This is a genomic window from Acidobacteriota bacterium, from assembly GCA_028875575.1.
Taxonomy (GTDB): Bacteria; Acidobacteriota; Terriglobia; order Versatilivoradales; family Versatilivoraceae; genus Versatilivorator.
Genome location: JAPPDF010000084.1, coordinates 1 through 57,671, shown reverse-complemented (window position 1 = coordinate 57,671; position 57,671 = coordinate 1). Strand labels below are relative to the sequence as shown.

Sequence of the window (57,671 nt, the reverse complement as noted above, 5' to 3'; positions counted from 1 at the left end):
GCCGGCCAGGGTGGTCTTCCCCAGGCCGGGCGGACCGTAGAGCAGCACGTGGTCCAGGGCTTCGCCCCGGGAACGGGCGGCCGCTACCGAGATCTCCAGGTTCTGCTTCACTTGGTTCTGGCCGATATACTCCTGCAGAACCCTGGGGCGCAAGCTGAGCTCGAAGCTCTGCTCCTCCTCGAAGGGAGCCCCGGAAATAATTCGATCCTGGTCCATAGAGAAATTGGGGAGGATGAGAACGGAAGACTCGCCGCAACGGTAGCACAAAGATCGGAAGCGATTCAACCGGGGCCGGCGGCGTGGCGAGTGGATAGTCCGCCTAGCCCGCATTTCTCACCAGGGGGCATGATCATGGCGCAGGAATTTCCCCTTCAGCGCGTGCTCGCGACCGAAGAGCGTAGCGGTTTCTACGGTCGAGGGAGCCTGTGCGCGCTGAAGGGAAAAGGACAAGCCAGGGCATGCCCAGCGCCGTCTGTGATGCGCAAGCCCTTGACATTGAGCCAATCAAGGTGCTGAAGATAATCTACTTCTTGTAATGCCTCCAGCGGCCTGGTGAGAAATGCGGGCTAGCCTCGTTTCGGCCGGGAGAGGACCTGCAAGGCCGCCTTGATCAGCAGCTCCATGCTCCCGTCTGCCGGAGCCTCCCGGGCAGACTCCTGAAAAGCCCTCACGGCCGAGGCTTTGGGGTAACCCAGGTTCACCAGGGCCGAGACCACGTCTTCCTGCAGGGAAGAAGGGCCCGGCGCCTGCGGGCGTGGCTCATCCGGCACCGTCCGGGCCAGCTTGTCCCTGAGCTCCACCACCAGGCGCTCGGCTGTCTTCTTCCCCACCCCCGGAATCAGGCAAAGCCGGGTCGAATTGCTCTGGCGGATGGCCGGGATCAACTCCTCCACGCTCATCCCCGAAAGGATGGTCAGAGCCAGCCTGGGACCGACACCGGAAACGGAGGTCAGGTGCTCAAAGGCCGACTTCTCCTCCAGGCTCCTGAAGCCGAATAGCTGGAGGGTATCCTCGCGAACGTGGGTGTGGATGCGAAGCTGAACCGAGGACCCGACCTCGCCCACCTCGTAAAAGGTGGAGAGGGGGACGTGAACCTCATAGCCGACACCGTTGACGTCGATTACGACCTGTTGGGGTTCCTTGGAGAGGAGCGTGCCCGAGAGGTGAGCAATCATGGGCAAGGGTCCGGGGACCCGGGGCTATTCCGACAGATGCACCTGATCGATGACACCGACCACGGCCATGTCGATCGGAGAGTAGGGCTTCCCCACCGATGTCATGGCCGACCAGCCCTCCTGGGCGACCAGAACGTCGTCACCCACCCCGGCATCCACCGAATCCACCGCCAGGAAAGGTGACCCACGCTCGCTGCCGTCCAGATTGAGCATCTGGACGTAAAGAATCTTCTGTCCCTCGTGGGAGGCGTGCTTGCGAGTGGCGACGACTTCGCCGATGATTCTGCCGATCAGCATGGTGGCTGAAGCCCCGCTTGAGGAATCAATCGATGGTTACCGAGTCGACGATGCCGACGATGGCGCATTCCGTCGGCACGGTATGATGAGGATGCCAGGCCAGGGAGGCTTCCCGGCCACGGCACCAGTAGATGGTCTCTCCAGCCCCGGCGCCCACCGCGTCCACTCCGACCAGGGCTCTTCCGCGGTCGCGCCCCTGCTTGTCCAGGGGTTGAATCAGGAGCAGCGTCTTGCCCTCGAGCGCGTCGTCCTTGCGTGTGGCCACCACTGGTCCGACCACCCGACCCAGTCGCATTGCGGGGCCTCCCTAAGCAGTCACTTCTACGGAGTCGACAATGCCGACGATGGCCGTGTCGACCGGACAATCCCTGCACCCCCCGGCCATGCGGGCGGAACTCCCGGAGACCAACAGCACTCTTTCCTTGAAGCCGGCGCTTACGGTATCCACGGCCACCAGGTAACCGGACAGATCCTTGCCGGAGGGATCGATGGTCCGGACGACAAGCAGCTTCTTGCCCTCCAGACGCGGGTCCTTGCGAGTGGCGACAACTGTTCCGACAACCCGACCTAAAAGCATGGGGCACCCTCAGGGACTGGACCGCTGGTCCCGGCCCTCCTCAACCGAATCGGGCTACGCCCCCGCTTTGCCGATGGGGAGAACTTCTTCCAGGTTGGAATGGGGCCTGGGGATCACGTGAACGCTGACCAGTTCTCCGACCCGCCGAGCAGCGGCGGCCCCGGCGTCGGTGGCGGCCTTGACGGCGGCCACGTCCCCGCGCACGATGGAAGTCACGTACCCGGACCCGATCTTCTCCCATCCCACCAGGGTCACCTTGGCTGCCTTGACCATGGCGTCCGACGCCTCGATCATGGCCACCAGCCCGCGTGTCTCGATCATTCCTAGAGCTTCACCCATCTTCCCGTCCTTTCCATGATGATCTGTCGACAAGCCAGTTGCTGCGAACGACCCAGTCCGAGTCCGTCGAGCTCACCGGGAACCTTCCCCCGGCTGCTCCGTGGAATCAAACCCAAACCCGCATTTCTCACCGGGGGCTGCAGGCTTCACAGCTTCGCAGCCTGGCCAGTGCGGGTTACCTCTCTTTTTGCAGAGACACCAACGCCGATTGGATGATATCGACCAGTTGACTTCGGGTCAACGTTATCCTTGGCTCGGACTCTTCCTCTCCCAGGGTGGGACACCCCTCCCCTACCGGCGAGGGGCCCTTGATCCCGTACTTTTCCCTGGCAACCAGAAGCTTGTCCACATCTTCGCCGCTGAGCAGCGTTTCCCGACCCAGAACCTTGGTGGCGAGACTGATGCGGGCGAAGTGCTCCACCGTTTCCATCTTGGCGTGAGCCAGGAACAGGTCGCTCCCGTAGGTGACCACGCCATGATTGGCCAGCAGCAAGGCATCGTGCCTGGGGACGTAGTCCCGAATGGCATCCGTCAGCTCGGAAGTCCCGGTGGTCCCGTAACGGGTGAGCGGAATGCATCCCAGGACCAGCACCACCTCGGCCAGGATGGCCTTGGTCAGGGGGACGCCGGCGGCAGCGTAACCCGTGGCGCAGGGGGGATGGGCGTGCACCACCGCCTGAACGTCGGAACGGAGCTGATAGATCAGCAGGTGCATGGCGATTTCCGAGGAGACCTTGCGCTTGCCCTCCACGGCCCGCCCTTCGGGATCGACGATGACCAGATCCTCCTCGGCCATGAAGCCCTTGCTCATGGCGGTGGGGGTGGCCAGCACGTTGCCGTTTCCCATTCGTACGCTGATGTTGCCGTCAAAGGCCGCCACGTAGCCCAGCCGGTAGATGCGCCTACCGATCTCGACAATATCCTTGCGGTGTTGCTCCAGAGACTCTGTCATCTCAGCTAGCGTCTTCTGCCGGGTGCGCCCGGTCAGGGTGGAGTAGGGCCGTCGAGACCCGAGTCGGAAAGGAAATAGGACAGGCTTTCGAAGGAGATGGCCAGATCCATGGTCTTGAGCTGCACTCCCGGTCGAGTGTTGGGACGCACCGGCGCAAAATTGAGAATGGCGCTGATTCCGGCCTCGGTCAATCGGTCGACCACCTCCTGGGCGTTTTCCGCCGGTACCGCTACCACGCCGATGACGATCCGCTCGCGGGCGACCACCTCATCGAGCTCGTCGATGTGGTGGACGACGACACCACTGCGGGACGTGATTCCCAGGCGCGATGCCTCCTTGTCGAAGAGTGCCGCTACCTGAAAACATTCGTGCTCGAACCCCCGATAGTTGGCCAACGCCATCCCCAGATTGCCGGCGCCCACAATGCCGATCCTGTGCTGCCTGTCCAGCCCAAGGATCTCGTTGAGATGGGCTCGCAGCTCAGTCACGTTGTAGCCGACGCCCCGCACCCCGAATTCGCCAAAATAGGTCAAGTCCTTGCGGATCTGCGCCGAGTTCAGTTGAAACTGTTCGGCCAGGGCCTGGGAAGAAGTGGTGGTCACCCCGGATGCGGCCAGCAGGTTCAGGCATCTGAGATAGATGGAGAGGCGATTGATGGTGAATTCGGAGATTTTTTCTGTCTTCATGCGCCGGGTTGGCTATAGTACTCTCAAGCCGGGGCGGGCACCCTGTTGGGTCGGCCGAAAGTGCCGTTCAGTATACCATAGGGACGGTCGGTGGCCCTTCTCGGCCGACTGCGACCGGACCGAAAGCGGAGCCGGGAGTTTCCCAAGGCCGGGACTCGGAGGTCGGCCGGCCGACGCCCGCCGAACGGATGCAGCGGCATGAAAGACCATTTCGTCAGCGACCTTGAACCCAACCAGAACGTCACCACCACCTTTCTGGTGAAGGACAAGGAGGTCCGTACCGCCAAGAACGGCAACTCATACCTCTCTTTGACCTTGGGCGACAAGAGCGGGAGTCTGGACGCCAAGATGTGGGACAACGTGGCTGAGGTGGAGCCCACCTTCGGCAGGGACGACTTCGTCAAGGTGAGGGGCCAGGTCCGGCTCTTTAACAACAAGCAGCAGCTCACCATTCATCGGCTCCGGCGCTGCCAGGAATCGGAGGTCGACCTGGGGGACTATCTTCCCAAGACGACAAGGGACGTGGAGCAGATGTTCGGGGACCTGCTGGCTCAGGTGAGCCGGATCGGGAATCCCCACCTTAAAATGCTTCTCGAAAATCTCTTGAGCGACTCTGAGTTCGCGCTCAAGTTCAAACAGGCACCCGCCGCCAAGTCCCTCCATCACGCCTGGTTGGGCGGCTTGCTCGAACACACCCTGTCGCTCTGCCGTCTCTGCCAGGGGATGGCCGAACACTATCCGGACCTCGACCTGGACCTTCTCCTGACCGGAGCCGTCCTTCACGATATCGGCAAGACGGAAGAGTTGAGCTACAGCCGCAGTTTCGCCTACACCACCGAGGGCCAACTGCTCGGCCACATGATCCTGGAACTGGAACTCATCAATCGCAAGATGGTTGAAATCGAGGGCTTTCCTCCCAAGCTGAAGACGCTGGTCCAACATCTGATCATCTCCCATCACGGCGAATACGAGTTCGGAAGCCCCAAGCTTCCCATGTTCCCCGAGTCGCTGGTGCTCCACTACCTCGATAACCTGGACAGCAAGCTGACCTCCATGCTGAATCTGATTGCCGGCGATACCAACACCGACCCGGAGTGGACCGCCTATAATCGAATGTTCGAACGCCCGCTCTTCAAGGGCTCGAAAACAAAATGAACCGCCCGAACAAGATGACTCAAGCCACCGCCGGAACCGGGCGCCTTTCGGCCGATGAAAGCTCACCGGCATCGGGAAGGCTCACCGCAGCCGAGCTGAAATGCATGAAGGCTCTCTGGTTCGAGGGAGCCAAGACCGTGCGCGATGTCCATCGAGTCCTCCAGCCTGACCATCCCCTGGCCTACACCACCGTCCTGACGGTCATGGACCGATTGACCCGGAAGGGCTTCCTGACTCGAACCCGGCGGGGCAAAGCCCACTACTTTCTCCCCCGATGCTCCTTCGAGGAGTCGCGCAGCCGCGCGGTTGCGGAGTTGATCCGGACCTGGTTCGACGGGGCGGACGACCAGCTGGCGACTTTTCTCGCCGGTGCGCCCCCGCAACCCGTGCCCGTCCTTTCCCAACCGAAGGAAGAGGTTGAGCCAAGACCTCAATTGAACGAACACCTGCTTTGATACCGCCGTTGGCGGGCTTGCTTCGCCCTACAGGAGTGCGGAGCGGTACCAACCTGCCGAGTGTCCTGTCTGAGAAATAGGATGACCCTCTCCGATGGAGGTTCCAGAGGAAAACGGTCGGTCTAGAAACCCTATGCGTTTCAGCGAATCAGGCGCCATTCTGCTCCCCCTCGCCGGAACCTCCATCGGCCCTCCGGGTTCGGGCGCAACGGCGCCATCTTCGTCGTCGCTCCTCCCCGCAATGAATGAGCATTGGCTCATCGTCGCTCCTGGAATTCGGCACCGTTGCGCTCCGAAATAGGGCAACCCGATTTCTCAGACAGGACACTGGGATGCAACGTTCCGATTTCGAATACCCGCTGCCCAGCGACCGGATTGCTCTCTACCCCTCCGAAAAGCGCGACCAGTCCCGCCTGCTGCGGCTGGTTCGAGCTACCGGTCGGATCTCCCACCACCGATTCTCCGAACTGCCTGAGCTGCTGACCCCCCGGGATCTGCTGGTCTTGAACAACACCAAGGTTTTCCCGGCCCGTCTGATTGGAAACCGGGCTGGACTGACCAGCGACAGGCCACCCCCGGGAGGCGTACTGAAAGCCCCCATCGAAGTGCTCCTGGTGAAGCCCTTGGGACCGCACACCTGGGAAGCGCTGGTGAAGCCGGGTCGCAGGATACGGGTTGGCGAGCACCTGCTCTTCGGCGGCGGCCAACTGAAGGCGGTGGTTGCGGGGCGGGGCGAACGGGGATTGCGGGTGCTTCGCTTTGAATACGAGGGTGACTTCGATGACATCCTGGACCGGCTGGGCCACGTTCCCCTGCCCCCCTATATTCGCCGGCCCGACGAGATCCACGACCGCGACCGCTACCAGACGGTGTACGCCCGCAAGCGAGGAGCCGTGGCCGCCCCCACGGCCGGGCTGCACTTTACCCCCCGGGTCTTCGCAGATCTGAGCCGCAAGGGAGTCTCCCGCTGCGAGGTGACGCTGCACGTGGGTCTGGGAACCTTCCGACCGGTGGTCAGCGAGTGCATCGAGGACCACCGCATGGAAACCGAGCCCTTTGAAATGACTTCCGAGGTCGCCCGAGCCATCTCGACAGCCGGCACCGCCGGGCAGCGCATCGTAGCCGTGGGCACCACCGTGACCCGTGTTCTGGAATCGGCCTTCCGCGGGCCGGTACCCCGGCTTCGCGGGGAAACCGACCTGTTCATCTATCCCGGCTTTCGATTTCACCGGGTGGGAGCCTTGCTGACCAACTTCCACCTGCCGGGCTCCACCCTGCTCATGCTGGTGTGCGCCTTGGCCGGACGCGACCTGGTTTTCGAGGCCTACCGGGAAGCTCTGAAGATGGATTACCGCTTTTACAGCTACGGAGACTGCATGCTGATCGAGTAAAGGAAAGGGGACAGGAAGACGCGCTTCAGAGGATGACGTAGTTGGGACCGCCGCCGCCCTCGGGAGGCACCCACGTGATTACCTGGTAGGGATCCATGATGTCGCAGGTCTTGCAGTGGACGCAGTTGGAGGGATTGATCTGGAGCCGGCGTCCTTTGCCGTCCTCGCGGGGAACGACCTCGTAGACGTTGGCCGGACAGAAACGCTGGCAGGGGCTTCCGAACTCCTGCGGACACCGCTCCTGACAGATCCCGGGGTCGCTGATTCGCAGGTGGGAGGGTTGGTCTTCCTCGTGCCTTGTGCCGGAATAATAGACGTTGGTGAGCTTGTCGAAGGTGGTCTTGCCGTCTGCCTGCAGTGGACCCGGAGGAACCGCGCCGGCGCCGTGGTAGGCGGCGACGGGCCGCATTCGCCGGTGGCCGGGCCGACTCGGGAGCGGATCCTTCCAGCCCCGTCCTCCCGTCGCCATCTGCAGCCCCGCCTGGAGCAGTCCCCAAACCAGGCCGCGCTCAAACCCCTGGTGGAAGTTGCGCACCCGGTAGAGTTCCCGCCCCGCCCAACTCTTGCCCAACAACTGGGGGTACCGGCTCAGTGTCCGTTCCGAATAGTCATCCCGACGCAGGGCCTCGAGAATCGTCTCGGCAGCCAGCATGCCCGACTTCATGGCCAGGTGGATACCCTTGAGCCGCATGGAGTTCACCAGGCCCGCCGAGTCGCCGATGATCAGCCCACCGTCGAAACAGCTCCGCGGCATGGCGTAATGGCCACCCTCCGGCAGGGCCTTGGCTCCGTAGGCGGCCAGCCGGGCTCCCGCCAGCCGGGAGGCGATCAGAGGATGGGCCTTGAAGCGCTGGAACTGCCGATGCGGATCCAGGAACGGGTCCCTGTAGTCCAGTCCCACCACCAGACCCAGCGAGATGGTGCGGCCCATGTGGTAGAGGAAGCCTCCCCCGAATTCCTCCTGCCTGAGGGGGTAGCCCAGGGTGTGGATCACCTGCCCCTTGTCCGGGGATTCTTCGGGGAGCTCCCAGACCTCCTTCACGCCGACGCCGTAGACCTGAGGAGCCTTGCCCCGATCCAGCCCGAGGCGCTTCACCGCTTGCCCGGCCAGCGAACCGTGGACCCCTTCACCCAGCACCACCACCTTGGCCAGGATGTCGACACCGGGCTCCCAGGAGGACTTGGGCCGGTTTTCCCGGTCGATGCCCTTGTCGCCGGTGCGCACGCCGATCAAGCGCTCGCCCTCGAACAGCAGCTCCGTCCCGGCGAAACCGGCGAAGAGATCGACCCCTCGGGCTTCCACCAGCTCCCCCAGCCACCTGACAAACCGGCTGAGCGAAATCAGGCTGTTGCCGTGGTTGTTGAGCGGAGGAGGCACCCAGGGTAGCCGGAACCGGTTCCCCGCGGTGAGGTAGTAGAGGGAATCCCCGCTGACCGCCGGACCCAGGGGAGCATTCAGCTCCCGGTAGTCGGGGATCAGCTCGGCCAGCGCGATGGGGTCCAAGATGGCCCCAGACAGGCTGTGAGCTCCAACTTCGCGGCCCTTCTCGATGAGGGCGATGCTGACCGACTCCAGCCGTTCGCCGGGAGAGGACATTCGGTTGTGGGCCCGGATCAGATCGGTGAGGTGGAGGGCTCCAGTCAGACAGGCGGGACCGGCCCCTACGAAGAGAACGTCGACCTCCAACCGCTCGCGGGACTCACTCACGGCACATCCCTTCGCCCGTCGTGGGATGGACGCCCTCGAGCCAGGGCCATGGGGGCCGCTCCACCACCACGTCACCCATAACCCTGGCCTGGCAGGCCAGACGGTAGCTGCCCAACAGACCCGATTCGGCCAGCATCTCCCGTTCCGCCAGCCGGAGAGGGGAAAGTCCGGCCGAGCCTTCTTTGACCAGCACCCGGCAGGTGGTGCAGGAGGCCCGGCCGCCGCAGGACTGGGGCAGCTCGACACCCGCCGTCAGACTGGCCTCAAGCAGACTGGTGCCACTGGCCACCTGACTGATTCGCGCTTCCGGCAGGATCTTGAGGGTGGGCATGTAGATGAGCGGGGATTTCCTTTTGGACGACCGCTGGCGTGACTATAGCACATGGCCCGAGCACTGTTCCCGGGCATCCCTGGAAAGGATGACGCCACGTCTGGAGCAGCCGGGCGCGAGGGCGGCTGTCACCTGACTGGCCACCCTTGATAATCAAGCCCCCCGAGACTACACTGTTTCCCTTTTGTGGAGAGCATTTCCGGCCTGCCACCCTGTTTTTTTCGAAATTTGAGCCGGGACCGTTTCAATGAGTCAACTCGGAATCTCGACTGATCCGCCCGCCGGGGATGGAATGGTTTGTCAATGATTCGTGGGGAATGGCGTAAACAGGTCGTGGTTGCTTCAAAGCCCTTCCGGGACTCATGGACGGAAGTCCTGGGGCCCGCATCTTTGGGACGAGTCTTCGGACTCACATTCCTGGCCGTGTATTTCTACGTTTTCATGGAATGGCTATTCTTTGTCACCAAGCCTTCTTTCATGTCTTCGCTGCCCTTGTCCGAGTCCCTGCTCATTCTCGCGGTTTCTTCCGGCCCAGTGCTGGTGGCGACGGTCGCACCCCTGGTGTTGTACTGGATGGTCGGGGCCTTGCTTGGATACGGCTCCGCGTTGGCCGGCTTCCAGGTTCCCGGCCCCGTCCGCGCTCTATGGGTCCCCGTGAGCCTCCTGCTTCCGTGCTGGGTGCTGGCTCTGGCTGCCTTTCTGATGGTCGACAACTTCACCTTGACGGTGCTGGGCTGGGGTATCAGGCATGTCGAGGCCAAGGGGTTGCTCGGGTATCAGGCTCTGCTCGTGTTGATTGCAGTGGCGGTCTACACCCTGACTTGGCAGGCAATACGGACCATTTCACGTCACGGGCTCGGTCGCTCGCTCGGCGTCGCATGCGCCGCAATGGCTTCGATCACGCTGGTTGGGACCCTCTACCTGGGGACTCACAAAGTATCAGCGTCCACGCCGGTCGGCCCACACGTGAAGAACGGAGTGCTGCCCAACATACTCCTGATCGTCGGAGACGGTGTTGAGGCCGAGCATATGTCGCTGTATGGTTACGACAGGGACACGACCCCTTACCTCAGGCAACTGGCCGACAGATCGCTGCTTTGCGAGAACAACTTCCCCAATGCGGGACCCTCGGCCGCTTCCGTAGCTTCCATTTTGACGGGGAAGCTCCCCACCGAGACGCGCCTCATTTATCCACCCGATATCCTGAGGGGAAAGGACGCCTACCAGCACCTGCCGGCAATCCTGAAAACCCTTGGATACCGCAGCGCAAACATCGGCCTTCGCTACTATGCCGATGCCTATGATCTCAACATGCGTCATTCCTTCGACTGGGCCAATGATCGAGAACTGAAGGGATTCCTGCTGCCGGAGTGGTTCACTGATGCCATTGGACAGGGGGCCGCCTATTTCCTGACCCAGATTCGTGACCGGATCGAGAGCCGGCTCCTGCACGTCTTCGATGTTGAGCGGATGAGTGACGCGTTCGATCAGCTTGTTCACGTCCCCTACCAGTCACGAGGCGATACGGAGCGAATCGTCCAACTCTGGCGGTGGTTGGCCGAGGGAGAGGGGCCCTTCTTCGTCTACCTCCACATGCTGGGAACCCATGGGCCGAAATTCAGACCTGTCCGGCGCGTTTACTCCGAGGGCAAGACACAGGATGAACCTTGGATGACGGATTTCTATGACGATGCCATTTTGCAGTTTGATACCCACGTGAAGAAAATTCTCGACGGCTTGGCTGACCGGAACCTGTTACAGGACACCATCGTGGTGATCACGTCAGATCACGGCATCAAGCATGCGAACAGGAAACGGATTCCCTTGATGTTTCTGTTTCCAACCGATGACCGAAGACGTCGAGTGTCTTCCAATTCTCAAAACCTCGATATTGCTCCTACCCTGCTCGACTACCTGGGGATGGATCGTCCCGGATGGATGACGGGGCAATCCTTGATCGGGAAGGACCCGAATCACGAGCGCACCAATTTCGCAGCAGACCGGATACATGGCACCGGGGTGATAGCCCGCAGGCAGATAACCCCTTCCCACATTGTTCCTCCATTCTTTTCGCTCGGCAGTGTGTCGCTGGTTCAATGTGACACGGCTTTCGAGTTCCGGTTGCGCAGGAACGTGTTAAACGTGTGGAAGGTCAAGGGTCACACAAGACCATGTGCGGATGGTCCGTCACCGGCAGAGGCCATGCAGCAGATTGTCGGTCACCTGGACCGCTACGACTACGATACTTCTTTGTTGGACCTCTCTCGGGTGAGAGTATTCTTCCGCAAGGAGTAACTTCAGTCAGTCTTTTCAAGTTGTGTTCCGGAGCCACCCACTGATTGAAAACCCTTCGACAATAGATTATCCGTAGGACTTTCGCCCGTCCCAGGAACGTGCTCATGATTTCTGATCGAGGACACGCAGCAATTCCCTTGATACTCGTCGTTGGCTGGATCAACTTCAAGATATTCCTCTTCTGTCCTCTCACGATCTACATCACCAATGCAGCAGAGATGAGAGTGGCGTTTGTCACTCTCATCGCGCTTTATTTCATGCCGTTCCTGGCGTCCATGGCCATCCTCGTTGGTCTTGGCCTGGCTCTGCCACGAGGGCCAGGCCAATGCTACATCGCGGTTCTCGCTGCGATTGGCGCTCTTTTGTGGTTGCAAAGCGATGTCCTTCTATGGGGTTACGGCCCGCTGGATGGAACATTCATAGACTGGCCGCGGGAAGCGTGGAAGGGCTATGTGGACACCCCAATATGGGTGGCGGTCCTTGTGGCTGCCGTCTACTGGCGGCGGCGGCTCTTTCCGGTGGTTCAGCTACTCTGCCTGTTTCTGTTCGCGGTCCAGTTGGGATCGCTGTGGTTAATGGAATCCGATCCACGAGCCGAATCGGGTGAAAAGCTCGGGCGCTCGATTACCCACTTGGATCCGCCCGAAAAGCTCTTCCGGTTCTCAGTCACCAAGAATTTGATTCATATCGTCTTGGACGGGTTTCAGTCGGACATCTTCGAAGAGATGGTCAGGGACTCCAAACGTTATCGGGATGCCCTGCAGGGATTCACCTTTTTCAAGGAAGCCACCACCTCGTCGACGGTAACCTACTTGAGCGTTCCTTCATTCATGACCGGGGCGACATACCGAAATCACATTCCCGTGTGGAAATTCAAGCAAGAGGCACTGGATGGTAAAAATGTAGTCAAGGTTCTGGCAGATGCCGGCTATCAGGTCGATATCGCTTCGGCTACGGATTTTTCGCTGAACTTTTATCCAAAAGGGACCTATTTTCATATCCGCCGACCCTTCCGGGGAAAGGAGGAAACGGAAAGATGGCAAGCCGCTTTTATGTTGGACTTGTCTCTGTTTCGAGCCGCCCCCCATTTCATCAAGAGAGTGATTTATAACCAACAGGCCTGGTCGATATCATCGATGATGCTGGAACTGTCGGGCCTGGAGTTTAAACACTTTTCCTCGAATGAGTTTCTCCGACATTTCACCGAAGAGTCATCGCTGGGGAGAGACGGACCTGTCTACAAGTATATTCACCTCATTACACCCCATCCTCCGCTGGTGGTTGCCGATGGAAACCTGCCAAGCAGGATTCCCTTGAAAAAAACCCGGGAGAACTACAAACGGCAGTCCGCCTATACTCTCGACAGGATCGTCACCTTCCTTGACAAACTTCGGGCCCTAGCAATCTACGATGACTCCACGATCATCATTCAGTCGGACCATGGAGGTGGACTTTCGTTTAAGATGCAAGCAGCCGATTCGGGTCGGTGGATTGACAGTATGAAATCCGATCTTCAGGTATGGGGAAGCCTTTTGCCGTTGTTTCTGGCAAAGCCTGCGCAAAGTCGGGAGCCGTTAAAAGTGTCCGAGGCGCAGGTTGAGCTCAATGACTTCTCCGCAACGGTCGCTGCGCTGCTGGGTTTGCCCGAGCACTTTGGCGGCAAGAGCGTTTTTGCAGTAAATACTGGAGAGGAGAGGCAGCGAAGATTCTACCTCCCGGGGTCTAAGCGGAATCGCGCTGCAAAGACCGGATTTTTCGAATACTTGCAGGAATACGTCATTTCGGGCAGCGTTTTTCAGGAATCCTCCTGGCGAAAAGGAAGGCTCTACCCCAAGCCGACCGCGTACTCTAGCCGAGAGTACCATTGGGGTACTGTGCTCAGGTTTGGGAGAACGGGCAACGTTTTTCGATTTCTGCTGGATGGATGGAGCAGACCCAATAAAGGCGGAACCTGGACAGGAGCCAAGGCCGCAAGACTGGGGTTGGAGGTGGATCCTCCCAACAGCGACACTGTACTCCTGAGCGCGACACTGCGCCCCTTCGTTGTGCCGGACAAGGTCCCACGCCAGCGCGTGCTGATCCAAATCAATGACAATCCCGTGGGTGAATGGACGCTGACCGAGAAACGGTTGCGCACCCATTCCCTCGCTGTTCCCGCAACTCATTTCCAGGACGAGGAAATCGTGATCGAATTCAAGTTTCCGTATGCGACCTCCCCCAAGGAAATAGGAATGAATCGTGATGTCCGCACGCTGGGTGGCCGCTTTCGGGATATCACGTTGCACGACGGCCATGAACCCTGAACTGACTGGTGCGGCCCCTCAAGCACCGGTATCCCTCTGTCTTGGCCGGCCTCGGAAATTCCCCTCTTCCAGGAAAGTGAGGGAGTCAATGATCGCCTCGACCCGCGAGGGCTTTCTGTGATTGGAGAGTCATTGACTTGGTGGAGAAGACCCGACCCAGGATGGAAGATCCGATTGAAGTCCCGCCCTCTCGACATTGTATTTGCGTCTGCTCTGTACCTGTCTCTCAGAGCCTTCTCCCGGCAAGTGGGAGTCAAGTCCGGTAAGGGGCGCAATCCTACTGACCAATGTACAGGCTGAAACAAGTATTGCCACCCTCTCTATTGGTTTCCGCCAATCTACTTGTTTTCGGGACTTTTTCCGTCTACCGGGGAAATCTCGACGAGTTTGAAGTAGGCTTTGGGAGCCTTCTCCCCATTTACGGTCTATTCGGCCTTCTGCTTACGACCGCATTCCTTCTGATCGGCTTCCTGATACCGAGCCGAGCCCTAAAGGGACTCGCGTGCACAATCTTTTGCCTCGGCCTACTACTCTGGGTTCAAGGAAGTTTTCTGATGGGAACCTACGGAGTCTTCGATGGGAGAGGAATCGATTGGTCGCAGTTTGGCTTGCGCGGTTGGATGGATGCATCGCTATGGGTCCTGGTCCTGGCAGCCGGCCTGCGTTTTTCACACCACCTGATCAGGATCACCTCACAGGCCAGCTGGACGCTGATTGGTCTGCAATCGGTTCTGATGTTGGCCCTAAGCCTCACTTCCGAAGGAGGAATGTGGTGGAAGGAGCACACTCCCCGGCACCGGGTTCCAGCCGAGTTGCTGGACTATTCCTCTTCAAGGAATATCGTTCACATTATTCTGGACAGCTTTCAAACCGACATTTTCCGGGAACTGGTGGTCGAGCAACAACTGGAAGACGACCTGGAGGGCTTTGTTCTGTTCGAAGACAACATGGGGGTTGCTCCCTACACTTCGTTTTCGATACCGGCCATCTTCTCCGGTCAGATTTTTGACGGGAAACAACTCCCGGGAAGCTACTACCGGGAATCGGTGCGCAAAGGTTTTCAGAACCGTCTACACGATGACGGATATAAAGTGAACCTGGTTCCCTTGGAGTCCATGCGGGATGGCAAGTACACGAATTACTACCGCATTCCACGCGTTTACATGGGTTCGCCGGAGGATGTGGTTCAACTCAGCGCCGCCCACCTCATGGATGTGGCGCTGTTTCGGCAACTTCCCCATTGGGCTCGCTATGGAGTCTACAACGACAACAATTGGTTGATCACACCGCTGGTGGCCGGACACAGGAGTGTCTCTTCTTTCCAGAAAAAGGCGTTCTTCAACGATTATGCGGGAAATGTTTTTGTTGGCGATTCCCAACCGGCCTATCACTTCCTCCACCTGATTCCGCCCCATCCTCCTTATGTCACGCGGGATGACGGAAGTTATGCCGGCCGGGTCCTTCCCAACACCAGGGAAAATTATCGGAACGAAGCGCGCGCAATCCTGAAACTCTTTCTGAAGTTGTTGAATCGACTCAAGGAATTGAATCTTTACGATTCATCCCTCATTGTTCTGCAGGGCGATCACGGCAGCCAGATTCCTCCGGTTATCGATGGGGAAACGATCGAAACCTGTGTCCCCCGGCTTGCCGCCCTGCTAACGATGAAGCTCCCGGGAAGCTCGGGGGCCCTGACGGTTTCGAGGGCTCAAACCTCTCTCCTGGACATCGCGGCAACCATCATGAAAGCGAGTGGAGTCGATGGAGGGTTTCCCGGACGACCCATTTTTGAAATCTCCCCCAGGGAGGCACGAAGTCGTCCGTTCGTAACCTACCGCACGTCCACTGGAGAGCCGGAACTCACCAAGTACCTGATTACAGGCAGCGTTTTCGATCCGGCGGCATGCCACGGTGGCGAGCCTGTTGCCGTATTGAGAACGAGACCCCAGTACGAATTCGGTACCGACATCACCTTCGGTCTGTTGGGAAATGCGGACGATTTTCTGGGCTTCGGGTGGAGCTCGCCGATGAGTAACGGCTGCTGGAACAATGGCCACAACTCGAGCTTGAAGATCAAGCTGGCTGTACCTGAAAACGATCTTCTCTTGAAGGCCACTCTCAGACCCTACATCAAACCGGAGGTCCCGGAACAACAAATTCACGTCCTTGCCAATGGCACAGAGATCGATCTCTGGTCTGCCGGTAAACAGCAGGTGCACCAGTTTCGAGCCGTAATTCCAAAGGCACTGATTCATTCTCCAGACGTAGAAATCGCATTCCATCTCCCCAATGCGGTTTCGCCCAGGTCGATTGGCGCCGGAGGAGACAGGAGACAATTGGCCATATTGATGCGTTCCCTCAGCCTGCATCCTTGGCCGGACTATCGGTACGGGACGGAGATCCGATTCGGAAGGAATGGCAACGCTGAAGCCTTTATGGGCAGGGGGTGGAGCAAATCGGCCGAGGACAACTTCCGCTGGACCAGCGGACACCTCGCCAGCCTCCATATTCCAGTGCCCGTTCCTCAAAAGGATCTCACCCTGCAGGCAGTGCTTCGACCCTTCCTGCGAGAAGAACGGGTGCCCAAGCAGACCATCCGTGTTTTGGCCAACAGAAACAAGGTCGGTGAATGGACAGCCACTGAGAGAAAGACTCACACGTTGCAGGCGACCATCCCAAAGGAACTGGTCGACTCCAGGGGAGTCACGATCGAATTCGACTTGCCCGACGCCATCTCCCCCAAATCCATCGACGGTGGAAGGGATGTCAGAAAATTGGCCGCGGCCATGGTGAGAGTCAGCCTGAATGTGAAGGACAGGTAACGAGTCCGAATCGCCTCGTGGACGTGCATGGTTTGCTCGTCCACACCCCGGACCATCAGCTCTTTCACAGTGGTTTTCTCTCCATGCGATACAGCGTCCTCTCGGTTTGTCGGATCTTGCTGACCTCTCTGATTTCGAAATAGCGTCTGAAGGCCTGCTCGAAGGCCTCCCGGGTGTAGCTTGGAAAGATGTCCTCCCTCGAAGCCAGCAGCCGTTGCACCTGCGAGTCGGTCTTGGGGACGAACTCAATGATCAGCGAGCGGCACAGTTCACCGAAAAAGCCGGCCAGACGGGACAGAGGCAGGTTGTTGGCAATGGCCAGGTGGTGGATCAGAGCCAGGGCCAGGACGGCGTCCGGGGAGCCTCGTTCCAACAGGGACATTCGTTCACGGCCGTGCCAACCCAGGTTGGGACTGGGATTGGTCAAGTCGACCCAAAGAGGCAGGATGTTGGTATCCCCTTCCTGCCGGCAGACCCGGTAATTTCGCTCAACGCAGGCGGGATCCTGATCGAAGGCGATAGTGGTCATCCCGCGGCTTGCGGCCAGACGACTGAACAGTCCCGTGTTGGCGCCCAGGTCCCAAACCATGTCGGGTTTGGGGGTGATTCGGTCCAGATACTCGCCCACCAGTTGCTCCTTGTGGCGAAAGGCCTCACTGGTGTAATTGGTGTCTTCATAGTAGGAGGCCCATTCCTGTTGGGGCGGCTTCCAATTGAGCGCCGCCACGCAGGATTCCAGGTTCTCGATCAAGCCCTGCAGCGCCCTGCGGCTGACGGACCGGCGGACTGGGCGTTCCGGCTTGTCGGCAAAGTGCGTCTGGGCCTTGGCATGAAGATGGAGGTGGGTCAGCAGGGAAAACCGGAATCGGGTGCGAACGGGCAACAGTCGACTGGCCAGGTCCAAGGGAACACCGTCCAGGTGAATCCGGAGCAACTGGCTGAGTCGAATATCGGAGTAGCTCGCCAGGGCCAAGGGCGCCAGGAAATGCTGGCAGAATTGGCGATAGGCTGTCCAGGGCCGGCCTTCCGAGTACCTTTCAAAGGACAAGGTGTCGATAAACAGGGGTTTCCCATTGCGGAACTGGATATTGTAGGCGGTGCCGTCCTTGAGGGACATGCCATGGTCCAGGCTTTGCTTTTGGATCGCCAGTGTGGCCAGGGCAGCATCCTGGAGCTGGCTGAAGCTCCACTCGAAGGGATAGGAGATGAAGGGTAACGGATCCGGCCTGAGAATCTTGAAACCTTCCGGCGACTCCGCTGGTGGCAAGTCCACCTCCTCATGAGCCACCAGGAGCCCTGCATCGACCAGTCTCGAACAGAGCCCCGAGTCCACGAAGTGCTCGAAATGTTCCCGATAACTGCGATTGACCTGGCGGTAGAGCACACCCCTATCGAGAAACAGAAATCCACTGGGGTCGCGAAAGGAGGACGGCAGACCCTCGATCGAATCATTCATGCTTGTCCGGATCGTTTCCGCCCAATGGCGGGTTTCCCTTTAAGAAGGCCTTGATCCTTGCCCAATAAATCCTGAGGGAAACCAGGGCTCCCAACAGGCCCGCGATCACGACCTGAAGAATGTAGCTGCCTGTCCCTGGATCGATGTAGGCGTAGGTCGGCGGCGGGAACAGAAGCCAATAGAGGGTCAGGAGCACCCACCAAGCCGGACGCGGTCTCGAGGGTGACCGCCTTGGATTGCGTGGGTCAAACGCGTTGGCAGCATCTCTTTCGGACATCGGGGAAGTCCTTCCAGCCATTTTGGAATTCGGGCTCCACCGCAACTGATTCGATCTGCTCATTGTCAAGACCTTTCCCTGAAATCACGTCGGACGCGGTTCGGTTGCATTCGCCGCCGGAGTCGACACTATCGGGGCGAGCGCGGGAAGCGAGGCCGGGCCATGATCGCGCACCAATGATAAACTCGGGCCGGCGCTAACACTCCATTTCCCGGACCAGCCACCGGAAGATCCCACTGGGGCCGTTCGGCGCAATGCCCGGAAATAAGAATCTATCACGTAACGAACATTTATATAATCCTTTGCCGCGGAATCAAGAGAAGGGGTGAACCGATGAATCCACCAATGCAGGGCTCAGACACGCTGACCCGCGGGACCCGAGTCCCCGAATCCACCCGGCTCTATCGGAGGGCCGACAATCTGATCGCCGGCCGCACCCACCTGTTCGGAAGGCGGGCCGAACTGCACGCGCAGGGGATCTCGCCCGTCTACAGCCACCGCCAGCAGGGCTGCCGGCTATGGGACGTGGACGGCAACGAGTACCTCGACTTCAACCTCGGCGCCGGATCGGTCCTTCTGGGACATGCCTTTCCCAGCGTGGTCCGGGCCGTCCAGGAGCAGGCCGCCAGGGGTACCGGGTTGACCGTCAATCACCCCCTGGAGATCGAGGCCGCCGAACTGTTGGCCGAGATCGTTCCCTGTGCCGAAATGGTGCGCTTCTGCAAGGGCGGCGGCGAGTCCGACATGGTTGCCGTCCGCATCGCCCGGGCGGCTACCGGCAGGGACAAGGTGGCCTTTTGCGGCTATCACGGCTGGCATGACTGGTACCTGTCGGCCAATCTGGCTCCAGGCGCGGCTCTGGAAAAACACCTGATGCACGGGATTACCCCTCTGGGAGTTCCCAAGGGTCTGATGGACACCACCCTGGCCTTTGAATACAACAATCTGGACTCGCTCCGAAACCTGCTGGAGGAGAACCGGGGTGAGGTGGCCTGCGTGATCATGGAGGCGGCTCGCACCTACACCCCCGACCCCGGCTACCTGGAGGGAGTGCGCCAACTCACTCGGGACCACGGAGTGGTTCTGATCTTCGACGAGGTGGTCACGGGATTCCGCACCGCTCTGGGCGGCGCCCAGGAGTACTACGGGGTCGTCCCCGATTTGGCCACCTTCGCCAAGTGCATTTCAAACGGCTTTGCCCTGGGCGCCGTGGTAGGCAAAAGGGAGATCATGCAGGTGGCTCTGGACTCTTTCATCAGCAGCGTCTACTGGGCCGAAGCCACCGGCCTGGCAGCCTGCAAGGCCACCCTGCAGGAGTACCGCGCCCGAAACGTCAGTGCGATCATCCAGGACATCGGCCTCAGCTTCATGAAGGGCCTGAGGGGGATTTTCGGGGAGCTGGGGCTCTCCTTCCGGGTGATTGGACTACCCTCCTTCCCCGCCATGGTCTTTGAAGGGGTTCCTGCCGAGCAGAACGCCGCCGCGTCCACCCTTTACCTGCAGGAAACCGCCAAGAGAGGTGTGATTGGCGGGCCGGGCTTCATGTTCTGCATGCAGCACTCGCAGGAGGACCTGGATTTGGCCCTGGAGAGGATTGGCGAAGCCCTGGTCGTAGTGGGCAAGGCGGTGGACGAGGGCGATCCGGTCAAGTACCTGGAATGCCCCGTCAAGCAGTCGGGTTTTCGGCGGCTGGTCTAGCCCGCATTTCTCGCCAGGCCGCTCGATTCATAGATGAAAGTCCATCTATTTTCAGCACCTCATCGGTCTGATTGGTACGTCTTGCGGTTACACACGGCGCTGGGCATGCCCTGGCTTGGCCTTTTCCCCTCAGCGCATCCATGCTCGCTCGACCGTAGTGACGGCTACGCTCTTCGCTCCCGAGCACGCGCTGAGGGGAAAATGCCTGCGCCATGATCACGCCCCCTGGTGAGAAATGCGGGCTAGTGTCGAGTCTCAGAACGGCAGGCAGTGCAAAGAAAGACATCCACGAAGGGACACGAAGAACGACGAAGGACCACGAAGAAAAACTTAAGAAAGAACCTGCCGGCCTCCATTTTTCACCGGGGCGAAGGGGAATGCCACTTCCTCAGATACTGGGCATAGCCGGAACCACTTCTTCGGCCAGCAGCTTCATGGAACGGTGCCACTTGTCCTTGTCGTCCCAGTCCTTGGAGGTCATCAGCAAGGTTCCGAACCCGCCCGTCACCTCCCATACCTCCTCCAACTGCCGAATGCAATCCTTGACGTTGCCCATAATGCAGAGGTGCTTCACGGCATATTCCGGAGTCACCTCCTCGTCGGGCACCTCGGGATCGTGCTTGGCCAGATGAAGCATCTTGGCCGACTTCAAGAGCCCCAAGAGGTACTCGAATGAGCGGGCCACATTGCCGTTCATGAGGTGATCCCAGGCTTCGTCCTTGGACTCGCCTACGTAGACGCTGCGGGACACTCTCCAGAGAGCGCGGCTGGGAGGTGGCTGGCCGGCGTCTTCGGCGCCCCGGCAGTAGTGATGCCAGTGCTGAGCCGCCGTAGAGTCCGGTATCAGGTTGGTGCTGAGTGGGAGATAACCGCGCTGACCGGCCATGAAGGCAGCCCGGGAGTCTCCTCTCACGATGCTCATCCCGATGGGGGGGTGGGGTTTCTGGTAGGGCTGCAGAATGGTCCCGATCCCCAACTCCTGCCTGGGGCTCTGAATCCTGATACGCCAGAACTTCCCCTGAAAGTCGAAGGGGACCTCCGTCTGCCACAGCTTGAGGATCATGTCGATGCCCTCGAGCGTCATCAGGCCCTGGGTCTGGGGGTCCGGCAGGTCGAACAGTTCCCAGTCTGTGGGCACGCCTCCCTGACCGAAGCCGCAATTGATCCGCCCCTTCGAGAGATGATCCAGCATCGATAGGCGGATGGCGATGTTGGCGGGGTGATGCTGGGGAATGATCGAAACCCCGGTGCCCAACCGGATCTTGCTGGTGAGAGGCAGAATATGGGCGATGAACAGATCGTTGGAGGGAATGGGTTCCCAGGCCAGCGTGTGGTGCTGGCCGATCCAGGCCTCGGTGAAACCCAGGGCTTCGGACAGAAGAACGTACTCCACGTCCTCCTGGAAGCACTCGGTCCGGGATTTCTCCGGAGGATGTAGCGGCATCATGAAAGTTCCCAGCTTCATTTAGCGAAACCTCCTGTGGGTCCGGTGTCGGACGGGTGTCAATTAGTGTCCTGTCTCAGGAATAGGCAACTGAGACCCCGGGCGGGCCTTCATGAGACGCACTTCCCGCCGCCTGATGGTGGGTCGTATCTTGCCCACGATCTCGAGCCACTCCGGGCTGCCGTAGTAGGCGTCGATGGCCTTCTGGCGCTGTTTCAGGGAAGAGAAGGAACGCATCCAGATGAACTCGTCCTCCCGTTCCACGTTCTCCCAGGCCGTGACAAAAGTGACACCGTACTTCTCCATAAAGGTTCGAGCCACCTTGAAGTGCCTCAGGAAGGTGGGCTTGCGCCCCGGGTGAAAGCGGTAGATTCTGAGTTCGTAGATCATTCCGGGGGTCCTTTCTCGGCTGCGGGGAAGGGTCCAAACTAATCGATCAGAGCCACAGCCCCAACCGGCAACCCACTTCCCTCCCGGATAGTCTTCAGGGACTCCTCCACCGTGTACTCCTTCAAGGTGCTGGCGCTTGCCCTCGTGAACGACTCTCCCTGGTGTCGGGTGCGAATCTGGGTTCTCTCCGGATGGTGCTTGGGCAGCGAATTATGTTCCCCCACCAGGAACGTGTCAAGGGAGGGGAGGCCCCCGTGCCCCTTGACGGCTTGGCGGAATTCGTGCCTGAACGCTCGCAGTAAGGGAATCATCAAGTCCTTCTTCGTGTCCCTTCGCGGTCCTTCGTGCCCCTTCGTGGATCACTCTTTTCCTTGTTGGACGGTCCTGCTCGCCTAGCCCGCATTTCTCACCAGGCCGCTCGATTCATAGAGGAAAGTCCATCTATTTTCAGCACCTCATCGGTCTGATTGGTACGTCTTGCGGTTACACACGGCGCTGGGCGTGCCCTGGCTTGTCCTTTTCCCCTCAGCGCATCCATGCTCGCTCGACCGTAGTGACCGCTACGCTCTTCGCTCCCGAGCACGCGCTGAGGGGAAAAGGCCTGCGCCATCATCACGCCCCCTGGTGAGAAATGCGGGCTAGTGCAGATACGCCGAAGGGGCCTCGGCCGCCTTGAGACCGGCCGGCACCAGCAGCGGCGCCAGCGCCTGGCCGGTATGGGAGCCGGGAACCCGAGCCACCTCTTCCGGAGTCCCCTGGGCTACGATCCGTCCGCCCTTTTCGCCACCCTCCGGACCCAGGTCTATGATCCAGTCAGCCGTCTTGATTACGTCGATCTGGTGCTCGATGACGATCACGGTGTTTCCCCGATCGGTCAAGCGGTGGAGCACCTCCAGGAGCCTCTTGACATCCTCGAAATGCAGGCCCGTGGTGGGTTCGTCCAGGATGTAGAGGGTCCGCCCCGTCGCCCGGCGACTCAGCTCCCGAGCCAGCTTGATCCTCTGGGCCTCGCCTCCGGACAGGGTGGTCGCCGACTGTCCCAGATGGACATACCCCAGCCCGACCTCGCTCAGCGTCTGAAGCTTCATGCGGATCGAGGGGACGTTGGCCAGGATTTCGAGCGCTTCGTCCACCGAGCTTTCCAGCAGATCGGCAATGGAGCGCCCCTTGTAGCAAACGGTCAGGGTCTCGCGGTTGTAGCGGCGGCCCCTGCAGACGTCGCACTGGACGTAGACATCGGGAAGAAAGCTCATCTCGATGCGTCTCAACCCGTCCCCCTGGCAAGCCTCGCAGCGCCCTCCCTTGACGTTGAAGCTGAAGCGGCCCGGTTTGTAGCCGCGCTCGCGTGATTCCGGCAGCGAGGCGTAGAGCTCTCGGATGGCTGTAAACAGGCCGGTATAAGTGGCGGGATTCGAGCGGGGTGACCGGCCGATGGGTTGTTGGTCAATCTCGATGACCTTGTCAATCAGAGCGGCGCCGGAAAGACTCCGGTGCCGGCCCGGCTCGGCCAGCGATCCGTACAGCCGCCTGGCCAGGGCGCAGTAGAGGATGTCATTGACCAGAGAGGATTTGCCGGAACCGGAGACTCCAGAGACTACCGTAAACAAACCCAGGGGAAAGCGCACGTTGATTCCCTTGAGGTTGTTATGGCGGGCACCCCGGACCACCACGGCCTTGCCGTCACCCTTGCGCCGGCGGTCGGGAACCGGAATCTCCAGTTCTCCTGAAATGTAGCGCCCGGTCAGGGAACGAGGATTGTGCGATATCTCCGCGGCAGTGCCCTTGGCAATCAGATCGCCTCCGGCCTTGCCGGCTCCAGCGCCCAGATCGACCACGAAATCGGCCCTCCGGATGGTGTCCTCGTCATGCTCGACCACCAGCACCGTATTGCCCAGGTCTCTGAGCTGCTGCAGCATTTTCAGCAGGCGCCGGTTGTCGCGATGGTGCAAGCCGATGGAGGGCTCGTCCAGGACGTAGAGCACCCCTCGAAGCCTGGATCCGATCTGGGTAGCCAGCCGGATTCTCTGAGCTTCTCCTCCGGAAAGGGTCGAGGCGGAACGGTCGAGACTCAGATATTCCAGGCCCACCGCGCACAGGAACTCGATGCGGTCGATTACTTCTTGAACGACCCGGCCGGCCACGGTTTCTTCCCGGGGGGTCAGCTTGAGATTCCTGATCACTTGCAGCGTCGTTCCCAGGGGAAAAGCAGTCAGGTCCGCAATGGAATGGCCGGCCACCTTGATGGCCAGGCTCTCGGGCCGCAGTCGCCGCCCCCCGCAGGGCGAGCAGGGCCTGGGGGTCAGAAAGGCTCTCAGCCGGGTCGCATCGGCCTCCTCGTGGTAGCCCCACTCCTTGAGCTGCTGCAGCATGCCCGCGTCCAGAGCGTGCGAGCCGCCGACGCCATTCCAGATGGCGGTGCGTACCTTGGACGGCAGGCTCTGGTAGGGCAGGCTCATATCCACCTTGAAATGGGAGGCGATTCCCTTGAGAAATCGCCTCGGCTTAGCCGGCAAACCGTTGCTCCAGGGAGCCAATCCCCCGTTGAGCAGCGACCTGGATGGGTCCGGAACAATCTTGACCGGATCCAGCTCCAAACGGGTGCCCAGACCCGAACAGCTCGGGCAGGCTCCATAGCGGCTGTTGAAGGAGAAGGTCCTGGGCTCGACCGCCGGGATCGAAATGCCGCAGTCGACGCAAGCCAGCTTCTCCGAGTAGAGATGCTCCTGGCCGTTGACCACCGCAATCAACACGATGCCCCGGGTCAACTTCATGGCCGTCTGAATCGCGCTCTCTACCCGCCGCTCGATGCCGGGCTTGATCAGGAGCCGGTCCACCACAACCTCGATGGTATGGTTCTTGTGCCTCTCCAGTTGAATATCCTCATCCAACTGCCTCAGCCGGCCATCGATCCGGGCCCGGACAAATCCCTGGCCGGACAGGTCCTCCAGGAACTGACGGTATTCCCCCTTGCGGCCGCGCACCACCGGGGCCAGCACCATGATGCGTTCTCCCGGGGGAAGTTCCTGAATCCGCTCCAGAATCTGCCGAATCGACTGGCGGGCGACCAATCGGCCGCACCGGTGGCAGTGGGGGACCCCGATGGAGGAGTAAAGGAGACGGAGATAGTCGTAGACCTCGGTGATGGTGCCTACGGTTGAACGGGGGCTGCGGCTGGTGGTCTTCTGCTCGATGGAAATGGCCGGGCTGAGTCCCTCGATGGAATCCACGTCGGGCCGTTCCATCTGATCCAGGAACTGACGGGCATAGGCGGACAGCGATTCGACGTAGCGGCGTTGGCCTTCGGCGTAAATGGTGTCGAAGGCAAGACTCGACTTGCCGGATCCGCTCAGGCCGGTGATCACCGTCAGCCGGCGGTGGGGAATCTCGACCGTGATGTTTTTCAGGTTGTGCTGCCGGGCTCCCCGGACGACAATGCTGTCTAGACCCATCGCGCTCGACCCAGGAGTGAAACAGGGGGATTACCGAAACCTGCCATCATAGACCTGGCGGGGAAAGACCGTCAAGCGTGGCGGTGGAGGCGGCTGTATGGAGGGACCGCGCAGGTGGCGGCGTTCTGGAGAGGTTGTGGGTTCGCGAACGGGTGCTTTCTATTCGCCGCATTCGCGGCTGGGTTGGCGCGGAACCGAAACGACCCCGGGTTGCCACCCGGGGCTACCCTGAGCCGCAGCTTCGCAGCTCTATAAGGATGGCCCGTAGGTGGCGTCTCGCCAGGTAACCCACGTCAACCGCAGCTTCGCAGCTCTCCCCAAACCCACGACACTTTTGGGGGACAGGATTTTTTAGCAGATAACTCCCGGGCTGCAGCCCGGGAGTTCCCGTAAGCCGCGAAGCGGCGGCGTGGGGCTCTGGTGGAGTTGGCTATTTTGACTTTGACGCCGGACGCGCCCTAGAATTTCCAGAGGTAAGCGTTAGTCGAAATTCGTGGGCAGAGGCAGGGGACGAAGTATGGAAAGTCTGCGGAACAGGGTTTTGCCGTTGAGTTTTCCGGCGTTTCTCGCCCTTGTTCTGTCGGCTGCGCCGGGCGTGCCGATGGCCGGCCAGGAGGAACCCATCCGCCATTCGGTGGCCGGACGGGTCCTCACCCAAGACGGCCGTCCGGGCCAGACCATCAGCGTCGTTCTCTCCCGGCCGGACGGCAGCCAGGTTGGTCGCAAAACCGTGGGGTATGACGGCTCCTTCGTCTTCGAATCCCTGACCTCGGGAGACTATCTTCTCACCATCGAGCGACCCGATTTCGCCTCCGTGGGACGTCCACTGGAGATCAGGAAATACGAGGAACCCCGCACGGTGGTCCTGGACATCCGGCTCAAGGGCAACGAGTCCGCTTCCTTCCGGGAGGTGGTGAAGGCCTCCGGTTCCCTTCCGTCGGACCGCAAGGCCGAGGAACAGTCAAAGAAAGTCAGCAGGAAGGCGGGTCGGGCCTACTTGAAGGCCTCGGCGGCCGCCGCCAAGGGAGACCGGGCCAAGGCCATCCGCCACCTTCAGAAGGCCGTGAAGGCCCAACCCGAATTTTTTGAGGCCCACTACAACCTGGGAGTTCACTACCAGGCGCTGGAACAGTGGGAGAATGCCACCCGCTCCTACCTGAGGGCCATCGAGCTTCGCAGCAACTCGGCCAGGCCCAACTTCAACCTGGGGGTCATCTTCCACAACCAGGGCATGCTGGACCGGGCCATTCAACGATACCGGCAGGCTCTGGAATACGACCCCAGCTTCGCTGAAGCCCACCAGGCACTGGGAGAAGCCCGCTTTCAGCAAGGTCGTCACTACGCCGCCGAGCAGCACCTCGAAACGGCCACCCGGCTGGCGCCCGTCCGAGCGGCGCCTTCATTCGGACTGCTGGTGAAAATACAGCTTCTCAACAAGGACCCCATCCGGGCTCAGTTCTTCCTGGACCAGTTCCTTCAACACCACCCCGACGCCCCCATCGCCCCAACCCTGCAGAAAGAGATCGACAGCATGCTGGCTGCAAACCAGGGAGGCCCGTAGGCGAGCCCGCGGGAAAAAGAGTTATCCACGAAGGGCCACGAAGTGAGACGGCTCAGGCGCATCGGCAGGACTGCGTCCCGGCAAGCCGGCCTGCGTGCCCTCGAGGAACGAGAGTGACGGGAGGAGCCGCCAGGGCAGGGGCGGCACTTACCTGAAGTACCTTCTGTTTCAACTGGTCTGAGAGGCGCTGTCGCACGGTCCGGATCCGAGCATTGCCCCCCACCGCATCAGCCTTCGCCATCCGGCTCGGCTTCTGCGACTCCCCCTCCAGGGGGGAGTGATAGAGTTCTACTGGAAGCCTTGTGCTGGCCTCAATCACTCCCCCCTGGAGGGGGAGTCGGTGAGACAAGGGCTCCGCCCGCAGTCGAACCGGTGGGGGGGACGGAATCGGCAAGAGCGCCACATAGGAGATCCAGCCCAAAGGTCGGGAAGGCGCTACTCCTGGTACTGCAGCAGGGAACGGACCTCGACGTCGGGCAGGCGGGCGCGGCCGTTGAGGAACTCCAGCTCCACCAGGAAGGCGGCGCCCACCACCTGCCCCCCCAACCGCCGAACCAGCCGCACCGTGGCGGCCGCGGTGCCCCCGGTCGCCAGCAGGTCATCCACCAGCAGAACCCGCTGCCCCTCCCGGATGGCATCCCGGTGGACCTCCAGGCTGTCCTGGCCGTACTCCAGGTCGTAGGTTTCGGTAATGGCTTCGGCAGGGAGCTTTCCCGGTTTTCGGACCGGCACGAACCCGGCCCCCAACCGGCAGGCCACCATAGGCGCAAATATGAAGCCCCGGGACTCGACCCCCACCACCAGGTCGATGGCCTGGCCTTGGTAGAGATTTACCAGTTGCTCCGTCACCTCGTTCAAGGCCCCATTCTGCTTGAGCAGGGTGGTGATGTCGTAAAAGAGAATGCCCTTCTTGGGGAAATCGGGAACGTGACGGATCAGCGATTTGAAGTCATCCATGGGGGCGGCCTCCTTGACCCGCGGGGCTGAAAGTGAATGGCGCAGCAGACTATATCACGGTCGACGGACCCGCCGCAGGGGCTTCACCCCCGTCGATAATTGCCTTTGACAACCCTTTTTGCGCTGTGGTACCTACCTGCCCACACGCGATCTGCGGCCCTGCCGGGATCTTGATGAGTTGCCGGCCCTGGCCCTCAATTCTCATCGCGTGGCCCTGAACAAGACCCCTTCGATCTCCGCAACCTTCCCCACTGGAGAACCCTGAACCATGGTATATGCGTCGTTTGACCTGAGTGGAAAAGTCGCCATAGTCACCGGAGGCAACCGAGGCATCGGCCTGGGGATCGTCCGGGGCTTCGCCGAAGCGGGGGCGGGAGTGGTCGTGGCGGCCAGAAACGAGGAGAAATCCCGCCAGGTGGTCCGGGAAATTCAGGAGGAAGGGGGCGAGGCGCTGGCGGCAAACGTAGACGTCGGCGACGAGTCATCGGTCCAGGCCCTGATGCAATCCGCCCTGGACCGTTTCGGGCGCCTGGACATTCTGGTCAACAACGCCGGCATCAACATCCGCAAGACTCCCGAGAAGCTGACCCTGCCCGAGTGGTCCGAGGTCCTGCAGATCAACCTTACCGGAACCTTCCTCTGCTCCCAGGCGGCTTACCCGGCCATGAAGAGCGCCGGAGGTGGCAAGATCATCAACATCGGCTCGATGCTGTCCCTCTTCGGCGCGTCCTTCAGCCCGGCCTATGGAGCCAGCAAGGGAGGGGTGGTGCAGCTCACCAAGTCGCTGGCCTCGGCCTGGGCGGCGGACGGCATTCAGGTCAACGCCATCCTTCCCGGCTTTATCGACACCGACCTCACCCGGCAGGGCCGCCGGGACGTTCCCACCCTGCATGAGCACGTCTTGAAGAGGACTCCGGCCGGACGCTGGGGAACCCTGAAGGACTGCGCGGGAACGGCCGTCTTTCTGGCCTCTCCCGGCTCCGACTTCGTGACCGGCGCGGCCATTCCGGTCGATGGCGGTTTCTCGATGCAGGTTTGACGAACCGATTCCTTGCCGCCGCTTCTCGACGAAACAGCCCCTTCCGATTCAGTTATTCCTCATGGCCCTTCGTCGTCCTTCGTGTCACTTCGTGGACAACTCTTTTTGCCCTTGCGGCCAGGCCCGCAAATGCTTCCGTTCACCGCGTCACCCGGATCTCGCGGGCTTCAATGACGGCGCCGGACTTGTCGTTCCAGTCGTGCCATTCGCTCTCCCACTTCTGAAGGACCTCTTCTCTGGACAGGCCGTCGATCACGATCCGGCGGGACAATAGCAGGCAGGTGTCGGGACCGGTCGGAGCCAGCAGGGTATAGCCCACCGTGAGCGGATCGGCGACCTTGACGGGCCTGCTCCAGGTGTGTCCCTTGTCGAAACTGGCCATGACGTAGTCCCCGGCGACCGCCGAGGGATCCTCGATGCCGACCAGCGACCGGTACCGCTGCCGATAGTCCCTGAGGGCCCCGACATAGGCGCCGCCATCCACTTGGGAAGGAATGGCCTTGAAGGGTCTCCATCCGAAGCTGCACACCAGGGCGCCATTGGGCAGAACCACCATCATGGGCGAGAGCCCCAGCGTCTTCAGGGGTTCCGGAGTCCCCCAGGTCTTGCCTCCGTCCATGGAGCGTGCCTGGTACATGGGTGCGTAGCGCCCGGTCCTCATGACGCTGAGAAGCTCGCCCCCGCCCAGATCCACCAAGGCCGGCTCGCAAAAGCTCTCCTGCCCGCTGACGCCGTCGTAGGCGACCGTGGAGCGATAGTGCCAGCTCCGGCCGCGGTCGGTGGAAGCCATCAGAAAGGTGCGGTACTTGAACCACTTCTCTCCCTTGGTCGGAATAAACCCGGGCATCGGCGCCGTGTCGCCCACGAAATTTCCACCCTTGGCCGTCAGCAAAGTGCCGTCCTCCAGTTCCAGCATGGGGCCGCCAAACTTGAAGGTAGTGACGGGCCGTCCGTCGTCGCCGTGCAGGTCGGTCCAGCGCTCCACCCTCACCGGCAGCTCCGTCCACCGATCCTCGGCCCAGGAGGAAGGATCATCCAGTTCGGCCAGTTCCAGTCGGCGGCCCACGAAGTGTCCGCGTTCTTCGGCATGCCGGGTCAGGGGATCGAGCACGCAAAAGGATCCATCCCGAAGCTGCAGCAGTTGACGGCTGGGAAGTTCAGGCGCCTGCTGCCAAGTGCCGCCACCGTCGCTGGACCGATGGGAGTGCCCGGTGTCCCCCAGAGCCAATGTTCCGTCCTGAAGAGACAACAGCGGTCCCACGCTCCAGTGTCCCCCGGCAGCAGCCCCGGGAACGATCCGGCTGGCTCCCACTTCCACCACCGGCTGGCTCCGGGGCGGAGTCTTCGTTCCGGAACAACCGCCGCTGGCCAGAAACAGGGCCAGTACCAGACCGGGAACTCCTTTTCTCGCTTGCATGATTCCTCCTGATGATCGATTCTTGCAGGTACCTGGTTACCCGAGAGAGACCCCCGGTGTGGAACGCACCCGCGCATGCTGGAAGCTGGACCGCCGAATTATGCCGCATCCTCGGCGGGAAGCCAACCCGGACGGGAAACCCCGGAGAAGACCGGTCGTCTTTAATCCAAACATAGGAGGACTGTCATGTTGGCCTTCGATCGCCGCCACTTTCTGTCATCGCTGACCGGTGCGACCGGCGCCCTGCTGGTGGGCTCCGGTCATGATCGGAATTCCATTCATGCCGCCGGAACCAAACCCAAGCCCGAGATCCGCATCACCGACGTGAAGACCACCATGCTGGAGGTGGACTGGGGCTGGCGGCGGCGCTGGATGTTGATCCGCGTCGATACCGACCAGGGAATCAGCGGCTACGGCGACACCTGGGCCAACGATGCCGCCCGAGCCCATGTGCTGGGTTACCGCCCGTTGCTTTTGGGCGAGGATCCCACCGACGTCGAGAGGCTGTTTCGACGGATGATGGGGCGGGCCTACGGCACTTTCGGCGCCGCCCATTTCGACAGCGGCGTGGCCGCCCATGCCGCCAGCGGCGTGGAAACCGCCCTTTGGGACATTGCCGGGAAAGCCTTGGGCGCCCCGGTATACAAGCTGCTGGGCGGAAGGCATTGGGACCGGGTGCGTCTCTATTGCTGCGTGGGAGACCTGCAGGATTATCTGGGCATGGCCGACGTCTATCGGGAGTTGGGCATCACCTGCCTGAAATTCGATGCCACGCCCCCCAAGGTGCTTGGGGTCCCGGGCGGCGTCATGGACCGTCACCTGACGCGCAAGGGCTTGAGCACGCTGGTTCGTCAGATCGAGGACATCCGGCGGGAAGTCGGCGAGGAGGTGGAAATCTCGGTCGAGGCCCGCTGCGGAACCCTGTCCAATGCCATGCGCTACCTCAAGGCCGTGGAGCCCTTCGACCTCACCTGGGTCGAGGATCCCATCCCGGCTACCGACGTCGAGGCCTGGGCGACCCTGACGGCATCCTCGCACACGCCGACCCTGGTTGGGGAGGGACTCCACCTGCGCCACGAGTTCCTGGAATTCTTCCGGCGGTCGGCCACCCGCATGGTGGCCCCCGACATCCAGGTCAGCGGCGGCATTGCCGAATCCAAGAAGATTGCGGACCTGGCCGACATCCACCACCTGCAGACCTGTCCTCACAACGCCTCCAGCCCCATAGGCATTGCCGCCGCGGTTCACTCCTGCGCCGCCATGCCCAACCTGCTGGCGCTGGAGTTCCACGCCATGCCCGGTTGGGACCGCATCCTCAAGGGATACAGGCCCAAGATCAGCAACGGCTTTATCGATATCCCCGAGGGTCCGGGGCTGGGGGTGGAACTGGACGAAGAGGAGACCCGGAAGTACCTGATGGAAGGGGAAACTTACTTCGGGACGTAGTCGGGAAGAAATGCGCCGGGCTCGAGGATGGAGCTCCGCGGCTCCTGGCGACCCGCCGGGACATGCGGGCGAGACCTGCCACCCCGCCGGGCGGATCATGGGTGGGTGAAACAGAAAAAAGGGTCAACCACGGATTTCGTGGATGACCCTTTTTCTCCCTGGCGTCCTTCCGGATTCCGCGGTCGGCGCCGGTCAACTCCTCAAACCAGCTCGTGGACGGGCTCTCCCTGCTTGTCGCCGATGGAGTTGGCGATGTAGATGGGCCGGCGTCCGGGACCCAGGTAGGTCTTGGTCCAATCGATGCCCAGGGCCTTGTAGACGGTGGCGAAGAGGTCCCCGATGGTGACCAGACGTTCCGCCACGTAGGCCCCCCGCTCATCGCTGGCTCCCACCACCTGGCCTCCCTTGATGCCGCCGCCTCCCAGCACCAGGGACCAGCAGTGACCCCAATGGTCTCGCCCCCGACCCGGATTGATGTTGGGGGTGCGGCCGAACTCACCCATTACCAGGACGATGGTGGACTCGAACAGGCCTCGTTCCTTGAGGTCAACCAGCAGAGTGGAGAGGGCGCGATCCAAAGGCGGAACGAGTTCTTCCTTCACGTAGTAGTCGTTCCTGTAATGGGTGTCCCAATCGTGCTTGGCTTCCTTGTTCCAGCCGTCGATGGTCACAAATCGACATCCCGCTTCCACCAGCCGGCGGGCCAGCAGTGTTCCCTGTCCAAACCGTCCAGGGCCGTAGGCCTCCTTGATCTTTTCCGATTCCTGGGAGAGATCGAAGGCGTTGCGGACCGCCGGTGAGGTAATGAGGTTGAGCGCCCTCTCGTTAAAGGAGTCGACCTTGGCGAAGTTGGCGTGGTTCTCCATCCGCCGGTAGCGTTCGTCCACCAGCTTCAAGAAGGCGTGCCGGGCATGGAGGGCGTCCACCGAGACCTCATCGGGCAAGACAAGGTCGGTGACCTTGAAATCCTTGGACCCCGGCTCCGGGATGATGAACGGTTCGTAGTGGGGCTCCACGAACCCGGCGCTGCGGCAGTTCAGACGTCCCCGTCCGGTGGTCACGTAGGCCGGAACGCTGGTGCGCGTGCCCAGTTCCTTGGCAACCACGGTGCCCACGCTGGGAAAGCGGGTGGTGGTGGTCGGCATATGCCCCGTCATGGCGTAGTAGGTACCTTCGGAATGGGCGTTGGACTCGTTCTTCATCGAGCGGATGATCGACAGCTTGTCCATGTGCCGGGACACCCGGGGCAGCAGCTCCGAGATCTGGATTCCGGGCACGTTGGTGGAGATGGGCTTGAAGCCGCTGTTTCCCTTCACGTCCCAGGTATCCAGGTGGCTCTGCCCGCCGTGCATCCAGATGAGAATGCAGGACTGCGCCTTGGCCTGTTTGGCGGTGGGGGCGGCCATAAGGCTGGACAACTGGAAATACTCGCTCAGGCTGAGGCCCAGATAGCTCAAGGCGCCCACCCTCAGGAATTCCCGCCGTCCCAAAGGATGCGGCCAGGGTTCTTGGAGCCTTCCTTGCCTTTTCATCGGATTCTCCTGTTTTTGTCCGGCCAAGCCGGCACGCAAGCCTCAATGATTATGGACAAATTCCCGCGAACTGACAAGCGCCCAGGCCAGAGACTGCAACCCTTCCCGGCGCGACGGCTGCTCGCCCAGCTTGGCCTCGATCCCGGAAAGCTCCCGGTCGGAGGGGAAGCGGGTCAAGGCCGAGAGGTAGAGTTCCTCGATAATCTGTCGGTCGCCGGCCCCCTGCTTCAACAGACGGTCCACCCGGCTGCCTTCCTGGGTCAGCCGAGTGGTGAAGGTCGGTCCCGACAGCCGGTGCAGGCTCTGCAGCAGGGTGAGCTGGGGCTTGTTCTCCGGCACGCCCCGGCGATCGTTGCGGTTGTAGACCTCGAAGAAGGGCGAAGGAACCATTCCCGGAATCAGGCTGATGGCCCGCGTACCCGGAGGAGCACCGCTGGAGGCATCGGGTTCGTCGGAGACAATGAGCTCCGAATCCACCCCCGTGGCCCGAGAAATGGCATCCAGCAACACCGGCGCTTCCAGCAGGCGGGGCAAGGCCCGGGAATAGTTGACCTTGTCGTCCCGGTTGGTCTCGTTGGCCCGCCCCGACAACTGATAGGTTCGAGAGCGCAGGAGGGTTCGCAACAGATCCTTCAGATCGTAGCCGTGATCCACGAAATTCCGGGACAGCTCCTTCAGCAGTTCGGGATGGGTCGGCGGGTTGGTCGCGCGGAAGTCATCCACCGGTTCCACCAGGCCCCTTCCGAAAAAGTGGCCCCAGACGCGATTGACGATGGCCTCGGCAAAGTAGGGGTTCTCCGGCGCGGTCATCCATTCGGCCAATTTCATGCGCAGGTCCCGCCGTTCGCTGTCGGGAAGAACGCTGCCGTCGGGGAAGCTGGGCCGGACCTGCTCCTTGGTCCTGGGATGGAGGATCTTGGCCGGACTTCGATCCTTGCGGCGGCCATGCCCCCCGATGTCGTCGATCACGAAATAGGGACCCCGTATCTTCTCGACCTCCATGATCTGGGTCATGTCGCCGAAGAAGGCCGCCAGCCCCCAGAACTGGTCCTGGCTCCAGTTCTCGAAGGGGTGGTTGTGGCACTGGGCGCACCCCAGCCTCCGTCCCAGGAACACCCGGATCTGCTCGGTGGCGATCTCGGGAACCGGGGTCAGGTCGCGGAAGGTCCAATAGGACCAGGCCGGACCGCTGAAGCCCTGGGCCGCCAGCCGCTCTCTCGCCATCCGGTCGTAGGGAGCGTTGCCGGCAATGTTCTTTCGAACCCAATCCTCGTAGATGAGCGCATGCTCCGCATTGAGCGTCGCCCCGGAATAGACTCTGAGCACCTCGCTGAAGAAATAGGTCCAGTAGTCGACGTACTCGGGGGAGTTCAGGAGCGTCTCGATCAGGGCATCCCGCTTGTCGGGATCCCGGCTCGACAGAAACTCGCGAACCCTTTCGGGCGGTGGCAGGGTTCCGGTCAGGTCCAGGCAGACGCGCCGCAGGAACTCGCTGTCGCTGGAGGTTTCGGAGGGAATGATGTTGAAGCGCTCCAGCTTTCCGAATACGTGCTCGTCGACGTAGTTCCTCTTCGCCACCTCGGGATAGCGAGGCAGGGGTTTGGCAATGACGCCGAACCGGGCGCTGGTGGCCTGCCCGGCCGCTCGAATCATCACGGCGCTCTCACCGACCCCCATGGCCCTCACCACTCCCGACTCGTCCACCTCCACGATCTCGTGGTCGTTGGACTCGTAGAGCACCTGCTCGGAAACGTCTTCGCGGCGTCCGTTGGACATATGGGCGGTGACCAGCAGACGGTGCCGCCCCTTGCGGTCCAGGACCACCTCTCGGGGCAGGACCTCCAAACGCTCGATGCGAGCGATCTCTTCGCTGCCTTCCTCGCCGTAGGGCGCGCCATCCCGGATCCAGCGCAACAGAGTGCGATAACTGGAGGACTCCGGATTGAGCCGCTGGCCTCCTCCGTGGGGCACCGCCAGCGTGGGCTTCAGCAGCAGCAGCGACTGTTCGGGCTCCTTCAGATTGACCCGGGGAGTCTTCTCCCCGGCTGCCTCCGCCGACATCACCTGGTAGATCCCCCCTTCGGTGATCCAGCGGTAGTCCTCCTTGGGAAACAGCGCATTCACCGACAGCTTCAAGCCTCCCTGTCCCTTGACGCCCCCGTGGCACTCGCTGTTGTTGCATCCCGTCTTGGTGAAGATGGCACCGATGTCCCGGGCAAAGCTGAAGGGCCGCTCCTCGGAGATCCCATCGATCACGACCCCGGTGCTGGCGGTCCGGTCCTGAAAGGCGGCCGTCAGCACGACCCTTCCGTTGGAACGGGCCACCACCTTGCCGTCCCCATCCACCTCGGCCACCTGCGGGTCGGAGAGGTTGTAGCGACCCTGGTCGGTGACATCCCGCTCCAGGCCATCGGCGAACCGGGCCAGCAGCAGGAACTGCTGGGACGCCTCAGCCCCCCAGATCTGGGGATCGTCGGGAAGCAGGCGCAGCGACACCACAGGCTGCGATGCCTCGGGCGGCGTCACCGCCCCAGCTTCTTCGGCGATGGCCACGCCGGGCAGCGCCATGGCCGCCAGCACCGATCCCGCCAGCAGGACGACTCCCGGGATCGGCAGCCGCCAGTGGCTGCGTCGACCCTCTACCTTCCCCTTCGTCATGACCGCCTCCATTTCCCTTTCACCTTCACCAATCATCCCTGACTATTCCCCGACCGCCTCCCCGGGAACGGCTTTTGCCTCGGATCCTGCAACCACCATCACCGGAACCTCCGCCACCGGAATGGTTGGACCGGGCTTGCTCCCGATCAGGGGGCGGGCCGTGAGGCGGACCGACTCCGGCAGGGCCATCACCCGGGCGCTGTCCTCGGCGTGGATCACCATCACCGCCTGCAGCACGTCGGGAAGATAGTTGTACTTTCGAATGGTCTGGTAGCGCGGTTTCCCCTTGATCTTGAGGATGCCCGTGCCCGGCAGAGCCTGGACTCCAGGGGGAAGCCCCTCCGCCTGCAGGATCATCTCTCCGGTACCCCAGTCGAAGGCCCGCTCACCCAGAGAATCGGTGATCCTGGCGTCGATCTCCTCGACCCGTGCCGTGATGATCAAGGCCTTGGCCTCTCCCGCAGCCAGATTGATCCGCAACGGGTCGACCCGGCGGTCTTCCGTCCCCCGTTTCAGGGTCTCCACGGTGAATTGTCCCAGGTGAGGAATCTGGGGCCTGATCAGCAGACGGTACCGGCATTCCGGGCTGCCGTTTCTGGAGGTCACGTCGCGAACCTCGACCGTGTACTCTCCTTCCTGGTCAAAGGTCTCGATCACCTTGGACTCAATGTCCTTGACCACCCACTGTCCCTCGCTCAGCGTCGAATTCACTTTGTGCAGGTTGGTCACCATGGACCGGCCTGCGGCGTCCCTGATCTCGAAGCGGGGAGTGAAATGGGGGGGACTCAACCCGGGAGTCTGGATCTCGAACGCCAGGCGCTGGGCCGATGACAACTTGAACCGGTAGGTGTCCACGTCTCCCGGCCGGTCGATGGACCCCTGAATCAGACCGGGCAGGGCCACCTCGGTGGCTCGGCCCGATTCATCGTTGGGTTCTTTTTCCGTCCAGTGGGTTACCCGGTTGGGTATGGGAGCCGGGCGCTTCCCCTGCTGGTTGTCGTAGGCGGTCTCCGGATCGGGGCGGCCGGAGGCCGGCTGTCCTTCGGCCTCCGGGTCGGTGGGGCGATTGGAGGTCACCGTCCGCGCCCAGAGAGCTTCCAGGCGGTCGGCGCCGATCCTGCGGGTGAAGGATCGCCCCCACTCCGAGTCCTTGAGGCGGCTCTGGTAGTCTGCTCCTGCCGGGGCCATTCTGAGCTGGTAGGCGTACTCCGGTTTCCCCTGGAATCGCTCCGAAGCCACTTCCACCAGGTAGCGGCCGGCCTTGCCGAACCGATACTTCAATCCCGAGTTGACCGGCGTGGTGCCGATGGGCGGGCCCGCTTCGCCCGGGCTCAAATTGATTTCTCCATGGACTTCACTGTGAAAAGCCAACTGGGTGAGTTGGCGAGATCCCAGCCAACTGCCAGCGGTCTCATAGATTCGCAGTTGGGGGCGAAAGCCCTTGGACAGGGTCTCGTGGCTGAAGATCACCTCGAACACGACTTCCTGCCCCTTGGAGGCTTCCAGGCTGTAATAGTCCAGTTCCCCTTGCCTTGAGATGGTGCCGTTGACCACCACCGGAACGGCGACCGGCTGTGCCGTGGCAGGTTCCTGGTGGGGCCGGGGCGACTCGGCAATGACGGGGTCCTGGTGGATCTGCAGGTAGAGCCGGTTGGAGACTCCTCCCGCGGCCACCAGTCTCAGCGGGTGCGGACCCGGGGTGGCGTCGGAAGCAATTTCGATCTGAAGTCTGACGCGGTACTCACCGTCATCCTTCTTTGACTTGGCCTTTTCGTCGCCTTCCGCGTCCGGGGCGGCCACGGGCTCCACCGATTTCACCCGAGCGTCAAAGACATCGCGGTCCATCCAGGCGGCGTGGGCGCCGGCCAGGAACTTGCCTCGAACTTCGATCTCCAGGCTTGAGCCGGCCCTGCCGCCAAGGGGAGCCAGCGTGTGCAGTTCGGGCTCGGAGTAGGATGGCTTGGGCCGGTCGGCGCCGGCCGCCAATCCCGCCGCCAGACTCAGCAGGAACAACCCGACCATGAAACGGTTGAATCTGTGGAACGCCATGCTCTGCTCCTCGGCTTTAGCGGCCCTACCGCAAAGAATTCACGCCTCGAGAAAGAACTTCGGCGGCAAGGCCCTGGGCCAACCTGTACCTGTTGCGGACACACTCCTTCGTGGGAAGCTTAACTCTATAGATCTCATGGGGATTTGTCAACGAATGGAGCGCCGTTCCTCCAGCCACCGCTGCAGGGGCAGGCCCACGGCGGCGGTCAACACGCACAGGGCCGTATAGAATGCGCTCGGAATGGCAGCCGCCTGTCCCAGGTGAGCCATGGCCAGCACGGAACCCAGCCCGGCATTTTGCATGCCCACCTCGATCACCAGGGTCCTGCGCTGAGCCGGGGGCCATCCCAGCAGCCCGCCGGCCAGGTAGGCCACGCCATAGGCGCTCAGGTTCAGCGTCACCAGGGCCGCCATGAGGAAGGGGCCGGTCTCGGCCAGCCTTTCCCGATTGGCGGCCACCACCACCATGATGATCAAGACGATGGCGATCGAGGCCGCCAGCGCGGCCATCCGGTCCCACCACTGCGGAAACGCCGGAAGGTAGGTTCGCAGCAGGATCCCGGCGGCTGCCGGCAGCAGCACCATCCAAACCGCGCTCACGGCCAGGGAACCTGCCGGAACCTGGAGACGGGCGCCGGCCAGGATTGGCAGCCAGAAGGCCAGAATCACCGGGCAGGCCAGGGTGGCCAGGGTGGTCAAGGTAATGGAGAGAATCAGGTCGCCCTTGAACAGCAGGGTCATGACGTTGGAGGCGATGGCGCCCGGCATGCACCCCACCAGCACGATGCCGATCCGAAGGGCGGGTTCCTGGAAGGCCAGGGAAATCAGCCAGGCCGTCAAGGGCATGACGGTGTACTGGCAGATCAGGCCCAGGATGGGTCTCAGGGGGGCTCGCCGGAAGCTCTCCCTGTGTTCCGCACGCACCAGGCTTCCCACCAGGACCATGGTCAGCGCAAAGGCGGGCGCAAGCGCCGGTTCCAAATGCAGCACGGCTTCAGGTAGAAAGAGGGCGATGGTGGCGGCGATCAGGACGCTGATCAGGACTCCCAAGCCGGACCTCCGGGAAACAGGGACAGCATCCGAGGATGCCCAAACGATCAGGGGTTGGATTCAGGCTCAATGCGGAAGGAATAAACGATTCGGCGCTTGCAAAAGACTACAGGTGGACGCTGATGTCGGGACGTTGAGCCAGGTGGACGGTGTCCACGAAACGGACGTGCCGGTTTGCCAGGTTCATCAAGATCGACTGGGTCCGGGTGCCGTCTCCGAAGAACCGCACCCCCTTCAGCAGGGTGCCGTCGGTGACGCCGGTAGCCGCGAAGATGATGTTCTTGCCCGAGGCCAGCTCAGTGGTGGCGTAGACTTTGTCCGGGTCCTCGATGCCCATGCTCTTCATCCGCTCGGCCTGCTCCTCGTCCTTCACCACCAGCCTTGCCAGGATCTCTCCATTCAGGCAGCGGAGCGCCGCCGCCGTCAACACCCCTTCCGGAGCGCCGCCGATTCCCATGACCGCATGGACTCCGGTCCCGCGGAGGGCCACACTGATTCCGGCCGACAGGTCGCCGTCGGTAATGAGCCGGATTCGGGCGCCGGCGGCCCGAATATCCTGGATCAGTCGAGCATGCCGCGGGCGGTCCAGAACCACCACCACCAGGTTCTCCACGTCGCGGTCCAGCCTCTTGGCGATGGCACGGAGGTTGTCCTTGACCGAGGCGTCGATATCGATGACCCCCTTGGAGGAGGGGCCGACGATGATCTTCTCCATGTAGCAATCCGGAGCATTCAGCAGCCCGCCCTTTTCGGAGCTGGCCAGCACCGTGATGGCTCCGGGCGCCCCGGTGGCGCAAAGGTTGGTGCCCTCCAGCGGGTCGACGGCAATGTCCACCTCGTGCGTCACCTGCTTGCCTTCGACAAGGTCCTTGTGCTTGCCGACCCTTTCCCCGATGTAGAGCATGGGGGCCTGGTCCCGCTCGCCTTCTCCGATCACGATGGTCCCCTTCATGGGAACGCTGTCCATGATCTTCCGCATCACCTCCACCGCGGCCTGATCGGAGAACTCCCGGTCGCCAATGCCCATGGTGCGGGCGGCGGCGATGGCGGATTGTTCCACCACCTCGAGGAATGCGCGGGAAAGGTTCTGTGACGGTAATCGGATACGGGCCATCAAGACCTCCTGGTGGCTACTGGCGGCACCGAGGCTGGGAGCCTGGGCTCTGCGATTCCAATCCAAGAATCAGGGGTTTACGACGTTCCGGGTTTGGTTTTCGAGGAAACTCCGCACGTTTCCAACCACGGTGTCCATCAGCCGTGACCTGGCCTCCCGGGTCGCCCAGGAGATGTGGGGAGTCACCAGGCAGTTCTTGGCCGAGAGCAGGGGGTTGGTCTCGAGCGGAGGTTCGACCGACAGCACGTCGAGCCCCGCCCCGGCAATCCGACCCGCATTGAGGGCGTCGGCCAGATCCTGGTCGACGATCAGGGGCCCCCGGGAATTGTTGAGAAGAAAGGCGGTAGGCTTCATCATCGCCAGCCTCTCGGCATTGATCATTCCCTCGGTCTCGGGGAACAGAGGACAATGCAGGCTGACTACATCGGATTCCTTGAGCAGCTCTTCCACACCGGTCCAGCGAAACCCTTCATAGTCCGGAGGGTTGACGGTGATGGCGTCATGGGCGATGACCCGCATGCCCATGGCGTCGGCGATGCGGCCGACCTGCCGCCCGATGCGGCCGAATCCGACGATCCCCATGGTCCGTCCGGACAGCTCGATGAGAGGCGTCTTCCAGAAACACCACTCGATACTTCGGGACCACTCTCCACCCCGGACGGCATCGCTGTGGAGCTGCACATGATGGCAGAGCTCCAGCAGCAGCGCGAAGGCGAACTGAGCCACCGAGGCCGTCCCGTAGGTGGGCACGTTGGTCACGGGGATTCCCAGTTCCCTGGCCGCCTGGATATCCACCACGTTGTATCCGGTGGCCAGCACCCCCACGTAACAGAGCCCCTTGCCCTTGAGCCGACGCAACGTCTCCGCGTCCAGGGCGGTCTTGTTGGTCAATACGACCTCGGCGCCCCCTGCGCGCTGCAGGGTGAGCTCGGATTCGGTTCGATCGTGAACCTCGGTGGTTCCCAGCTTCTCCAACCCCTCCCATGAAAGATCTCCGGGATTCAGGGTGTAGCCGTCAAGCACCACGATTCTCATAAGTTTCCTTCCTTCCTTCCTTGGTGTGCTTTCAGTCAAGACTCGAACAGCTCCTCACAAACCTCCGGATTGACGCAGTAGCGGGGCCGCCTCCCCTGGATAACCGCCACCATGTCGTTGGCCATGGAGCGATAGATGCGCTCCATGGCCAGACTGCTCACGCCCAGCAAATGGGGAGCCCCGGTAAAGTGGGGGTGTTTGAACAGGCGGTGGGAGGTGTCGGGGGGTTCGGTGGGAAACACGTCCAGACCCACCGCTCCCAGGTGGCCGCTCTCCAGGGCGTCGGCCAGCACGTCCAGGCTTTCCACCACCCCGCCCCGGGCGGTGTTGATGAAGATGGCTCCCGGCTTCATCCGGGCAATCCGCTCCCGGTTGATCAGGCCGCGGGTCTGCTCCCCCAGGGGGACGTGCACCGAAATGAAATCGGAACGTCGCAGCAGGTCATCCAGCGGCACCAGCTCGACTCCCATCCCCTTGGCTGCTTCTTCCGTCAGGAAGGGATCGTAGCCCAGCACTTCCATCTCGAAATTCCGCACCAGCCCGGCCAGGCGACCCCCGATTCGACCCAGCCCGATGATCCCCAGGGTGTGCCCGGTCAGATCCCCCGTGCTCATCTGGTAGCGGCGCTGCCACTGACCTTGCTTGAGGATGGAGTCGGCCAACTGGACCTTCTTGACGATGGCCATCAGCAGCGCCAGGGCCGCTTCGGCGACGGCGAACCCTCCGATGGGAGCGTACACCACCGGAATCTTCCGCTGGGTGGCAAAGGCCACGTCCACCGTATCGTAGCCGACCCCGGGTCGACCGATGACCCGCAAGCCCGGGCAGTTTTCCATGATTTTTCGGGTAATGCCGCCTTCGGTGCCTCGGGCCACCAGCCCGATGGTGCCCTCCAGCAGGGTAAGCACCGTCGGTTCATCCGGAGAGGGCGAGATCTCCACCGGAGCCACCTGTTGCAGGATGTCGATGGCTATCCGATCGATGGGAGCGATGGACACGATGCGTTCAGGCTGCATGAGGGATTCTTTTCCTTGGACTCTGTCTCGTGATTGCATCCGAAAACCCCGGACGCCCGGGGCCTGACGGACCGGTTACACCGAGTGGGTGAGATAGTCGATGCGCCCGCCATCCACGGTAAGCACCTGCCCCGTCATAAAGGAGGAGTCGTCCGAGGCCAGAAAGAGGGCGACCCCCGCGATGTCGGCCGGGGCGCCCACTCGACGCAACATGGTCCGGTCGGCGATGCCGTCGACGTAGGTCCCGCTGGCTCGGGCACCCTCACGAGACATGTCGGTGAGGATAAATCCGGGTGCAATGGCGTTCACGGTGATGTTGTGGGGACCCAGTTCCCTGGCGAGCCGGCGGTTAAACATGTTGACCGCAGCCTTGGTCATGGCGTAACCGGTCACTCCGGGCATGGAGGTGCCCAGAGCGGCAATGGAGGAAACGTTGATGATCCTCCCCCGGCCTCGCTGCTTCATGCCCACGGCCACGGCCGCGGCACAGCGTATGACCCCCTTGATGTTGACGTCCACCATCCGGTCGAACCCCTCCCCGGTCGCCTCCAGCGACGGCTCCTGGTTGAGAAGCCCGGCATTGTTGACCAGAACGTCGATCCGCCCGTACTCCTCCAGTACCTGCCGTACCATGGAGTCCACCTGTTCGGCGACTCCCACGTCGGCTTGAACGCAAAGGGCGCGGCCTCCGGCCGAAGCGATGGCTTCGCACACTTCTTCGGCCAAACGCCGATTGGCTGCGTAGTTGACGGCCACCGCGGCTCCCTCCCCGGCAAACGCCAAGGCTATCGCCTTGCCTATGCCGCGAGAGGCTCCCGTGACCAGAGCCACCTTCCCTTCCAGTCTCAGTCTGGCTGCTGCCATTGGCTACCTCGCTGAATCTTTCCCGGACTTGCCTGACCGTCCGGTTCGCTTGCGCTTGCGGGCGTCAAACTCCCGTTCGAGCTCCTCGGCCAGACTGTCCAGGATCTCTTGGGTCGTTCCGGACCGTTCCTGTTTGGCCGTCCACTGCCACTGATCCAGGTAGTCATCCGTGCCGGCCAGGCCTTCGGCCATGGCTACCCGGTCGATCTCGACCTGAAAGCGGTCGGGCAACGGCCTGGAAACGCCGCGACGGCCCTCGTAGACCTTGATCTGGGCCGGAATGTCTTTCCAGAACAGAATCTGATATTGCGCCATGATTCCTGCCTGCTCCCTCTCTACTGCGCCGTCCCCGGCGTGGTGACTATTGCAATTCCCCCTTGCGATAGGCGCGCAGGAAACTCTTGCAGTGGCGATCCCTGCCCAGCAACAGATCCTCCGTCATGCGATAGGGCATGGCCTGGCGGTCCATGGAAAGGATCGCTTCCAGGTTGCTGGCCACCGGATCGATGATCCCGCTGTCGGCGCCCGCCTCCAGGGACAAAAGAATAAAGACATCGTTGATCAGCCGCCGGCGGGGCAGTCCGAAGGAAACGTTGCTCAGCCCACCGGTGATGTGGACCTCCGCCCCGTACCTGGCCCGCAACTGCCGAATGGTCTCCAGGGCATGGTGGCCGAACTGACCGTCGACCGAGATGGGGAACACCAGGACATCCACGTAGATGCTGTCCAGAGAGATCCCCCTGGCCAGGGCCGCCTCCACCATGCGCGAGGCATTCTCCAGACGCTCCACCTCGTTCTGGGGCATTCCCTTCTGCCCGGCCGCCGTCACGATGACCCTGGTGTCGTGCTCGCGGGCCAGGTCCAGGGCTTCCAGACGCTCCAGGGAAGCCGAATTCAGCAGGTTTCTCCCCGACTTGTCATGGCAGGCCTCCAAGCCGGCCTGAATGATCTCGATGTTGGAGGAATCCACCGAAACCGGCACAGGGCTCATGGCTTGCACCGTTCCAACCAGCCACTGCATGGCCTCCTTCTGCTCATTCAACTTGAGGGACACCTCGTCCACATTCAGGTCGAGGAAGTCCACCCCTGCCGATAACTGCCTATCCACCAGGTAGCGGAGATACCTGAGTCCCTCTTCCGACTCGGGACCTCCCGCCTGGGCCGCCAGGACGGCGATTTTCACATGCTTGACCCGACCCTCCTGGTAGTCCTGGGTCCGCTTGACCGCTTCCGGGATGGGCAGGTAACGGGTCTCACCTTCGGAGTTCCTGTAGAGTACCGATTCCACTCCGTCGGGATTCTGGACGATGCGCTTGCCCTTTCTCAACAAGACCCGGGTGGTGTGAATGTTTTCGCCGATGGTCGTGAACTGAAGCTGGTTCCCGTTCCTGTTCATAGCGCTGCTTTCTGGCCGCGTGGCTGAATATGGCCTGCGAATACCGTTTGTCTTGCGTACCGTTTTCGCCTTGTCTCGAAGGCTTGCGGGTCAGCGCCTTTTCGAGGGACCGGTTGGGGAGGCCTCCCCAGTCTCTCCGCCAGCCGCATGGTGGTCACGTCCCAGGAAGGCGTTGGCCCAGGCGCTGGTGCCTCTGAGCGCTCCGTTGCGAAAGACCGCCGGACGCTCCAGCATGCGTTCTTCCTCGCCGTAAGCTTTCAAACGATCGTAGGCCAATGCCCAGATACAATCCTTCTCACCTACCTCGCACTTGCCCTGGCGGGTCCCCCCGCAGGGACCGTTCCGCTGGTTCTTGGCGCACTGGGACTCCGGACATAGATAGGCGATGTCCGGCAGAGAGCAATCCCCGCAGTCGCGGCAATCGAAGCCCACTATCTTAAAAGCATGCTCCATCCCGTGCAAGGCCTTCCGAACCCCCGGACCGGACCGCTCCACCGTCCGATAGAACCCCTGACCCAGGGGAAATCCCGGGCTTTCCTTTTCAAAAACCTGCTCGTGAACCCAGCGATTGAGCTTGTAGCTCAGGGGAAGTCGCCCCTGCAGGACACCGAGGGCCTCCGGGGTCCTGGAAGCCAGGTAGGAGGGGTTGATCTCGGTGGAGCTCAGGCCGGTTTCGGGATCGCCGTCAAAGAGGTAGAACTCGTCTTCCTGCGGAAACCGGATCTCCCTGGCGAAATCCTTCCAGTCGCCCTCGGCGAAACTGTCGGCGATGGAGAGCACCCGGGCATAGTGTTCCAGCTTGAGGTGCCCACCCAGGTAGACCCCCCGATACCCCAGCCCCCGGGCGATGGCGCACTGTTTGGCTGCAAGCTCCAGGAAGAAGGCCCGTCCCTTGTCCGGAGACTTTGCCTGCTTTTCCACCAGGCTCAGCAGCTCGTCGGTCACGACCACGCCGGGGATGGCGCCGCTGTTGAAAAAGCGGGCCGCGGGCCGGCTGAGCACGTAGACGTTGGCCAGCACCGGAACCTGCAACCCGTAGTGGCTCATGGCCTTCAGCAGCTCGTCCTGTTTGCGTGAGTCGTAGCCGATCTGATTGATAATGAATTGGGCCCCGCTCCTGACCTTCAGCGCCAGCTTGAAGTATTGGGGCATCACCTCGCGTTCGTGGCGCTTGAAATTGGTGACCACCGCCCCCAGGAAGAACCGGGTGGGTGCCATGGTGGCTTCACCCCGCCCTTCTTCCGTCAAGCCGGCGTTCATGTCCGAATACATCTTCAGCAGCCCCACCGAATCGATGTCGAAAACGCCGCTGGCCTGACCCGCGTAGCCGCCGGTGGGACAGTCTCCGGACAGGGCCAGAATGTTGTTGAATCCCTCGCTGGCCAGCTTCCACCCCCGGCTTTGGAGGGCATTCCGATTCCAGTCCTTGCAGGAGAGATGGATGATCACCTCCTGGCCCCGCGCGATCAGATCGGTTCCCAGAGTGTCTGCGCTCAGCATGGCGTTGCCTCCGGGATTGTCGGTGATGCTGAGGGCATGGACCTGCGGATGCCGGGCCAGGCCGCGAGCCAGGTCCAGAACGCGGCGTCCGCTGCGCTCGGTGATGATGCCCCGGGAGGTCACCAGTTCGATGCAAGTCACAAAGGAGTCGGTCTGCTGCAGCAGGTGGGCCAGCGGCTGCTTCATCCAGGAGCCACCGGAGGGGCTGGAGTTCAAGGCCGAAGGGACCATGGCTACCCTACCTTCAGGTCGGCGGTTTCCGGAGGCATGGGCTTGAATTGGCACCCCTCCACGAAGACTTCGAAGAAATCCGGCGTCGTTTCCAGTTCGACGTGTTCGATCCGCCCGATCAGGCGTTCCAGGGATTCCCGCCGGCTGCGGGAGAGCAGCACCGCCTTGGCTCCCTGCACCGCCGCATTGCCTACCTTGACGATGCGATCCTGATCCACCGGCGCCAGGAATCCGATTTCAATGGCATTGGACACATTGACGTAGTTGGCGAAGCCCCCTGCCAGGTAGAGCCGGTGGACGTCGACCGGAGCGATGCCGAAACGACGCATGACAATGTACTGCCCACAGAAATTGGCTGCCTTGGCCTGCGCCAGATTGCTGGCATCCTCTCTGGAGAGCGTGATCCCGTGTTCCGGAACCACGTTGATTTCGAAGGCCCTGTTGGGGAAAACCCCCTTGGGTGTCATCTGATCGGTGCGGCGCAGCTCGGCCAACAGGTCGATCAGCCCGGACCCGCAGATCCCCTGGGGCTCCACGCCGCCGATGGTTCGATAGTCGAAGCGTCCGTTGACGGCGCCAATGGATTCAATGGCCCCCTCGCATCCCGGCATTCCGTACTTGACCAGGCCTCCTTCGAAAGCGGGGCCGGCCGGACAGGAGGCCGTCATCATGCGTTCTCCGTTCCCGACCACCACTTCGGTGTTGGTGCCCACGTCCACCAGCATGGTGACTTCGCCCTGGCGTTCCATGTCGATGGCCACCAGGTCGGCAGCCGTATCGGCCCCCACGTGGCTGGCGATCAGCGGCAGCCCGAAGATGCGGGCCCGGGGGTGAACCTGGACCCCCAGACTGCCGGCCTCGACGGTGAGAGCCATGCTCTGGCGCTTTCCCTCCAGAACCTCGTGCTCGATCAGAGACTTGTAGGGCTTCTGCCCGATGCTCTGAACGTCCAGACCGAAGAAGAGGTCGCGCATGGTCGAGTTGCCGGCCACCGCCACCTCGTAGATCTCCCGGCGACGAACGCGCAGCCGCTTGCAGAGCTCGCGGATCTCGAAGTTGAGACCCTTGACAATGGCCTGGTGGAGCTCGCCCTGAAACGGTCCCCCATCGTAGGAAATCCGATTCATGATGTCGCTTCCTCCGAATCGCTGCGGGTTCTCGAAGGAAGCAACCGCCAGAGTCTGGCCGTTTTCAAGATCCACCAGTTCGATCACCACGGTGGTGGTGCCCAGGTCCATGGCAAGCCCGTACAGATGTCCCCGGTAGCGGTCGATGACCTGCTGGTCGTAGACAACCTCATCGCCTCGCCGAACCACCATCGGGTCCAGCTGCAATGTCCTGACCGGGGTTGCCCGGGTGAGAATCTGGGGTTTGCGGCGCAGGGGCGCGAAGTCGATATCGCCGCTGTCGTCGACGACAGCGGATTGGCAGGCCAATCGGTAGGGGTCGCGCAGGAAGGATTCGCTGGAGCTTCGGGGACAGAGCGCCTCCATCCCCTGCTGAACTTCTACAATGCACTCATGGCAGGACCCGGTCCTGCCGCAGGAGGTAGGCACCTGGACCCGCAGCTCGTCGGCATAGTCGAACAGCGTCCTGCCCGCTTCCAGATCAAGGGTTCGCTCATTGTGCCGAATGGTGCCCATCTGAAATCCCTGCCATCGAGCTGGAACATGCACTTCGAGCACACGGTCCGGACCTGGTCACCGCCTGGGCTCGCCGCCGTCCTCGGCCTGGGTCTCCCAGGCACTGCGGTAGTCCAGCTTGTCGTCTCCGCCACACAGCAGAAGGTCTCCCTTGACCGGGGGCCGCCGCTGGTTGCGGCACCCGAACTTGGCCGTACACTGATCCAGGCGGTTTTTGTAAGGGCAGCGGTAGGTGGACAGTTCATCGGCGTGAACCACCATGCTCGAGAACAGGTCGCTGATCCGCTTCAGGCGTTTTTCGTATTCGGCCTTGTCGATTTTCTGCATAGCGGGCTACTAGGCTTCCACTTCGGCGCTCAGCAGGTTCTTGGCCAACTCGACGCAAGCCAGCGCATCCTTTCCGTACCCGTCGGCGCCCATGTCATCGGCAAACTCCTGGGTGACCGGCGCCCCACCCACCATGATCTTGACATCGTCCCGCAGGTCGGCGTCGATAAAGGCTTCGATGGTCTTTCCCATGTTGGGCATGGTGGTGGTCAACAGGGCCGACATCCCCATCAGCGAGGCCTCATGCTCCTCGATGGCATCGATGAACTCGTCGGCCGAGGTGTCCACGCCCAGGTCGATCACCACGAACCCCGCCCCGCGAAGCATCATGATGCACAGGTTCTTGCCGATGTCGTGGAGGTCGCCCTTGACCGTCCCCATGATCACCCTGCCCAGGGGCTCGACGCCCGAAGCTGAGAGGATGGGCTCGATGTGAACCATTCCCGCTTTCATGGCCCGGGCGCAGGCCAGAACCTCCGGCACGAAGATGAAGTTTTCGCGGAACTTGATCCCCACCACGCCCATCCCCGCGATCAGGCCGTCGTCCATTATTTCAAGGGCGCCGATCCCGTCTTCCAGAGCCGCGGCGGTCAGCCGATCCACGGTGTCGTTCTCACCCTCGATCAGGGCGGCGGCAATGTCCTGCATGGCGGGTCTCGCCTTGGCGAAGATGCCGACCGTCCGCTCGATCTCCTCGGGGCGTTCAAGGAATTCTTCGATCTCCTCGCGGATGAACTCGTTCTGAATGTCTGCGATATTGGCCATGATTCCCTCTCGGTCGTCTACCAGCCCTCAATTCCCCGCGGTCTGCTCCCGGGTCCAGTCTCTCACCGCCAGCGGAATCTCCTTCAGGTTCTCAATCGATGTCTGCAGCGGGATGGCGCACTCGGGCCCCACCATCTCAACCCCCGCGTCCAGGTTCTTGACCACCTCCTGGCGGACCTCTTCAGGCCCCTTGGAAAAAAGCGTCTCCGGATTGTTGATGTTTCCCACCAGGGAGATGCGGTTCTGCATGATGTCAACCGACTCCTGCGGCTCGTTCTTGGAGTCGTAGTGGAAGGCGGCCATCCCCGTCTGGGCGATATATTCCATCCGGTCCACCGTCTTTCCGCAGATGTGCAGAATGATCGGGATCCGTATCCTTTCGGCGAACTCGATGTGGAGCTCACGGAGATATCTCCTGTAGTACTCGCCGCTCACGAGGTCTCCGGTGGCGTGATCGGGCAGCGTGATGGCATCGGCTCCGGCCTCCACTTGAGCGATGCCGAACTGGATGGTGGCTTCCTTCATTCTGTCCAGGCAGAGCTTGGTTTTCCCGGGATCGTCCAGCGACATCAGCAGGAAGGGCTCCACCCCCATGCAGTGGTAGCCGAGCGACCAGGGCCCCATGGTCTTGCCGATGATGGCCACCTCGTTGCCGTACTCCTTCTTGAGGATCCTGATGGCATCCAGGACACAACGGGTATCCCGATGGGTCAGGAAATCGGAAGGAATCCTGATGTCGTCGGGGGTCTCCCAAATGGGCTCCCGCATCTTCACGGTGGGCCAGTTGTCCTTTTGCTCCCACTGGATCTTGCACCCCAGAGCCGACGAATCCTGAATGATGGTAAACACCGGCATGATGCAATCGAACCCCAGTTCGGTGTATCCGGTAGCCGCCAGGCGAGCCATGAGTTCCGCCTGCTGGTTGGCTTCGGGAAAGGGAGCGTCGACCAGGTCCATCAGCTCGACCGTTGCCACGGAGGTCGGGTTGCAGACGGGGGTGCGATCCACCGGCTCGCGCCGCAGCGCGGCCATGACTCGCTCGCGCCCGTTCATGGATGGAACCGATTGAGATCCGCTATCCATAGGACTTCCCTCCTGTATGAAAGAATCTGCCTAGTTGTTCTGGGCGCTGGGAGCGGACAGGACGCCCCGGGAAGCAGCCGCTTCCTGTTCGCGAACGATGGCCCGGACGTTGAGAGCCCGAACCAGCAGCAATCCGACCAGCGCATCTATGGACTGTCGATTGGGCAAGGCTACCCGGGCAGGCTGTCCTCCCACCAGGCCGGCCCCGCTGAGCTTGGCGATTCCGCCGGCGATATGAGCGGACCGCCTGGCAGCCCGCTCCCCTTCAGCTTCCAGCCGTACCTCATAGAGGCCCTCTCCCAGACTGGCCACCTGAACCTGGCTCTGCGATTTCTTGTCGAAGATGGTGAGAGGGCGGGGGACGACCTCCTCGCCGCTGGAACGCTTGCAGGCTTCCAGGAAAACCCTTTTGGCGGCCACCGGAAGATCACTGCCCGCGGGAAAACGCAGAACCAGCGGTTCTCCGGGAAGGGCTTCCATCCCACCCAGGACCGTCATGGCCTCGGCAATGAACCCCAGGCGCTCCCGGGTCCCCTGCAGCCGGCTATAGCTGTGCACCAGCACCTCCATTGCGGCTCCCCCCTCCCGCCTGTAGAGGCCGATGGAAATGTCGTGAAAATGCAGGTCCATCGGGACCAGCTCAATCCGCCTTCCGAGATCGACGGTCAGACCCATGACAAAATCCCCTCGGTTCCATCGCTGGTTTGGCGAGCCGGCAACCCCGATCCGCCGGCTCTACGCCTACAACGCCTCAACGCCCCTGGAAGCCCGCCCACTGAAACAAGCCTGATTTACAGGTTGTCTGACAACCTAATTATAAGGTAATATAGCGTTGGCCACCAAGTAAAGCTTTTTCCCGCCTCCAGGGAACTGCCGTAGGGAGATTGGACGCACCGCGGAGGCAGCTACCGAGCCCATGACCGTCAAATCCGCCAGGCCCGAACCCCTGCAGGAAGTGAGTCCCATTCGCCGGACCTCACTGAGCGACAAGATCATCGAACAGATCATCGATCTGATTTCTCGAAATGTGCTCCAACCCGGGGAGCGACTTCCATCGGAGAAGGATCTTTGCAAGCGCTTCGGGGTGGGTCGGGCAACGCTGCGCGAGGCCTTGCGATCACTGGCCGTGATGGGGATCCTGGACGGACGGGTCGGGGAAGGAACCTTCGTCTCCCACAACAACCAGCGATACCTGGAGCGGAATCTGCAGTGGGGTCTTCTGCTGGATCCCAAGAAGGTCGAGGACCTCCTGGAGACCCGGCTCATGCTGGAAACCCAGACCGCATTCTCGGCTGCCCGCCAAGCCACCCCGGCCAACCTGGAAGCCATGGAAGCCACGATTCAGGGCATGGAGAGCACCGTGGACCACCCGGAGCAGTACCTGCGATTCGACCTGGAATTTCACCTGCTGGTGGCTCAGGCAACCCAGAATACCATCCTGCACCACCTTGTCAGCATGACCCGAGGCTATCTCCAGGCCTGGATCAAGGAGAGCCTGGTCTCCCCCCCCTCCAGCCCCGAAGGCCGGCATCGAGCCCAATCCTCCATCCGGGAACACCGGGCCATCCTCAAGGCCCTGAAATCGGGCCGAGGCGAGCAGGCCCGCCAGGCCATGAAGACCCACATTCTCTCCAGCAGCTCCGACCTGCACCAGCACCTGGAGCAGACAACGGCTTGAAATCTTCCATCCGGTAGGCCGGACCTTCAAACGGGTCATCCGATCCACGGATACGCCCGGATGCCGGCATCGAATTTTGTTGATTTCTCACTGTTCGCAAGATAGAATCCGTGACCCGAGTGGGCGAAAGCCCACTTTTTTGTTGCCTTTCAGCCTGCGGGAAGTGAAGGATCTGCGGCTTGCTGTCGCTCGAAAAAACAACGGCTCTCATCGACGAGGTGGTTCGGGCCGAAGGGTTCGAACTCGTAGAGGTTGAACTGAAGGGTTCCCCCGGCCGCCGAATTCTGCGGATTTTCATCGACCGGGCAGGAGGAATCGACCACGACGACTGCGCTCGAATCAGCCACCTGGTGGGACCGCTGCTCGAGGTCGAGGAGGCCGTTGCGGGGAGCTACACGCTGGAGGTGTCCTCACCGGGCCTGACCCGACGGCTACGGACGCCGGGGGAGTACCAGCGTTTTGCGGGCCGGCTGGTCAAGATCTCCACCAGGCAGGCTGTGGAAGGCAGGCGGCATTTCCGTGGAACGCTGCTCGGCATGAAGGGAAGCCGGGTGGCCGTGCAGCGGAGAGATGCAACCCCGGTATTGATTCCATTGGAAGTCGTCGTCAAAGCCCATCTGGATTTCGACTTCTAGTGTTCTGTCTCAGAAGCAGGGTGGCCCTGTTTCCGAGCGCAACGGAGCATTCATGAGCACTTTGCTCTTCCAACACATCGACCTTCTCAGCAAGGAAAAAGGGATCGATCCGGAGATCGTGGTCAGCGCCGTCGAAGATGCAATTCTGGTAGCCACCCGCAAGTACTACAAGTCCACCGAGGAATTGACCTCCTCCTTTAACAAGGACACCGGCAGGGTCGAGGTTCACGCGGTCAAACAGGTCGTCGAGACGGTCACGGACCCCACCCACGAAATATCTCTCTCCGAGGCCCGACGAATTGATCCCACCGCCGCGATCGATGGAGAGGTGAAAATAGAGAAGCCCACCGATGTGCTGGGGCGCATCGCCGCCCAGACGGCCAAGCAGGTGATTCTGCAGAAAGTCCGCGAGGCGGAGCGGGAAAGCATCTTCGAAGAATACAGTCAGCGACTCGGCGAGGTGGTCACCTGCCTTGTGAAGCGGACCGAAGGCCCCGACGTGATTGTCGACCTGGGAACGGCGGAGGGTCGTCTTCCCAGGCGAGAGCAGTCGCGCCTGGAGAGCTTTACCATGGGCGACAGGATCCGTGTGGTCATCATCAAGGTGGAGAGACCCTCCAGAGGCCCCCAGGTCATTGTTTCCCGCATTGACCCGGCCTTGCTGGCCAAGCTGTTTGAAATGGAAGTGCCGGAAATCTACGACGGGACGGTGACCATCCGGGCCGCTGCCAGAGATACGGGCGAGCGATCCAAGATCGCCGTGTCCTCTCGCGACAAGGACGTCGACCCGGTGGGGGCCTGTGTGGGAATGAAGGGGTCGAGAGTTCAGGCCATCATCCGTGAACTCCACGGAGAGAAGATCGACATTATCCCCTACTCCGAGGACACCATCAACTTCGTCATGAACGCCTTGAGCCCCGCCAAGATCAGTCGCGCCTCCGTTCTGGATGCCGAGGACAGGCACCTGGAAGTCATCGTGGAAACGGATCAGTTGTCGCTGGCCATCGGAAAAAAAGGCCAGAACGTGCGCTTGGCGGCAAAGTTGACGGGTTGGAAGATCGATATCAAGAGCGAAGAGGAGAAACGGGCCGAGATTGAAGATCAGATGGCTCTGCTGTCAGCCAAGACACCGCTCTCCGAGTTGCCTGCCCTTTCGCCGGGCATCCTGGCCAGGCTCACGGAAAGCGGTATCGAGACCATTGAGGAGCTGGCCGACACGCCCATTGCGGATCTGACCGACATCAAGGGGGTTGGCCCCAAGAGCGCAGAAAAGATCATCTCTTCGGTGAAGGACTACTACATTCAGTATACCGAAGCAGCCGAAGCCAGAAGGGCGGCTGAAGCCGAAAAGAGGGCCGAAGAGGAGAAAGCCAGAAGGGAGGCCGAAGCCCGCGAAGCCGCGGAGCAGGCCGAGGAGGCCGAGGAGGCCGCAGGCTCGCTCGAGGCCTCAGACCCTTCGGAAGCCTCCTCGGAGGAAGCTGACGGCGCGGAGTCGGAGAGTTCAATGGCGCAGTCGGGCTCGGACGAAAACGGCCCTGAAACCGATGAGGAGGAAATCGGGGGCAGCTAACGACTGCCTGCGGAGGTTTTGTGAGCGAAAAGACCCGGTTGTTAAAACTGGCGCCGGAGATCAAGGTCGAAGTCAAGGAGATCGTCGCCTACCTGAAGCTGGAGGGGATGAAGAGAGTCTCGGCCAGCAGTTTTGTGGGGGCAGAAGTCGTCCAGGACATCAAGGACCACTTCTCCGGCAAAAAAGCGCAGAAGACCAAGCCATCTGCACCAGAGAAACCGACCCAGGTCGAAACCGCGGAGAAGCCTCAACCCGCACCGGCTCCGGAAGTCCCGGCCAAGACCGAGGCGGCTGCTGAGCCGGCCCCGGCGGACGCCCCTCCAGAGACCGGTCCGCCACCACCCGTCGAGGTCAAACCCGGGCCTCCGGTACCTGAGACTGTCCCGGCGGCGGCCACCCCGGCCACCCCTCCCCCGGCCACTGACCAACCCGCCGTCGTTCTACAGCCAGCCGCCAAATTGGAGCCGGGGAGCACAAAACCGAGCCCCGCGACCGGCACGGTGATGCCGCCCAGGAAGCCCGCGGGCGTAGAGCGACCTTCACCGACCGAAACCATCCGCCAGCACCTTTCCCGATCGGGCCAGATCCGGACCCGGCCGTTTCTTTCCCGGTCTCGGCAGGGAGCACCGGCCCGGCCTCTCAGCCCTCCCACGGGAACCAGGTCCCCTTCCGGCTTCCCGCCGCAGCGCCGGCCTCTGACGCCGTTTCCCGGCCGTCCGCCCGGTCCCGGCGGGCCACCCCGGGACAACCGGCGGACCAGGCCGGGCCAGCGGCGTCATGGCGGTCGGCATGAATCTCGGGAAGGCAGATTCGCTGCACGGCAGGCGCCGTCCGTAGCCCGACCCGAACCCTTCCAGCCGATTCCCATTAACCGCTCCGTCACCCTGACCGAGGGCGTCACCATCAAAGAGCTGGGGGAACGGCTGGAAGTCAAAGCCAAGGATCTGATCAAGCGACTACTGGACAAGGGTATCTTCGCCACCATGAACCAGACCTTGGACGAGGCTCTGGCCAAGGACCTGAGCGCGGATTTCGGGGCGGAAGCCTCTATCGTCAGTTTCGAGGAAGACGCCGAGTACGAAGCCATTGCCGAGGAAAAATCGGAGAATATCGCGCCGCGACCGCCGGTGGTCACCATCATGGGCCACGTCGACCACGGCAAGACCTCCCTGCTGGATGCGATCCGTGAAACCGACGTCACCTCCCAGGAAGCGGGTGGCATCACCCAACACATCGGAGCCTACCAGGTCGAAAAGAACCAGCGCCTGATCACCTTCCTGGACACTCCGGGCCATGAAGCCTTCACCATGATGCGAGCTCGGGGAGCCAAGGTGACCGACATCGTCGTCCTGGTGGTGGCGGCGGACGACGGCGTGATGCCTCAAACGCTGGAGGCCATCAACCATGCCAGGGCCGCCAAGGTTCCCATGGTCGTGGCCATCAACAAGATCGACCGACCCAATGCCCAGGTGGACACGGTCAAGAAAAGTCTGGCCGCCAACGGGTTGACACCGGAAGACTGGGGCGGAGACACGGTAACCGTGGAAGTCTCCGCCATAGAAAAAACCAACCTGGACCTCCTGCTGGAGATGATTTTGCTGGTCGCCGATCTGCAGGCTCTCAAAGCCAACCCCCAGCGAACGGCCATGGGAACGATCGTGGAAGCCAAGCTCGACCGAGGCAGAGGCCCGGTGGCAACCGTCCTGGTTCAAAACGGCACCTTGAAGGTCGGGGATCCCTTTATCGCCGGCCCGGTCACGGGAAAAGTCAGGGCCATGCTGGATTTCCACGGCAAGCCGGTGCAAGCCGCCGTTCCCTCCATGCCTGTCGAGGTCCTGGGGCTTGAATCGGTTCCCCATGCCGGCGACCTGTTCCAGGTGCTTAGCGATGCAAGCAGAACCAGGCAAATCGGCAACCTGCGCCAATCGAAGCTTCGGGAGAGCCAACTGGCCAAGACGGCACGACTCACGCTGGAACACCTGCATGAGCAGATGAGCGAAGGCGTGGTCAAGGAGCTTCCCATCATTTTGAAGGCCGACGTGCAGGGTTCGGTGGAAGTCGTGTCGGAGACCCTCTCCAAGCTCAGCAACGACAAGGTCAAGGTGAAGATCATCGACCGCGGCACTGGAGCCATCACCGAAACCAACGTGCTTTTGGCCTCGGCCTCCAATGCCGTCATCGTCGGATTCAACGTCAGGCCGGAGAAGAAGGCATCTGAACTGGCGTCTCAGGAGGGTGTCGACATTCGCCTGCATACCGTGATCTACAAAATCAGTGACGAGATCCGGAATGCCATGCTGGGCCTGCTGGACCACACCTTCAAGGAGATCTGGCAAGGCACCGCCCAGGTCAGAATGACTTTCAAGGTTCCCAAGGCAGGAATGGTGGCCGGCTGCTATATTTCCGACGGGAAAGTTTCCCGAAACTCCAAAGCGCGGTTGCTGCGAGACAATGTCGTAATCTACGAAGGCAAGATCGCCTCCCTGAGGCGCTTCAAGGACGACGCCGGAGAAGTTCGCTCGGGACTGGAATGCGGCATCGGCCTGGAGCGGTTCAGCGACATCAAGAACGACGACGTCATCGAGGCCTTCACCATGGAAAAGGTCGCTCCGCAGATGGATTGAGGCAGCCCGGCTCCACCGAAGCCCGCCATGAACATCGGTTTGCTCACCCTTGAAGTTGTCATCCCCTATGCCCAGTCGCTCAAAGACAAACGCCAGGTGATCCGCAGACTGCGGGACCGCCTCAAGAAGTTCAATGTCTCCGTAGCCGAGTGCGGACACCAGGACCTCTGGCAGCGATCGACCCTGGGTATCGTTGCCATCTCTTCCGATCACGCCATCCTCGAACGCACCCTGCAGACGGTGACCGATGAAGCCGAAAGAATCCTGGAGGGAAATCTGGCTCAATGCCAGATAGAGTTTCTATGAAATCCCCCTCGAGACGGCCGGATCGGGTCGGCGAAATGCTTCGGATGGCCATCAGCCAAGTCATTTTGCGCGGCTTGAGGGATCCCAGAATCGGCTTGGCCACCGTCACCGAGGTCAAGATGAGCGCCGACCTCAAGAAAGCCACCGTCTTCGTCAGCGTGCTGGGCAGCCGGGAAGACCGCGAACAGACGCTGCTGGGCCTCAACCGGGCCTCAGCCCACATTCGCCATGAAATCGGCTCCCAACTGAAGCTGAGAGCCACCCCGGAACTGGACTTTCAATACGATCGCTCCCTGGAGTACGGAGCGCGGATTGAAGAACTGCTCGAGCAGACCAGAGCCGTCGATTCCCCCGACCAGTAATAGGTGTCCTGTCTCCCGCAACCTCCATGAATGGACCGCTCACGGGCTTCCTTGTCATCGACAAAGCGGAAGGCATGACCTCGCACGCGGTCGTTCAGCTCATCCGCCGCCAGATACAGATCCGGAAAATCGGCCACCTCGGAACTCTCGACCCCATGGCCACCGGGGTATTGCCCTTGGCAGTCGGTCGCGCCACCCGATTGGCGCGATTCCTCATGGGCGGCAGGAAGGTCTACGAGGGAACCATCCAGTTGGGGCTGACTACCGACACCTATGATCGCCTGGGTCAACCCACATCCGAATTCCGGCAGCCCCGTATTGCGCCGGACCACCTCCGGACCGTGGTCGAATCCATGGTTGGCGAGCAGATGCAGTCTCCTCCCCCATACTCGGCCAAGAAGATCGGTGGGCGGCGTGCCTACCGACTGGCCCGGCAGGGACTCCAAGTCGAGATTCCTCCCCAGCGGGTTCGCGTTCACCAATTCAGGTTTCGCCAGGGCTCGGCGGACACCGTCGATTTCGAAATCCACTGCTCGCCGGGAACCTATGTCCGCGCACTGGCCCACGAACTGGGACAGAAGCTGGAATGTGGAGCCCATCTCTCCAGGCTGCG

At 61.6% G+C, this 57,671-nt stretch carries 51 protein-coding genes (1 of these 51 running past the window's edge); 17 read left to right on the top strand and 34 right to left on the bottom strand.

The annotated features are described in order from the left end of the window. The 8 genes from ruvB to OXI69_13210 form a co-directional block, all read right to left on the bottom strand. On the bottom strand, positions 1-216 hold the beginning of the coding sequence (gene ruvB, locus OXI69_13245) for a Holliday junction branch migration DNA helicase RuvB (protein MDE2667108.1). The gene continues 804 nt to the left of window position 1, outside the view; the window shows 216 of its 1,020 coding nt (coding positions 1-216); it begins with the start codon at positions 214-216; its stop codon lies beyond the left edge, outside the window. 350 nt (positions 217-566) lie between these two features. Continuing rightward, positions 567-1,175, bottom strand: coding sequence for a Holliday junction branch migration protein RuvA (ruvA, locus tag OXI69_13240; GenBank protein MDE2667107.1), 609 nt, complete (start codon positions 1,173-1,175; stop codon positions 567-569). Between the two features lie 24 nt (positions 1,176-1,199). Further along, positions 1,200-1,472, bottom strand: coding sequence for a EutN/CcmL family microcompartment protein (locus OXI69_13235; protein MDE2667106.1), 273 nt, complete (start codon positions 1,470-1,472; stop codon positions 1,200-1,202). 25 nt (positions 1,473-1,497) lie between these two features. Beyond that, complete coding sequence (locus OXI69_13230) at positions 1,498-1,767, bottom strand: EutN/CcmL family microcompartment protein (protein MDE2667105.1); 270 nt, start codon at positions 1,765-1,767, stop codon at positions 1,498-1,500. Positions 1,768-1,779: 12 nt separating this feature from the next. After that, positions 1,780-2,049 carry a EutN/CcmL family microcompartment protein gene (locus OXI69_13225; protein ID MDE2667104.1) on the bottom strand — a complete coding sequence of 90 codons (270 nt, stop codon included), beginning with the start codon at positions 2,047-2,049 and terminating at the stop codon, positions 1,780-1,782. A 54-nt stretch (positions 2,050-2,103) separates the two neighbouring features. Beyond that, positions 2,104-2,388: an ethanolamine utilization microcompartment protein EutM gene (gene eutM / locus OXI69_13220; GenBank protein MDE2667103.1), complete on the bottom strand. Its 285-nt coding sequence runs from the start codon at positions 2,386-2,388 to the stop codon at positions 2,104-2,106. 175 nt (positions 2,389-2,563) lie between these two features. Next, complete coding sequence (locus OXI69_13215) at positions 2,564-3,340, bottom strand: class II aldolase/adducin family protein (protein MDE2667102.1); 777 nt, start codon at positions 3,338-3,340, stop codon at positions 2,564-2,566. Positions 3,341-3,372: 32 nt separating this feature from the next. Beyond that, positions 3,373-4,026, bottom strand: coding sequence for a redox-sensing transcriptional repressor Rex (locus OXI69_13210; GenBank protein MDE2667101.1), 654 nt, complete (start codon positions 4,024-4,026; stop codon positions 3,373-3,375). A 198-nt stretch (positions 4,027-4,224) separates the two neighbouring features. Between OXI69_13210 and OXI69_13205 the strand changes: the two genes are divergently transcribed. The 3 genes from OXI69_13205 to queA all read left to right on the top strand — a co-directional run bounded on the left by OXI69_13205 (position 4,225) and on the right by queA (position 7,027). After that, the gene (locus OXI69_13205; GenBank protein ID MDE2667100.1) at positions 4,225-5,181 is read left to right on the top strand and encodes an HD domain-containing protein; all 957 of its coding nucleotides are present in this window, start codon (positions 4,225-4,227) and stop codon (positions 5,179-5,181) included. Continuing rightward, positions 5,178-5,636, top strand: coding sequence for a BlaI/MecI/CopY family transcriptional regulator (locus OXI69_13200; protein ID MDE2667099.1), 459 nt, complete (start codon positions 5,178-5,180; stop codon positions 5,634-5,636). The genes OXI69_13205 and OXI69_13200 overlap by 4 nt, the downstream gene beginning before the upstream one ends. Positions 5,637-5,968: 332 nt before the next feature. Beyond that, entirely contained in the window at positions 5,969-7,027 is a 1,059-nt protein-coding gene (gene queA, locus OXI69_13195; protein ID MDE2667098.1) for a tRNA preQ1(34) S-adenosylmethionine ribosyltransferase-isomerase QueA, read from the top strand. Positions 7,028-7,052: 25 nt separating this feature from the next. On the opposite strand, the gene OXI69_13190 is transcribed toward queA, so the two are convergent. Together OXI69_13190 and OXI69_13185 are read right to left on the bottom strand one after the other, a co-directional pair. After that, positions 7,053-8,735: an electron transfer flavoprotein-ubiquinone oxidoreductase gene (locus tag OXI69_13190; protein ID MDE2667097.1), complete on the bottom strand. Its 1,683-nt coding sequence runs from the start codon at positions 8,733-8,735 to the stop codon at positions 7,053-7,055. Beyond that, entirely contained in the window at positions 8,728-9,066 is a 339-nt protein-coding gene (locus tag OXI69_13185; GenBank protein MDE2667096.1) for a 2Fe-2S iron-sulfur cluster-binding protein, read from the bottom strand. The genes OXI69_13190 and OXI69_13185 overlap by 8 nt, the downstream gene beginning before the upstream one ends. A gap of 333 nt (positions 9,067-9,399) precedes the next feature. Here OXI69_13185 and OXI69_13180 point away from each other — a divergent pair, with 333 nt between their 5' ends. The 3 genes from OXI69_13180 (at position 9,400) to OXI69_13170 (ending at position 16,486) form a co-directional block, all read left to right on the top strand. After that, on the top strand, positions 9,400-11,361 hold the full coding sequence (locus tag OXI69_13180) for a sulfatase-like hydrolase/transferase (protein MDE2667095.1): 1,962 nt from the start codon (positions 9,400-9,402) through the stop codon (positions 11,359-11,361). 104 nt (positions 11,362-11,465) lie between these two features. Beyond that, positions 11,466-13,664, top strand: a complete 2,199-nt coding sequence (locus tag OXI69_13175; protein MDE2667094.1) for a sulfatase-like hydrolase/transferase — start codon at positions 11,466-11,468, stop codon at positions 13,662-13,664. Positions 13,665-14,218: 554 nt separating this feature from the next. Beyond that, the gene (locus OXI69_13170) at positions 14,219-16,486 is read left to right on the top strand and encodes a sulfatase-like hydrolase/transferase (GenBank protein MDE2667093.1); all 2,268 of its coding nucleotides are present in this window, start codon (positions 14,219-14,221) and stop codon (positions 16,484-16,486) included. A 64-nt stretch (positions 16,487-16,550) separates the two neighbouring features. Here the strand turns inward: OXI69_13170 and OXI69_13165 are convergent, their stop codons facing one another. After that, positions 16,551-17,942, bottom strand: a complete 1,392-nt coding sequence (locus OXI69_13165) for a class I SAM-dependent methyltransferase (protein MDE2667092.1) — start codon at positions 17,940-17,942, stop codon at positions 16,551-16,553. Then, positions 17,935-18,219: a hypothetical protein gene (locus OXI69_13160; protein MDE2667091.1), complete on the bottom strand. Its 285-nt coding sequence runs from the start codon at positions 18,217-18,219 to the stop codon at positions 17,935-17,937. The genes OXI69_13165 and OXI69_13160 overlap by 8 nt, the downstream gene beginning before the upstream one ends. Positions 18,220-18,552: 333 nt before the next feature. Here OXI69_13160 and OXI69_13155 point away from each other — a divergent pair, with 333 nt between their 5' ends. Further along, positions 18,553-19,917 (top strand): aminotransferase class III-fold pyridoxal phosphate-dependent enzyme, encoded by a 1,365-nt coding sequence (locus OXI69_13155; protein MDE2667090.1) that lies wholly within the window; start codon positions 18,553-18,555, stop codon positions 19,915-19,917. Between the two features lie 388 nt (positions 19,918-20,305). Here OXI69_13155 and OXI69_13150 read toward each other — a convergent pair whose 3' ends face one another. From OXI69_13150 to uvrA, 4 genes are all read right to left on the bottom strand, one after another. Then, complete coding sequence (locus OXI69_13150; GenBank protein MDE2667089.1) at positions 20,306-21,382, bottom strand: LLM class flavin-dependent oxidoreductase; 1,077 nt, start codon at positions 21,380-21,382, stop codon at positions 20,306-20,308. A gap of 42 nt (positions 21,383-21,424) precedes the next feature. Beyond that, positions 21,425-21,751: an NIPSNAP family protein gene (locus OXI69_13145; GenBank protein ID MDE2667088.1), complete on the bottom strand. Its 327-nt coding sequence runs from the start codon at positions 21,749-21,751 to the stop codon at positions 21,425-21,427. A 38-nt stretch (positions 21,752-21,789) separates the two neighbouring features. Beyond that, a complete protein-coding gene (locus OXI69_13140; GenBank protein MDE2667087.1) occupies positions 21,790-22,062 on the bottom strand; it encodes a hypothetical protein in 273 nt (90 codons plus the stop codon). A 327-nt stretch (positions 22,063-22,389) separates the two neighbouring features. Beyond that, positions 22,390-25,200: an excinuclease ABC subunit UvrA gene (gene uvrA / locus OXI69_13135; protein MDE2667086.1), complete on the bottom strand. Its 2,811-nt coding sequence runs from the start codon at positions 25,198-25,200 to the stop codon at positions 22,390-22,392. A 517-nt stretch (positions 25,201-25,717) separates the two neighbouring features. On the opposite strand from uvrA, the gene OXI69_13130 reads away from it, so the two are divergent. Beyond that, positions 25,718-26,761 carry a tetratricopeptide repeat protein gene (locus tag OXI69_13130; GenBank protein ID MDE2667085.1) on the top strand — a complete coding sequence of 348 codons (1,044 nt, stop codon included), beginning with the start codon at positions 25,718-25,720 and terminating at the stop codon, positions 26,759-26,761. A 435-nt stretch (positions 26,762-27,196) separates the two neighbouring features. Here the strand turns inward: OXI69_13130 and OXI69_13125 are convergent, their stop codons facing one another. Then, positions 27,197-27,718 (bottom strand): adenine phosphoribosyltransferase, encoded by a 522-nt coding sequence (locus tag OXI69_13125; protein ID MDE2667084.1) that lies wholly within the window; start codon positions 27,716-27,718, stop codon positions 27,197-27,199. Positions 27,719-27,986: 268 nt separating this feature from the next. On the opposite strand from OXI69_13125, the gene OXI69_13120 reads away from it, so the two are divergent. After that, positions 27,987-28,757, top strand: coding sequence for a 3-oxoacyl-ACP reductase FabG (locus OXI69_13120; GenBank protein MDE2667083.1), 771 nt, complete (start codon positions 27,987-27,989; stop codon positions 28,755-28,757). Positions 28,758-28,896: 139 nt separating this feature from the next. Here OXI69_13120 and OXI69_13115 read toward each other — a convergent pair whose 3' ends face one another. Continuing rightward, positions 28,897-30,174 (bottom strand): sialidase family protein, encoded by a 1,278-nt coding sequence (locus tag OXI69_13115; protein ID MDE2667082.1) that lies wholly within the window; start codon positions 30,172-30,174, stop codon positions 28,897-28,899. Positions 30,175-30,360: 186 nt separating this feature from the next. Here OXI69_13115 and OXI69_13110 point away from each other — a divergent pair, with 186 nt between their 5' ends. Then, a complete protein-coding gene (locus OXI69_13110; protein ID MDE2667081.1) occupies positions 30,361-31,620 on the top strand; it encodes a mandelate racemase/muconate lactonizing enzyme family protein in 1,260 nt (419 codons plus the stop codon). A 200-nt stretch (positions 31,621-31,820) separates the two neighbouring features. Here OXI69_13110 and OXI69_13105 read toward each other — a convergent pair whose 3' ends face one another. From OXI69_13105 to OXI69_13030, 16 genes are all read right to left on the bottom strand, one after another. Next, a complete protein-coding gene (locus OXI69_13105) occupies positions 31,821-33,152 on the bottom strand; it encodes a DUF1501 domain-containing protein (GenBank protein ID MDE2667080.1) in 1,332 nt (443 codons plus the stop codon). Positions 33,153-33,194: 42 nt separating this feature from the next. Next, positions 33,195-35,810, bottom strand: coding sequence for a DUF1549 and DUF1553 domain-containing protein (locus OXI69_13100; GenBank protein ID MDE2667079.1), 2,616 nt, complete (start codon positions 35,808-35,810; stop codon positions 33,195-33,197). Between the two features lie 42 nt (positions 35,811-35,852). Continuing rightward, the gene (locus OXI69_13095; GenBank protein MDE2667078.1) at positions 35,853-37,859 is read right to left on the bottom strand and encodes a hypothetical protein; all 2,007 of its coding nucleotides are present in this window, start codon (positions 37,857-37,859) and stop codon (positions 35,853-35,855) included. A gap of 147 nt (positions 37,860-38,006) precedes the next feature. After that, positions 38,007-38,909, bottom strand: a complete 903-nt coding sequence (locus OXI69_13090) for a bile acid:sodium symporter family protein (GenBank protein MDE2667077.1) — start codon at positions 38,907-38,909, stop codon at positions 38,007-38,009. A gap of 106 nt (positions 38,910-39,015) precedes the next feature. Then, the gene (gene glpX, locus OXI69_13085; protein ID MDE2667076.1) at positions 39,016-40,023 is read right to left on the bottom strand and encodes a class II fructose-bisphosphatase; all 1,008 of its coding nucleotides are present in this window, start codon (positions 40,021-40,023) and stop codon (positions 39,016-39,018) included. 69 nt (positions 40,024-40,092) lie between these two features. Beyond that, positions 40,093-41,058, bottom strand: a complete 966-nt coding sequence (locus tag OXI69_13080; GenBank protein ID MDE2667075.1) for a D-2-hydroxyacid dehydrogenase — start codon at positions 41,056-41,058, stop codon at positions 40,093-40,095. Positions 41,059-41,093: 35 nt separating this feature from the next. Continuing rightward, positions 41,094-42,074, bottom strand: coding sequence for an NAD(P)-binding domain-containing protein (locus tag OXI69_13075; GenBank protein MDE2667074.1), 981 nt, complete (start codon positions 42,072-42,074; stop codon positions 41,094-41,096). Between the two features lie 75 nt (positions 42,075-42,149). Then, positions 42,150-42,938 carry a 3-oxoacyl-ACP reductase FabG gene (locus OXI69_13070; protein MDE2667073.1) on the bottom strand — a complete coding sequence of 263 codons (789 nt, stop codon included), beginning with the start codon at positions 42,936-42,938 and terminating at the stop codon, positions 42,150-42,152. A 3-nt stretch (positions 42,939-42,941) separates the two neighbouring features. After that, on the bottom strand, positions 42,942-43,253 hold the full coding sequence (locus OXI69_13065) for a virulence factor (protein ID MDE2667072.1): 312 nt from the start codon (positions 43,251-43,253) through the stop codon (positions 42,942-42,944). Between the two features lie 46 nt (positions 43,254-43,299). Continuing rightward, positions 43,300-44,334: a dihydropteroate synthase gene (locus OXI69_13060; GenBank protein MDE2667071.1), complete on the bottom strand. Its 1,035-nt coding sequence runs from the start codon at positions 44,332-44,334 to the stop codon at positions 43,300-43,302. Between the two features lie 90 nt (positions 44,335-44,424). Then, a complete protein-coding gene (locus OXI69_13055; protein MDE2667070.1) occupies positions 44,425-46,065 on the bottom strand; it encodes a methylenetetrahydrofolate reductase C-terminal domain-containing protein in 1,641 nt (546 codons plus the stop codon). Positions 46,066-46,067: 2 nt separating this feature from the next. Next, positions 46,068-47,708, bottom strand: a complete 1,641-nt coding sequence (locus OXI69_13050; protein ID MDE2667069.1) for an ASKHA domain-containing protein — start codon at positions 47,706-47,708, stop codon at positions 46,068-46,070. A 57-nt stretch (positions 47,709-47,765) separates the two neighbouring features. Further along, positions 47,766-48,035: a hypothetical protein gene (locus OXI69_13045; GenBank protein ID MDE2667068.1), complete on the bottom strand. Its 270-nt coding sequence runs from the start codon at positions 48,033-48,035 to the stop codon at positions 47,766-47,768. Positions 48,036-48,044: 9 nt separating this feature from the next. After that, complete coding sequence (locus tag OXI69_13040; protein MDE2667067.1) at positions 48,045-48,800, bottom strand: corrinoid protein; 756 nt, start codon at positions 48,798-48,800, stop codon at positions 48,045-48,047. A 27-nt stretch (positions 48,801-48,827) separates the two neighbouring features. Next, positions 48,828-49,883 (bottom strand): MtaA/CmuA family methyltransferase, encoded by a 1,056-nt coding sequence (locus OXI69_13035; GenBank protein MDE2667066.1) that lies wholly within the window; start codon positions 49,881-49,883, stop codon positions 48,828-48,830. Between the two features lie 30 nt (positions 49,884-49,913). Further along, positions 49,914-50,558, bottom strand: a complete 645-nt coding sequence (locus OXI69_13030; protein MDE2667065.1) for a hypothetical protein — start codon at positions 50,556-50,558, stop codon at positions 49,914-49,916. 241 nt (positions 50,559-50,799) lie between these two features. Between OXI69_13030 and OXI69_13025 the strand changes: the two genes are divergently transcribed. The 7 genes from OXI69_13025 to truB form a co-directional block, all read left to right on the top strand. Further along, positions 50,800-51,561: a FadR/GntR family transcriptional regulator gene (locus OXI69_13025; protein ID MDE2667064.1), complete on the top strand. Its 762-nt coding sequence runs from the start codon at positions 50,800-50,802 to the stop codon at positions 51,559-51,561. A 179-nt stretch (positions 51,562-51,740) separates the two neighbouring features. Further along, entirely contained in the window at positions 51,741-52,196 is a 456-nt protein-coding gene (locus OXI69_13020) for a ribosome maturation factor RimP (protein ID MDE2667063.1), read from the top strand. A gap of 52 nt (positions 52,197-52,248) precedes the next feature. Beyond that, positions 52,249-53,766, top strand: a complete 1,518-nt coding sequence (nusA, locus tag OXI69_13015) for a transcription termination factor NusA (protein MDE2667062.1) — start codon at positions 52,249-52,251, stop codon at positions 53,764-53,766. A gap of 20 nt (positions 53,767-53,786) precedes the next feature. Continuing rightward, positions 53,787-56,390: a translation initiation factor IF-2 gene (gene infB / locus OXI69_13010; GenBank protein MDE2667061.1), complete on the top strand. Its 2,604-nt coding sequence runs from the start codon at positions 53,787-53,789 to the stop codon at positions 56,388-56,390. Between the two features lie 27 nt (positions 56,391-56,417). After that, complete coding sequence (locus OXI69_13005; protein MDE2667060.1) at positions 56,418-56,696, top strand: DUF503 domain-containing protein; 279 nt, start codon at positions 56,418-56,420, stop codon at positions 56,694-56,696. Further along, positions 56,693-57,058 carry a 30S ribosome-binding factor RbfA gene (gene rbfA / locus OXI69_13000; protein MDE2667059.1) on the top strand — a complete coding sequence of 122 codons (366 nt, stop codon included), beginning with the start codon at positions 56,693-56,695 and terminating at the stop codon, positions 57,056-57,058. The genes OXI69_13005 and rbfA overlap by 4 nt, the downstream gene beginning before the upstream one ends. 26 nt (positions 57,059-57,084) lie before the next feature. Beyond that, the coding region (gene truB, locus OXI69_12995; protein MDE2667058.1) for a tRNA pseudouridine(55) synthase TruB at positions 57,085-57,671 on the top strand (587 nt) is incomplete at its 3' end.

Coding starts and splice junctions, on each gene's coding strand:
- OXI69_13200 (MDE2667099.1), top strand. CDS start 5,178: ATGAACCGCCCGAACAAGATGACTCAAGCCACCGCCGGAACCGGGCGC.
- OXI69_13140 (MDE2667087.1), bottom strand. CDS start 22,062: ATGATTCCCTTACTGCGAGCGTTCAGGCACGAATTCCGCCAAGCCGTC.
- OXI69_13115 (MDE2667082.1), bottom strand. CDS start 30,174: ATGCAAGCGAGAAAAGGAGTTCCCGGTCTGGTACTGGCCCTGTTTCTG.
- ruvA (MDE2667107.1), bottom strand. CDS start 1,175: ATGATTGCTCACCTCTCGGGCACGCTCCTCTCCAAGGAACCCCAACAG.
- OXI69_13225 (MDE2667104.1), bottom strand. CDS start 2,049: ATGCTTTTAGGTCGGGTTGTCGGAACAGTTGTCGCCACTCGCAAGGAC.
- eutM (MDE2667103.1), bottom strand. CDS start 2,388: ATGGGTGAAGCTCTAGGAATGATCGAGACACGCGGGCTGGTGGCCATG.
- OXI69_13185 (MDE2667096.1), bottom strand. CDS start 9,066: ATGCCCACCCTCAAGATCCTGCCGGAAGCGCGAATCAGTCAGGTGGCC.
- OXI69_13050 (MDE2667069.1), bottom strand. CDS start 47,708: ATGGGCACCATTCGGCACAATGAGCGAACCCTTGATCTGGAAGCGGGC.
- OXI69_13035 (MDE2667066.1), bottom strand. CDS start 49,883: ATGGATAGCGGATCTCAATCGGTTCCATCCATGAACGGGCGCGAGCGA.
- OXI69_13155 (MDE2667090.1), top strand. CDS start 18,553: ATGAATCCACCAATGCAGGGCTCAGACACGCTGACCCGCGGGACCCGA.
- OXI69_13030 (MDE2667065.1), bottom strand. CDS start 50,558: ATGGGTCTGACCGTCGATCTCGGAAGGCGGATTGAGCTGGTCCCGATG.
- OXI69_13080 (MDE2667075.1), bottom strand. CDS start 41,058: ATGAGAATCGTGGTGCTTGACGGCTACACCCTGAATCCCGGAGATCTT.
- OXI69_13170 (MDE2667093.1), top strand. CDS start 14,219: ATGGGAACCTACGGAGTCTTCGATGGGAGAGGAATCGATTGGTCGCAG.
- OXI69_13060 (MDE2667071.1), bottom strand. CDS start 44,334: ATGAACAGGAACGGGAACCAGCTTCAGTTCACGACCATCGGCGAAAAC.
- OXI69_13210 (MDE2667101.1), bottom strand. CDS start 4,026: ATGAAGACAGAAAAAATCTCCGAATTCACCATCAATCGCCTCTCCATC.
- OXI69_13125 (MDE2667084.1), bottom strand. CDS start 27,718: ATGGATGACTTCAAATCGCTGATCCGTCACGTTCCCGATTTCCCCAAG.
- glpX (MDE2667076.1), bottom strand. CDS start 40,023: ATGGCCCGTATCCGATTACCGTCACAGAACCTTTCCCGCGCATTCCTC.
- OXI69_13105 (MDE2667080.1), bottom strand. CDS start 33,152: ATGAAAAGGCAAGGAAGGCTCCAAGAACCCTGGCCGCATCCTTTGGGA.
- OXI69_13055 (MDE2667070.1), bottom strand. CDS start 46,065: ATGGTCCCTTCGGCCTTGAACTCCAGCCCCTCCGGTGGCTCCTGGATG.
- OXI69_13100 (MDE2667079.1), bottom strand. CDS start 35,810: ATGACGAAGGGGAAGGTAGAGGGTCGACGCAGCCACTGGCGGCTGCCG.
- OXI69_13230 (MDE2667105.1), bottom strand. CDS start 1,767: ATGCGACTGGGTCGGGTGGTCGGACCAGTGGTGGCCACACGCAAGGAC.
- rbfA (MDE2667059.1), top strand. CDS start 56,693: ATGAAATCCCCCTCGAGACGGCCGGATCGGGTCGGCGAAATGCTTCGG.
- uvrA (MDE2667086.1), bottom strand. CDS start 25,200: ATGGGTCTAGACAGCATTGTCGTCCGGGGAGCCCGGCAGCACAACCTG.
- OXI69_13005 (MDE2667060.1), top strand. CDS start 56,418: ATGAACATCGGTTTGCTCACCCTTGAAGTTGTCATCCCCTATGCCCAG.
- OXI69_13110 (MDE2667081.1), top strand. CDS start 30,361: ATGTTGGCCTTCGATCGCCGCCACTTTCTGTCATCGCTGACCGGTGCG.
- OXI69_13095 (MDE2667078.1), bottom strand. CDS start 37,859: ATGGCGTTCCACAGATTCAACCGTTTCATGGTCGGGTTGTTCCTGCTG.
- OXI69_13150 (MDE2667089.1), bottom strand. CDS start 21,382: ATGAAGCTGGGAACTTTCATGATGCCGCTACATCCTCCGGAGAAATCC.
- nusA (MDE2667062.1), top strand. CDS start 52,249: ATGAGCACTTTGCTCTTCCAACACATCGACCTTCTCAGCAAGGAAAAA.
- queA (MDE2667098.1), top strand. CDS start 5,969: ATGCAACGTTCCGATTTCGAATACCCGCTGCCCAGCGACCGGATTGCT.
- OXI69_13205 (MDE2667100.1), top strand. CDS start 4,225: ATGAAAGACCATTTCGTCAGCGACCTTGAACCCAACCAGAACGTCACC.
- OXI69_13065 (MDE2667072.1), bottom strand. CDS start 43,253: ATGGCGCAATATCAGATTCTGTTCTGGAAAGACATTCCGGCCCAGATC.
- OXI69_13075 (MDE2667074.1), bottom strand. CDS start 42,074: ATGCAGCCTGAACGCATCGTGTCCATCGCTCCCATCGATCGGATAGCC.
- OXI69_13160 (MDE2667091.1), bottom strand. CDS start 18,219: ATGTCCGAAAGAGATGCTGCCAACGCGTTTGACCCACGCAATCCAAGG.
- OXI69_13175 (MDE2667094.1), top strand. CDS start 11,466: ATGATTTCTGATCGAGGACACGCAGCAATTCCCTTGATACTCGTCGTT.
- OXI69_13165 (MDE2667092.1), bottom strand. CDS start 17,942: ATGAATGATTCGATCGAGGGTCTGCCGTCCTCCTTTCGCGACCCCAGT.
- OXI69_13145 (MDE2667088.1), bottom strand. CDS start 21,751: ATGATCTACGAACTCAGAATCTACCGCTTTCACCCGGGGCGCAAGCCC.
- OXI69_13235 (MDE2667106.1), bottom strand. CDS start 1,472: ATGCTGATCGGCAGAATCATCGGCGAAGTCGTCGCCACTCGCAAGCAC.
- OXI69_13040 (MDE2667067.1), bottom strand. CDS start 48,800: ATGGCCAATATCGCAGACATTCAGAACGAGTTCATCCGCGAGGAGATC.
- OXI69_13120 (MDE2667083.1), top strand. CDS start 27,987: ATGGTATATGCGTCGTTTGACCTGAGTGGAAAAGTCGCCATAGTCACC.
- OXI69_13045 (MDE2667068.1), bottom strand. CDS start 48,035: ATGCAGAAAATCGACAAGGCCGAATACGAAAAACGCCTGAAGCGGATC.
- OXI69_13130 (MDE2667085.1), top strand. CDS start 25,718: ATGGAAAGTCTGCGGAACAGGGTTTTGCCGTTGAGTTTTCCGGCGTTT.
- OXI69_13025 (MDE2667064.1), top strand. CDS start 50,800: ATGACCGTCAAATCCGCCAGGCCCGAACCCCTGCAGGAAGTGAGTCCC.
- OXI69_13215 (MDE2667102.1), bottom strand. CDS start 3,340: ATGACAGAGTCTCTGGAGCAACACCGCAAGGATATTGTCGAGATCGGT.
- OXI69_13070 (MDE2667073.1), bottom strand. CDS start 42,938: ATGGCAGCAGCCAGACTGAGACTGGAAGGGAAGGTGGCTCTGGTCACG.